Origin of the sequence: Streptomyces showdoensis, from assembly GCF_039535475.1 — a bacterium.
Taxonomy (GTDB): domain Bacteria; phylum Actinomycetota; class Actinomycetes; order Streptomycetales; family Streptomycetaceae; genus Streptomyces; species Streptomyces showdoensis.
Map to the genome: position 1 here is coordinate 110,890 of NZ_BAAAXG010000006.1, position 57,003 is coordinate 167,892.

Genomic DNA, 57,003 nt, shown 5'->3' on the forward strand with positions numbered 1-57,003 from the left:
GACGGTCCGTGTGCGCACATGGTGGGGAACGAGGATGGGACATGTCTGAGACGACGACCAGGGGTTCCTCCGGACGGGAACGGTCCGGGCCGGCCGCCGTGGTCGAGCCGGAACTCCGCCAGCTGCTGGCCGGGCTCACGGCGGTGCGGGACGGCGACTTCGGGACCCGTCTGCCGGACGAGGCCGACGGGCTGATGGGCGAGATCTCCCGGGTGTTCAACGGGATGGTCGACCAGCTCTCCCTGTTCACCTCCGAGGTGACGCGGGTGGCGCGCGAGGTCGGCACGGAGGGGACGCTCGGCGGGCAGGCCGCCGTGCCCGGCGTCTCCGGCACCTGGGCCGATCTCACGGACTCGGTCAACGCGATGGCCGGCAACCTCACCACCCAGGTGCGCGACATCGCCCACGTGGCGACGGCCGTCGCCAAGGGAGATCTCTCCCAGAAGATCGACGTGGACGCGCGCGGCGAGATCCTGGAGCTGAAGAACACCATCAACACGATGGTGGACCAGCTCTCGGCCTTCGCCGACGAGGTCACGCGCATGGCCCGGGACGTGGGCACCGAGGGCATCCTCGGAGGGCAGGCCGACGTGAAGGGCGTCTCCGGCACCTGGCGCGACCTGACCGACTCCGTCAACTCGATGGCGGGGAACCTCACCGCCCAGGTCCGGGCGATCGCCCACGTCGCCACCGCCGTCGCGGGCGGCGACCTGTCGAAGAAGGTCGACGTGGACGCCCGGGGCGAGATCCTGGAGCTGAAGACGACCATCAACACGATGGTCGACCAGCTCTCGGCCTTCGCCGACGAGGTGACCCGGGTGGCCCGCGAGGTCGGCACCGAGGGCAACCTCGGCGGCCAGGCCACCGTCCGGGGCGCCTCGGGCACCTGGAAGGACCTCACCGACAACGTCAACGTGATGGCCTCGAACCTCACCGGGCAGGTGCGTTCGATCGCCCAGGTCGCCACCGCCGTGGCCCGCGGCGACCTCTCCCGCCGGATCACCGTGGAGGCCAAGGGCGAGGTCGCCGCCCTCGCCGACACCATCAACACCATGGTGGACACCCTGTCCGCCTTCGCCGACGAGGTGACCCGGGTCGCCCGCGAGGTCGGCACCGAGGGCAGGCTCGGCGGCCAGGCCAGGGTGCCGAACGTGGCCGGGACCTGGAAGGACCTCACCGACAACGTCAACTCCATGGCGAACAACCTGACCGGACAGGTCCGGAACATCGCCCAGGTCACGACCGCCGTCGCCAACGGCGACCTGTCGAAGAAGATCGACGTGGACGCCCGGGGCGAGATCCTGGAGCTGAAGACGACCATCAACACGATGGTCGACCAGCTGTCCTCGTTCGCGGCCGAGGTGACCCGGGTGGCCCGCGAGGTCGGCAGCGAGGGCAGGCTCGGCGGCCAGGCCGAGGTCGAGGGGGTCTCCGGCACCTGGAAGCGGCTGACCGAGAACGTCAACGAGCTGGCGGGCAACCTCACCCGCCAGGTCCGCGCCATCGCCGAGGTCGCGAGCGCCGTCGCCGAGGGCGACCTCACCCGCTCGATCACCGTCGAGGCCTCGGGCGAGGTGGCCGAGCTCAAGGACAACATCAACGCCATGGTGGGCTCGCTGCGCGAGACGACGCGGGCCAACCAGGAGCAGGACTGGCTCAAGTCCAGTCTGGCCCGGATGTCCGCGCTGATGCAGGGCCACCGCGACCTGGCCGTCGTCGCCGAACTCGTCATGGACGAGCTGACCCCGCTCGTGGGCGCCCAGTACGGCGCGTTCTACCTGGCCGAGGAGGGTACCGGCGGCGTCGAGCTGGGCCTCGTCGGCTCCTACGGACGCCCCGCGGGCGACCGGGACCGGGTGCGCTTCCGGCTGGGCGAGTCGCTCGTCGGGCAGGCCGCCCGCAGCCGCCGCACCGTCACCGCCGAGAACGTCCCCGAGGACTACGTCACGATCTCCTCGGGTCTCGGCAGCACCTCCCGGGGCAGCCTCGTGGTGCTGCCGGTCGTCGTCGAGGAGCAGGTGCTCGGCGTCATCGAGCTGATGTCCTTCAGCCCCTTCACCTCCGTGCACCGGGACTTCCTGGAGCAGCTCATGGAGACCGTCGGCGTCAACCTGAGCACCATCGTCGCCAACGTCCGCACCGACGAACTCCTGGACGAGTCCCAGCGGCTGGCCGGCGAGCTCCGCTCGCGCACCGAGGAACTCCAGGTGCGGCAGGAGGAGCTCCAGCGCTCCAACGCCGAGCTGGAGGAGAAGGCGGCGCTGCTCGCCACGCAGAACCGCGACATCGAGGCCAAGAACCTCCAGATCGAGCAGGCCCGGCAGGAGCTGGAGGACCGGGCCCAGCAGCTCGACCTGGCCTCCACGTACAAGTCGGAGTTCCTGGCCAACATGAGCCACGAACTGCGCACCCCGCTCAACAGCCTGCTGATCCTGGCCCAGTTGCTGGCCCAGAACCCGACCCGCAACCTCACGGCCAAGCAGGTCGAGTACGCCGGCATCATCCACTCGGCCGGATCCGACCTGCTCCAGCTGATCAACGACATCCTCGACCTGTCCAAGGTGGAGGCCGGGAAGATGGACCTCAACCCGGAGCGCGTGCCGCTGCGCAAGCTCCTCGACTACGTCGAGGCCACGTTCCGCCCCCTCACCTCGCAGAAGAGCCTCGCCTTCACGGTCTCCACGGCCGCCGGCGTCCCCGTCGACCTCGTCACCGACGACACGCGGCTCCGGCAGGTGCTGCGCAACCTGCTGTCGAACGCGGTCAAGTTCACCGAGCACGGCAGCGTCGAGCTGCGCATCGAACCGGCGTCGGACGACGAGCTGCCCGTGGCCGTGCACCGCGGCGGCCCCGTCGTCGCCTTCCGGGTCGCCGACACCGGCATCGGCATCGCCCCCGAGAACCTGGAGGCCATCTTCGGCGCCTTCCAGCAGGCCGACGGGACGACCAACCGCAAGTACGGCGGCACCGGCCTGGGCCTCTCCATCAGCCGCGAGATCGCCCATCTCCTCGGCGCCGCCCTCACCGTCACCAGCGTGCCGGGCGAGGGCAGCACCTTCACCCTCTACCTCCCCGTCGCCCGCACCGACTTCGCCGAGCAGCCCGCCGCCGCCCCGCCGACGGACTCCCCGGCAGGGTCCGCCCTCCCGGCCCCCGCCCGGGACGGCGCGCTCGCGCTGCCCGGCGGCGCGGCCGCCCGGCCGCCCCGGCGCCTCCTCGTGATCGAGGAGCGCCCGCGCGGGCTCCTCGCCGTCGTCGCCGAGAACGCGGTCGGCCAGCTCTCGGCCGACGGCGGGCAGACGGGCCGGTCGGACATCGAACTGGTCGCGGTCGTCGGCCCCCAGGAGGCCGCCGCCGCACTCGCCACCCAGCCGTTCCACTGCGTCGTGCTCGACGTCGACATGGCGGACGGCGACGCCCTGCGCTTCCTGGACGCCATGGACGGGGACGAGGCGCTGCGCACCGTCCCCGTCCTCGCCCACAACAACCGCCGGCTCCCCGCCGACGAGGAGGGCGCCCTCCAGGACCTCGCCCGCCGCCGACCGCTGGAACTCCTCTCCAGCCTCGACGAGTTGCGCGAGCGGATCGCCCTGCACCTGTCCGCGGAGCAGCCCGGCGACGTCGTGCCGCTGGTGCGCGGCGACCACTGGGCGCCCGCGCCCCAGGCCGTCGACAGCACCCTGAGCGGCAGGACCGTGCTCGCCGTCGACGACGACGCCCGCAACCTGTACGCCCTCAGCGGCATCCTGGAGCTGCACGGCATCACGGTGCTGCACGCCGAGAACGGACGGAAGGGCATCGAGGCGCTGCTGGCGAACCCGGCCGTCTCCCTCGTCCTGATGGACGTGATGATGCCGGAGATGGACGGCTACACCGCGACCGCGCGGATCAGGGAGCTGCCCCAGTACGCGGACCTGCCCGTGATCGCCGTCACCGCGAAGGCCATGCCGGGCGACCGGGAGAAGAGCCTGGCGTCGGGGGCCAGCGACTACGTCACCAAGCCCGTCGACGCCGACGAACTCATCGCCTGCGTCAGCCGCTGGCTCGACGGAGGGTCGGCCTCGTGACCACTCCCCCGCCCATCGGCAGCGGCGTCCCGCACCCCGGCGACGACCTCCCGGCCGTCTCGGACACCGCAGCCGTCTCGGACACCGCGGCCGTCTCGGACACCGCGGCCGTCTCGGACGCCGCGGCCGTCTTGGACGCCGCGGCCGTCGACGGCCGGCTGGCCGCCACGGTGGAACGGCTGCGCGGCGAGGTGCGCGCCGCGCACGCGGCGGCCGAGGGCCGCGCCCTGATCGAACTCGCCAAGGGGGTCATCGTCGAGCGCCTGGGCTGCGGCCCGGCCCAGGCGGCCCGCCAGCTCGCGGAGCTCGCCGACCGGGCCGGACTGTCCCGGCTGGAGCTGGCCGCGGACATCATCAACCAGGCTGCCCGTGACCGGCTGGCCGAGACGACGGACGCATTCGTGAGAACGGCCGTCGCCGAGCCCCCGGCCGGCGCCGCCGCCTCGGTCGCCGTGCGGCTGCGCACGGCGGAGAGCGCGGCGCTCAGCGCCGGCGACACCCAGGCCGTCGCCGAGTCCCTGCTCCGGCATGCCCTCGAACCGCTGGGCGCGGTCGCCGTCGCGATCTGGACCACCGGTCCGGACACGTCGCTGAGCCTGCGCGGGCACGCCGGCTTCGGCCTCGACGAGGCGGCCCGCTGGCACTACGTGCCGCCGGGCGTGACCACCGCGGCCCGCCAGGCGCTGATCGGGCGGCGAACCGTCCGCCACGCCTCCCTGGCGGCCTCGGGCATCCCCTCCATCGGCCGCGGGCGGCATCCCGACGGCGGCCGGGTCGTCGTCCCCGCCGGGACCGGCGGCCGCATCCACGGCGTCCTGGAGATCTGCTGGGCCCGCCCGCTCGACCCCCTGCCGCAGGTCGTGGAGCGCCAGATCGAGGCCCTCGCCGAGCTCTGCGCCCACACGCTGGAGGCCCTGCCCGAGGCGTCCCCCGGGGGCTTCCTCGTCCCCGACGGCCTCCCGGTCCCCGGCGGGGAGAGTGCGGCGGCGCTGGCCGAACTCTCGGACGGGCTCTACGACCCCGCCCTCGTCCTGACCCCCCCACCTGGACGAGGCGGGGAAGCTCGTCGACTTCCGCATCCGGCATGCCAACGCGCACTTCCAGGACCCGGCCGGACGGCCCCGCGGCGCTGTCGACGGAGCCCTGCTCCTGGAGGCGTACCCGGCGACGGCGGGCGGCAGCGAACTCTTCGAACGGATCGAGCGGGTCTACGCCACCGGGGAGCCGTTCCGCGCCCGCCGGGTCCGGCTCACGGCCCTGGTCGACCAGGTGCCGCTCGCCTCGCTCGCCGACATCAGCATCAGCCGGTACGGCGCGGGCGTCCTGTTCATCTGGCGCGTCGAGGACGAGTCGGCGCGCCTCGCCAGCCTCCTCCAGCACGCCCAGCGCCTGGGCCGGGTGGGGGCCTTCGAGGAGGACCTCGTCACCGGTGGCATCACCTGGCACAGCCAGCTGTACGAGCTCTTCGGCCGCGCGACGACGGAGCCGCCGGTCGCCCTGCGCGACCTCGCCGACCACGTCCACCCCGACGACGCCGCCACCGTCCGGCGCTTCCTCCAGAAGGTGCTGCACCAGCGACGGGTGGGCTCCGCCGCCTTCCGCATGCTCCGCCACGACGGCGTCACCCGGCACATCCGGGTGACCGCCGAACCCGCCCCGGGCGGCGACGGCGGTCTCCAGACCGTCCGGGGCGCGTACCAGGACATCTCGGCGCAGCACTGGACCGAGGTCGCCCTCACGGCCACCCGCGACCGGCTGGCGGCGACGGAGGAGGCGGCCGAGGAACGCAACCGGCTCACCCTCCAGCTCCAGCACGCGATCATGCCGCCGGCCATGCCGCCGCTGGACGCGCCGGGACTCGACGTGGCCGTGCGCTACCGGCCCGCGGAGTCCGATTCCCTGGTCGGCGGCGACTGGTACGACGCGGTCGTGCTGCCGTCCAAGAAGGTGCTCCTGTGCGTCGGGGACGTGGCCGGCCACGGCGTGGAGGCCGCCACCGGCATGGTGGTGCTGCGCAACGCCCTGCGCGGCCTGGCCGTCACGGGCGCGGGCCCGGGGCAGCTGCTGTCCTGGCTCAACAGCGTCGCCCACCACCTCACCGCCCAGGTGACGGCCACCGCCGTCTGCGGCGTCTACGACCCGGAGAGCCGTACGCTGCGCTGGGCCCGCGCGGGACACCTCCCGCCGGTGCTGGTGCGCGGGGAGGATGCGCTCGACCTGCCGCTCCTGCGCGGGGTGCTGCTGGGAGCGCTCGCGGAGACCGAGTACGAGGAGGCGGAGCTGCGGCTCGAACCCGGCGACACGGTGCTGATGTACACCGACGGGCTCGTCGAGCGGCGCGACACCGCCGTCCACGATTCCGTCGCCCAGCTGCTCGCCGTCGCCCGGCAGCGGTCCGACAGCCTCGAACACCGGCTGGACCAGCTGCTCGCGCGCAGCAAGTCGGACACGGACGACGACACGTGCGTGGTCGGCGTCCAGGTGTTCTGACCCCGCCCGCCCCGAGACCGGCCCCTCCCCCACGGAAAGCAGGAGACATGTCCGAGCGTGAACCGAACCTTGATGTCGACGTCGAGATCCGCGACGGCCGCACGGCGGTGCTGACCGTGGCGGGCGAGCTGGACATGGAGACGGCCGACCGGCTCCAGGAGCTGCTGACGGAGCAGTTCGGTCAGGGGCGGCGCCGCCTCGTGCTGGACCTGTCCGCGCTCGACTTCATGGACTCCTCGGGGCTGAACGTCCTGATCCGGGCGGTCAACAAGGCGCGGCAGAGCGACGGCGACCTGTACCTCGCCGCGCCGACCCCGGCCGTGCGCCGCATCCTGGAGATCACCGGCGTGACGACGACCATCCCGCCGCACGACGCCGTGGCGGACGCGCTGGCCGCGGCCGGCGGCACGAGATAGCGGACGGACCGCCCGTTCCCGTGCACAGGGACCGGGCGCAGGGAAGAGGAAGAGGAAGAGGAAGACCGTGCGCGAGATCGCCGAGATCGAGCAGGCGCTCCGCCGGGCGGCCCCCCACCGGCTCGTGGGAGTCGTCGAGGACGCCCTCAGGGAGCACGGGGTGCTGCGGGTGGAGCTGCGCATGGCCGACTACGGCCTGCGGACGCTCCAGCTCGTCGGGGACGTTCCCGGGGCGGACCCGTCGGTGCCGATCCACGACAGTCCCCAGGGGCGCGCCTTCGGTGCCCAGGAGCCGTACGTGGCCCGGGAGTCCGGGGCGCTCCGGCTCCACCTGCCCGTCACGGTCCGCGGGGACCGGCTGGGGGTGCTGACGGCCGAGCTGCCTCCGCGGGCCGACGTCGGGCAGCTGCTGCCGGGGCTCGCCCAGCTCTGCGAGGCGCTCGGCCACGAGATCCTGGTGGCGGAGCGCGACACGGACCTGTACGTCCTGGCGCGGCGCGCGACCCGGCTCACGCTCGCGGCGGAGATGCAGTGGCAGCTGCTGCCCGGCCGTTCCTGCGCCCGTCCCGAGTTCGCCCTGGCCGCCCATCTGGAGCCCGCCTACGCGATCTTCGGCGACAACTACGACTGGTCGGTCTCGGACGGCCGGCTGACGCTGACGGTCACCAACGGCATGGGAGAGGGCATCGAGGCCGCCCTGCTGACGAACCTCGCGATCAACGCGCTCCGCAACGCCCGCCGGGCCGGCCTCCCCCTGGCCGACCAGGCCGCGCTGGCGGACCAGGCCGTGTACGCCCAGTACCGGGGCGAGTCCTTCGTGTCGGTGCTGCTGCTCTGCTTCGACCTGGCCACGGGTGAGGTGGAGGCCGTGGACGCCGGCTCGCCCCGGCTGTGGCGACAGCGGGGACAGGCGGTGGAGCCGGTCGGCTTCGAGGCGCAGCTGCCCCTCGGCATGTTCGAGGAGACCGTGTACGTACCGGAGCGGTTCTCGGTGCGGCCGGGCGACCGGCTGCTGTTCGGGAGCGACGGCGTGTACGCGGCCGTCTCGCCGGCCGGGGAGAGCTACGGGGACCGGGCGCTGGCCCGCGCGCTGCGGGGGACGAGACTGCTGCCGCCCACGCACGTGCCGCAGGCGGTGCTCCGGGAGCTCGCCGCCCACCACGGCGGCAACCCGCTGGAGGACGACGCCCTGGTCGTGTGCCTCGACTGGCACGGCACCCCGTCAACAGTTGCCGTATGACAACTGTATCCTTGGGGCAACAACCGGGCGGCGCCCGGAAGGACGCGTCGAGGACGACCAGAGGTGGCAATGAGGACATGGGGTGTGCGCCCGGCCGGAGCCGGCGGCGCGCGGGGGTCAGGCCGAACTGACGTCCTTCAGCGGAGTGCGGGCGCGTGACGAGGCGGCTGCTCCGCCCCCTCCCAGCGCGTCCTGGAAACCCGTGAGCCCCCTCAGCAGCGCCTTGCGGCTCGTCGGCGACATGTCCGCGATGACCGCGAGCAGGGCCTCCTCGCGCTGGGCCCTGAGGTCCCGCAGGTACGCCTTGCCGTGCGCGGTCAGGTGCAGCTCCAGCTGCCGGCGGCTCACGGGGCTGGGCAGCCGCTGCACGAAGCCCAGCGCCTCCAGCCGGTCGCACATGCGGCTCACCGAGGGCGGGGCGGAGCCGAGCAGCTCCCCCAGGGTGCGCAGGCTGATCCCCTCCTCGCGGTCCAGGCTGTACAGCACGCGCAGCTGACTCGCCGAGACGGGTGTCGACGACACCATGTCCCGGCCGCGCTCCCACAGCACCTCCAGCAGCTCGATGAGCTCCCGGGCGGACTCTGCCGCCCGCTGCGGCTCCCGTGGCGGCGGGGCGGAGTTGCTCGTCATGCCTGCCGACCCTCCTCGGACGTCCGGGCCCGGGGACAGCGGCCTAGCGACGGACCGGTCATCTCCACATCTCTCCAGAAGGCGGTACGGATCCGGTGGATCGACACGTGACAGTGGAAGGCGCACTGCGCGGGGCGGCACCACACCTCCTCCTGGACTCCCTCCGTACCAGTCTCGCGCGGCTGTACGCCGCGACCTCCGCCGATCTGCTGCTCGTCGACTACGGATGCACGAGCCTGCGCCCCGTGGAGCCCGTCCAGGCCCCTGCCGGGATCTCGCACACGCCCGTGGACGCGGGCCCCGCCGGCCGCGTCTTCCGCACCCAGCAACCATATCTTTTCCGTGATGTCGGGCCCACGGCGACCGTTTACCTGCCCATCACGGTCCGCGGAGAACGGTTCGGCGTCCTGGTCGTGGTCCTGCCCGCCGAGCGCTCCGCGCCGGAGACCACCGCGAGCCTCGCCCGGGTCGCCGAGACCCTCGGGCACGCCCTGCGCGTCGCCGACCGCCACACCGACCTGTACCGGCGCACCCGCAGGACGCACCCCCTCAGCATCGCGGGAGAGATGCAGTGGGACACCCTGCCGGGCCGGGCCTGCGCCGGACCCGCCTTCGACCTCCACGCCCACTGGGAGCCCGCCTACGCCTCCGGGGGACACCTCCTCGACTGGAGCGCCACCGAGCGCGAGCTCGTGATCGTCGTCGCCGACGGCGCCGGCCCCGGCACCCCGGCCGCCCTGGCGAGCACCCTCGCCCTGATGGCGGTCCGCAACGCCCGGCGGGCCGGGCTCGACCTGGTGGCCCAGGCCAGCCTCACCGACCAGGCGCTCTACGGGCAGTACCGCGGCCGGCACCCGCTCTCCGCCCTGCTGCTCCGCCTCGACCTCGCCACCGGCGAGGCCGAGGCGGTGGACGCCGGGTCGCCGACGCTCTGGCGCCTCCGCCCCACCGGGACCGAGCGCATCGACCTGGACCGCCAACTGCCCCTGGGCATGTTCGAGGACACCGTCTACGCTCCCCAACGCCTGCGCCTCCTGCGCGGCGACCGGCTGGTCTTCGTCGCCCACGGCGCCGGGGAGCCGACGGCCGGCGGCGGGGACGAGGCACCGGACGGTCCCGTCGCCCGCGCCCTCACCGCCGTACGCCACCGGAAGGGCGCGGAGGTCCCCCGGGCCGTCGTACGGGCGCTGCGCGACGCCCGCCGTGGCGCGTCGGCCCCCGTCCTCGTACTCTGTCTCGACTGGCGCGGCCACCGGCCCGGCACGCCGGACGGGGGACGGCACGGGGCGACCGGGCCGGCGTCCCCTTGACGCTCTCCCCGCGGGGTGATCCGTGGGGCGTGCGGTGTGAGAACCATGAAGAGGGGAAAGGCGGGTACGAGGAACCCAGCCACCGGCCCAGGACGAGGGGAGCACCAGCGCCATGACGGACGCGATCACCGCGGAGCGAGCGGTCCCGGAGCCCCTGCTGTCCGCGGGCGTCGTCTACGGCGACGCCTCCCGGGGCGGGGCGATCGCGTCGGCGCGTGCCTTCACGGCCGAATTCCTCGCGGCCGCCCCCGCCGTGCTGCGCGGACCCGTCGGCGACGAGCGCGTCGAGCTCGCACAGCTGGTGGTCAGCGAACTGGTGACCAACGCGATCCGGCACACCGCCGGCCCCTGTCGACTCCTGCTCGAACTGGGCCACGACGCGCTGGAGATCTCGGTCTTCGACCAGGAGGCCGCCGCTCCCGTACCCCGCGGGCACGACCCCCGCCGCATCGGCCAGCACGGCGTCGAGATCGTCGTCGCCGTCTGCGAGAGCCTGACCGTGGAGCCCGCCCCCGCGGGGAAGCGGGTCCGCGCCCGCCTCTCCCTGCTGCCGGAGCCCGCCGACCCGGCGCCCCCGCGGAGCCGGCGAACGCCCTGACGCACCGGCGGCCTCACCGGCCCGCCCCGCGCGGTACGCCCCCCGGGGGCCGGGGGGCGTGATCCTCCGGCCGGTCACCGGCGGTCGTCCGCCCGCAGACGCGCCCGGCGCGTCAGCGCGCGCCGCTCGGCCTCGGTCAGGCCGCCCCACACGCCCGACGGCGGGTGCGGCTGCTGCGCCAGGGCCGAGCGCAGGCACGGTTCGCGGACCGGGCAACGCCGGCAGACCCTCTTGGCCTCCTCCGCCTGGGCGAGCGCGGGGGCGCCGGTGCCCACCGGGAAGAACAGATCGGGGTCGACCTCCTGGCAGGCCGCGGCCGCACGCCAGCCGTCCATATGAGCCTCCTGGCACATGAGTGGGGATTCGTGTCCCCGTCCGCCTGACCGTTCGGCGAGCCGTGAAACCCGCACGGCGCCGCTCCGGCCCGCGTCACCGCGGACCACGCCGCGGACCGCGCGGGACGGGCGCCACGCTCCACCACGCCATCGCCACACCGACACCGAACACCAGGACCAGCAAGACCGGCACGGCGGAATCCTTCCGGGAGCGGACCGCGTTCAGGCTGCGACTGACCCCGAACACCCCGCCGAAACGCCTTCCCCCGTCATGAATCCGAAGCATCGGGGAACGCGGAAGGAGGGAGTGACGTCCACGCCTGTTCCCCAGGCTGGGCCCGTCCGCCAGTAGTCGCACACGGAGGAAGTCGAGGGTGTTCTCGGTCGAGGTCAGACAGGAGGAACGGGGCACGGTACTGGTGCTCCGCGGCGAGTTGGACTTCGACAGCGCCGTCCAACTGGACGAGGCGGGGCACCGGGGCCCGGGCGCCGCCGCGTCGGGGCCCGTCGTGGTGGACCTCGCCGCCCTGACCTTCTGCGACTCCAGCGGCATCAGCGCCCTGCTGAGGCTCTACCGGGACCTGTCCGCCCAGGGCAGGGCCCTCCGGCTCGCCGCCGTCCCGCCCACCGTCCGGCGGCTGTTCACCCTGACGGGCCTCGACCAGATCTTCACCGTGCACGCCGACGTGCACGAGGCACTCGCGGCGGCACCGGCCGGGCCGGACACCGCACCCGGAGCCGGAGCACCGGCGCCACAGAACAGGAAAGAGAGCGCATGAGGCGCGTACCGGGTCAACATCCCCACCGGCCCGAACCGGCGAAGGACTCCGGTCGCGCCGCCGTCGACCCGGCGGACGACGACCTCAGAGCCCTGTTCGGCGAGACCACCGCCGTCTTCGCCTCCCTCGCCGGCCCGGCGCACCTGGTCGAGAGCGCCAACCCGGCCTTCTTCAGCGCCATCGGCGCCGGCCCGCGCGTCCGCACCGGCGTCCCCCTCGGACAGCTGCTGCCCGGGCCCGCCGGCCAGGGACTCATCGGACTCCTCGACCGGGTCTACCGGTCCGGCGCCCCCCGCACCGGACGCGACGCCCGGGTCCTCCTCGACGACGGGGCCGAGCCGCGGGAGGCCTTCTTCGACTTCAACTACGAGCCGCGCGTCGACTCCGGCGGCAACGTCACCGGCGTCCGGGTCATCGGGGTCGAGACGACACAGGTCAGGCAGGCCCAGCGGTTCACGGCGGAGCACCGCGCCCTCCTGGAGCAGATCGCCCGGCAGGCACCGCTGCGCGAGGTCCTGGACGGCATGGTCCGCGCGATAGAGGAACTGTCGCCGGAGGACCTCGTCGTCTCGGTGCTCCTCGCCGACCAGGAGGGCCGGCGCCTGGTGCACGGCGCGGCTCCCAGCCTGCCCGACTTCTACAACCGGGCCGTCGACGGGATCGCGATCGGCGAGGGCGCCGGGTCCTGCGGCACCGCCGCGCACCGCCGCGAGACCGTCATCGTCGGAGACATCGCCGCGGACCCGCTGTGGGACGACTTCCGCGACCTGGCGGGACGGGCCGGCCTGGCCGCCTGCTGGTCCACCCCCGTCCTGGGACGCGACGGCTCGGTCCTGGGCACCTTCGCGATGTACCACCGCACCCCGAGACTCCCCCAGGCGGCCGACCTGGCCCTCGCCCGCCTCTTCGCCGACACCGCGGCCCTCGCCGTGGAGCGGCAGCAGGCCGAGGCCGCCCGCAGCGCCGCCGAGGCCCGTGAGCGGGCGGCCCGCGAGGACCTCGCCTTCCTCCTCCAGGCCAGCACCGCCCTCACGGTCGACCTCGACGCCGTCCAGACCCTGGAGCGACTCGCCGCCTCCTGCGCCCCGCGCCTGGCACCGCTGTGCGCCGTCGACGTGGTGGAGAACGGGCGCCTGCGCCGGGTCGCCACGGCCGCCCCGGACGAGCGCCGGCGGGAGGTCCTCGCCTCGCACATCCCGGTCTACGACTCCGACGACGACGCCGTCGCCCGGGTCCTCGCCACGCGCGCGAGCGAGGTCGCCCGGCGCGCCCCCACCGGGCCCGGCCCCTGGCAGGACCTCGGCGTGACCGGCTACCTCTGCATCCCGCTGCTGGACCGGGGCACCGCCTTCGGCACCGTGACGCTGCTCTCCACCGAGGCGGAGCCCTTCGACGGGCACCGCGTGGCCCTCGCCGAGGAGCTGGCCCGGCGCGCCGCCTCGGCCGCCCGCAACGCCCGCCAGTACACCCACCGGGTGACCCTCGCCCGGGACCTCCAGGCCGGGCTGCTCATGCCCGAACTCCCCGACGTGCCCGGCGCGGACGTCGCCACCTCCTACCACCCCGCCGGGGAAGGCCTCGACATCGGCGGCGACTTCTACGACGTCTTCCCGCTGGACGACGGGCGGTGGGCCTTCCTCCTCGGCGACGTCTGCGGGCGCGGAGCCATCGCCGCCACCACCACCGCGCTCGTCCGCCACACCGCGCGCGCCGTCGCACCCCTCCTGCCCGGCCCCGAGGACGTCGTCGCCGCCGTCAACCGGGCCCTCGTCAACCGCCCGGGCAGTCACGGAACCGGCTTCGTCACCCTCGTCTACGGCCGGCTGACCCCCACCGGGCACGGACTGGACGTCGAGCTGGTCCGGGCCGGTCACACCCTGCCCCTCCACCTCGACACCCGCCACACCACCCGCCTCGTCGACGCCCCCGGATCCCTGCTCGGCATCTCCGCCGAGACCGACGTCGTCTCCCGGACCCTCCACCTCGACCCGCACGAAAGCCTGCTGCTCTACACCGACGGCATCACGGAGGCCCGCGACGACTCGGGCGAGCAGTTCGGAGAGAAACGGCTCGCCGAGGCCGTCGCCGGGGCCCCGCCACGCCCCTCCGCCCAGCAGGTCGTCGACGCCCTCACCGGCGCGGTGCGCGACTTCACGGGCGGACAGGACATCGACGACGACCGGGCGGTCCTCGTCCTCACCGCCACCTGAGCACCGCTTCCGTGAAGCACCTGTGCCGGAATCGTGGGGATCGTGCGGGGCCGGGCCGGATGCGTACCCCAGGAGGCGGGCTCGCTTGATGTGCGGGGCCCCCTGCGCGAGGGTGGGAGGACGAGCTGTCGTCGAGTGGGAAGGTGGCGGTCCAGGACGCGCGGGCCACGCTTATGACTGTTTTCGAGGACGAGTCCAGCCGCTCCCGTGAGTCCGCGGAAGCGAGGAACCTCCGGTGGCGCGGTTCGCCGCACCCTGCGGTGGTGGCCGACCGCGAGGGCGGCGTCGTGGAGTTCAACGCCGCCGCGGCCGACCTCTTCCCGCGACTGGGGGTCGGCAAGGGACTGGACGAAGCCGTCCCGCGATGGCTCGCCGACGCCCACCGGCGGCTGGCCCACCCGACCGGCGCACCCGCCGGGGCGGCACCCGCCCCGCTGCGCGGCTGCCACGAGGGCAGGCTGCTGAGGGCCCACCCCACCGGGTCCGGCCACGGCGACGTGGCGTGGTGGCTGGTCGACGACTCCGACCTGACGGCCGCGCAGGACGCCCTGCGCACCGAACGGGAGCGCCACGCCATCCTGGCCGAGGCCTCCACCCAGCTGCTGGCCTCGCTCGACCCCGACCGCTGCCTGGAGAAGGCGGCCCTGCTCGCCGCCGACCATCTCGGCGACGCGGCCCTCGTGATCTCCCCGCCCGGGATGCGGAACCGCTCCACCGTGGTCACCGCCATGGCCGGGGGTTTCGAGCGGACGCAGCTCACCCTGGACCCGGCCGTCGTGCCCGGTCTCACCGAGGCGCTCCGGGGTTTCCCGCCGGTGCCCGCCCGCTGGATCGACCCGGCCGAACTGCCGTCCTGGGCCGTGCCCGAGGGCTTCGGGGGGACCCCGGGGTCCGCCGCCATCACCCCGCTGGCCGGCCACGGCGTGCCCGCGGGCGCCCTGGTCCTGCTGCGGCGCGGCGGACGGCGGGCCTTCGACGCCTCCGAGGAGCACTTCGCCCGGCTGTTCGCCGCCCGCGCGGGCGCCGCCCTCTCGGCCGCGCGCCTCTACGCCGAGCAGGACCGCGTCACCCGTGCGCTGATCGCCGAACTCCTCCCGCCCCGACTCCACCGCGTCGACGGCGTCGACTTCGCCGGCGGCTACCGCACGTCCCGGGACACCGACCGGCTCGGCGGCGACTTCTACGACGTGCACCCCGGCAGCGACGACGGCCGCGACACGCTCGCCGTCCTGGGCGACGTGTGCGGCAAGGGGCTCGACGCCGCCGTGCTCACCGGCCGGATCCGCAGCACCGTGCAGGCCCTGCTGCCCCTCGCCGGCGACCACCAGGACGTCCTGCGGCTGGTCAACGGCGCCCTGCTGACCGCCCGGCACACCCGCTTCGCCACCCTGGTCCTGGCCTCGGTGCGGCGCACGGGCGGCCGGGTGCGGCTCCGGCTCACCAGCGCCGGCCACCCCCGCCCGCTCGTCCTGCGGGCCACGGGAGAGGTGGAGGAGGCCGACACCGGCGGGACCCTGGTGGGCGCGCTCCCCGTCGTCACCAGCCGGTCGGCGACCGTGGACCTCTCCCCCGGCGAGACCTGTCTGCTCTACACGGACGGGATCACGGAGGCCCGGGGCGGGCCGCTCGGCCCCTCCCTGTTCGGTGAGGACCGGCTGCGCTCCGCGCTCTCCGAGTGCGCGGGGCTCCCGGCGGAGGCCGTCGTCGAGCGCGTACAGACGGTCGCCGGGGACTGGGTGGGCGACGGCCCTCACGACGACATGGCGGTCGTCGCCATCACCGCCCCGCACACCGCCCATCTGTCCGCGGTGAACGGCCGCACCCGGGGCAGGTACACGGCCTGAGCACGCGGACCGCCGCCCCGGCCGACGTCCTCGTTCCCTGACGGGCCTTCACGGCCTTCACCACATCGCGACACCATCGGCGCATCCGCCACGACGGCACGAGGTGTAACAGGTTCGGGACGGGACAAGCGGACACCGCACCCGCTCGCTGACAGCCCTCAGCCGGAGGTTCTCATGCCCCAGCCCCACGTCGCACCGCTCCCCGCACCGCGCGGCCTCATCCAGTCGATGGCCATGGACCTGTTCACCGCGGACGCGGCGGTCCCGATCGACACCACCGTCGGCTACGACTCCCGCGACCCGCATGCCCTGAGCATCGCCTTCCACCTCCTCGGCGAGGACCCCGTGGTGTGGCGCGTCGACCGCGAGATGATCCTCACCGGATCGCTCGGCCCCACCGGCGACGGCGAGGTCCGGGTCCGGCCCACCCCCGACGGCGGGCTCCTGCTCCGGCTCGGGCCGCCGGCCCAGTGCGCCGTCGTCCGCTGCCGGCAGGAGACGATCGGCCGCTTCGTGCGCGAGACCTTCGTCCTGGTGCCGGAGGGCACGGAGGAACACCACATCGACTGGGGTCCGCTGCTCGCGTCCCTGGGGCACTGAGGTGCGGCGGGAAGCGGCTCCCTCAGCCGGGACGGCCGGGGCCGGCCGGACGGAAACAGGCCGTGACGTCCTTGCCCCGCGGGCAGGGGCGGGTCCCCACGTCGTCGGCGAGGGCGTCGACCAGGAGCAGTCCGCGGCCGCCCAGCGCGCCGTCGTCCGGGCTGCGCTGCTCGGGCACCCGCGGGGAGGCGTCGTGCACGGTGACGTGCAGGCACTCCTCGTCCCAGGTGAGGATCAGCTGGGCGTCGCTGCGGGCGTGCACATGGGCATTGGTGACGAGTTCGGAGACCGCCAGCACGACGGAGTCCGCCACGCCGGGGGCGGTACGGTCCCAGCCGAGCGCCACCAGGTGCCGGCGCGTCCAGTCGCGGGCCGTCTTCACGCTGCTGCCCAACGGCAGCGAGCGCGCCCAACCGACGGCCCTCATCGAGGGGTCCCGTGTCATGTCTCTCCTCCTGAGGATCGGTCAGGCATTCCGTCTGCCCCTCGCGGGGCGGGGAAAACCGATCGGAAACTCATGCGGATTCGACAGGTCTGAACGTGAGAAGTCGGGGTAGGCGGCCAGTCGGGGGCCCGTGCGTCCCCATGAAGAAGACACGTGAAAGGAGACAGGTGTGACGGTCACCACGATGTCGACGGCGGGAGTCGGGTCCGGAACACGGGCGCTGCCGGAGATCCCGGACACGTTGGCGGTCGCACCCAGGGACGCGAGGACCCTGTCGAAGGTCTTCTTCCGGGAGCTCGCGACGCTGGAGGAGGGGACGCACGCGTACCAGTACGCGCGGAACACCCTCATCGAGATGAACATGAGCCTGGTCCGCTACGCCGCCGGGCGCTTCCGGCACCGCGCCGACGAGATGGAGGACATCGTCCAGGTCGGCATGATCGGCCTGATCAAGGCGATCGACCGGTTCGAGCTGTCGCGCGAGGTCGAGTTCACCACCTTCGCGGTTCCGTACATCGTCGGCGAGATCAAGCGGTTCTTCCGGGACACCTCCTGGGCGGTGCACGTTCCCCGCAGGCTCCAGGAGGCGCGCGTGGAGCTGGCCAAGGCGACCGAGGAACTGAGCACCCGTCTGGGACGGATGCCGACGGTCAAGGAACTGGCCGAGCTGATGAGCCTCAGCGAGGAGGAGGTCACCGAGGCGCGGCTGGCTTCCAACGGCTACAACTCCTCGTCGCTCGACGCCGCGCTGAGCGGCGAGGACGAGGACAGCGACGCCTCGCTGGCCGACTTCATCGGCACCGAGGACCCCGCCATGGAGCTGGTGGAGGACTTCCACTCGCTGGCCCCGCTCATCGCCGACCTCGACGAGCGCGACCGCCGGATCATCCACATGCGGTTCGTCGAGGAGCTGACCCAGGCGCAGATCGGTGAGCGGCTGGGCTGCTCGCAGATGCACGTCTCGCGGCTCCTCTCGCGCACCGTGAAGCGCCTGCGCGAGGGCCTGCTGGGCACCGGCACCGACTGATCCGAGCGCCCCGAACGGCTCCGGGGTTCCCGCACCGGAAGTGACCGGTGCGGGAACCCCGGAGCCGTTCTCCTCTCCGTTGCAGACGTCGACGATCCGGTACGTCCCGTGGCCCGGCACGAGGTCGCGTCCGGGGACACGCGGACCGACACGGAGGCGTCGGTCCGCGTGTCCCCGGACGGCCGGCTTCGGGAGCGGTCGACCCCGGTCAGACGAAGGTCACGGTGACCCGCTCGAAGCCCAGGCCCCGCAGCAGTTCCCGCAGCATCGCGGCGGTGTTCCGTTCCGCCCGGGACGTCAGGTCGGACGCGCGGGCCGCGTCGCCGATGCGCTGGGCGGCGAGGACGTGGACGGCCTGTTCGCTCGCGGGGTTGTCCGAGAAGAGATCCCCGATCCGGTCGAGCAGACCGCGCTGCTTCGACACGGCGTACGACTTCTCCGGATCGAGCGCCGGGTCGGCCAGCCGGGCGTGCGGCAGCCGTACGGTGGCCTCGGTCCGGTCGGCGTCGACGCTCACGGCGCCGTCCCCGAGGCCGCCGAAGTCGACGTACGCGGCGACGTCGCCGCTCGCCACGTAGAGGGTGCGGGTGCCCCGGATCGCGTCGGGCAGGAACCGCGCGTCGTGCTCCAGGTCGACCACCACCTGGTAGGTCCCCGCCGCCCCCTCGTACCGGCTCAGGTCCTGGACGGACTTCAGGACGGCGGGGCCGGAGCGGTCCCGCACCTCCGTCCCGAAGACGGTCAGGCCCGGAAGCCGGAAGAACTGGCCGATCAGCATGAGGGCGACGGCGAGCACCAGCAGCGCACCGGCGACGATGCGCCACCGGCCCCCGGTGCGCCGCCCCGAAGGGCCGGCCGGCGCGGGTCGGTTGTCCGTTTCTTCTTCTCCCATGGGGGCCGGTTGCCCGAGTTCGCCGTGCGCACACTCAACTCACTTGTAAATGCTACGAGTTGTGGCACGAGGGGCGGTTGTTGCGGCGGTGGGGGTCCGGGCGGAGCCGCGGCGCATGACGTCCCCGGGCGCGGGTATGCGGGGTCCGATCGCACGAGGACACCCAGGGGAGGAGACGGCTCATGTTCGGTCGGAGAGTTCCGAGAAGGGTGCCGAAGGAACGGGACGCCGATGCCGCCGGCGGGGACGAGGGTACGGGGAGAGGTGTGCGGCGCGCGGACGACGGGGCACGGTCCGCCGGGAGCCCGGAGCCTGGGGACGCCGCCACCGCGGCGCCCCGTGCCGAGGCCCCGGTCCCCCGCGGGCCGGGCCGCTTCGTGCGGGCGCTCGTCGCCCTCACGGCCCTGGCCGGCATGGTGGCGTTCGCCGTGGTCCTGGCCCGGCTGACGCTGGAGGCCTCGCCGGCGTCCGTGCCCCTCACCCACGACAACCTGACGCCCGGTCGCTCGATCGAGGCGTACCTCAGCCGGCCCGCGTTCCTGGACACCGTCAAGCAGCTCGGGGGCAACGTCCTCCTCGGCGTCCCCTTCGGGATCCTGCTGCCCCTGCTGTCCCGCAGGGCCCGCGGCTTCCTCCGGGTCGCGCTCCTCACCGCCGCCGCCATGCTGCTCGTGGAACTGGTGCAGGGGGCGCTCGTGACGGGCCGCGCCTTCGACGTCGACGACGTCCTCCTCAACACGACGGGCGCGCTGCTCGGGTACCTGACCGTCGGCCGGCGGCTGGGCCGGGCCGTGCACCCCCGCACCCGCCCCCGCTGGTGGCGGGGCCGGCGTCCGGCCGACACCTCGGCGTGACGCCGGGACCGTCCGCACCGGCCCTCACGGCGCGGACCGCGTCCCCGGCGCAGGACCGGAGCCCCTAGAGTCGTACGCGTGGACGACATCGGCATCATCCCGCGGGAGTTCGGCCGGGACCGGGCGCCGTCCGGGCTGCCCGTGGGCGCCGAGGTGTGGCTGGTGCCGCCCGGGGCCGTCGCGGCCGGCGGGGCGGCGGGGGTGCTCGACGCCGAGGAGCGGGACCGGGCGGCGCGGTTGCGGCGGGCCGCGGACCGGGAGGTGTACGTCGCCGCGCACACGGCGCTGCGGGTGCTGGCCGGCGGGTACCTCGGGCGGGCGCCCGGGGCGGTCGTGTTCGCGCGCCTGGACTGCCCCGGGTGCGGCGGGCCGCACGGGCGGCCGGTCCTCGCCGAGCGGGGGGACGCCCTGCACTTCTCGCTCTCGCACAGCAAGGGCCTCGCCCTGGTCGCGTTCGCGCCCGTCCCGGTCGGCGCGGACGTCGAGGCCGTGCCCGAGGCGGGGACGGTCGGCCAGGTGGCGGACTCGCTGCACCCGGCCGAGCGGAGCGAACTCGCCCTGCTCGCCGGCGCCGAGCGCGCCGCGGCCTTCACGCGCTGCTGGACCCGCAAGGAGGCCTACCTGAAGGGGACGGGGCAGGGCCTGTCCGGCACCGGGTTCGCCGACACGTTCGTGGGCACGGGCGCGCGTCCGCTGCCCGTCCCCGGCTGGACGCTCACCGACGTGCGGGTCCCGCAGGGCTTCGCGGGCGCCTGCGCGGTGCGCACGGGGGCCGGGGCGGCGGGACCGGCGGGGTAGGCGCCGGGGGCCGCGGCCCCCGGTGGTCCCGGTCTCAGCGGCTGCGGCAGCGACCGCGCCGACGGCTCAGCGCGTGCGCAGCGCGGGGAACCCCTCCGGGAGCGGGACGCTCTCGTCCCCCTCCGCCGCCACGACCCACGCGGCCCCGTCGGCGACGACGGAGGGCCGCGTGCCGTGCTCGGAGCGGCGCCGGGTGAGGGGGGCGCACACGAACTCGTCGGGCTCCGGGACCGGCAGCCGCAGCGTCTCGGCGGTCGCCCTGCCCCGCGGGGTGCCGGTCAGGAGCAGCAGGCCCTCCTCGCGGAGCGCGGCGCCCGCGAGGCGCACCGTCCGCATCGGGTCCGTCGCCCGGATCAGGGCGCGCAGCGCGGAGGCGGGCACCGTGCGGAACCGGACCCGGCGGAAGAGTTCGGCCACGCGGGAGACGTCGTCGGGTCCGGCGAGGATCGCCTCCCGGTCCTCCGGGTCGAGGTGCAGCAGGAGGTTCTCCGGCAGCGGCGCGTCCCGGTGCAGCCAGAGGACGGCACCGCGGTGCGCCTCCGCGGTGAGCGGGGACGTGCCGTCCCGGTTGGCGCCGGGAGCCAGGTGTTCGGGCCGCACCCGGACGAGGCCCGCCGACCACCGGGCCCGCGCGTCGTCCGCGTAGACGATCAGGGACACGCCCCCGACGGCGTTCCGGTCGAATCGCGGCCGTGGTCTGCGGAACGAGATCTTGAGGTCGAACGGCACGTCGCCCTGCGGCCGTTGCCACACCAGGTCGGCCGTCCGGCCCGGCACGAAGGTGAAGACGGACTGGAGGCCTTCCTTCACCGCCCAGGGGATCCGGGCGAACTCGTCGATCCGCAGCTCCTCCGGATCGAACCGGCCGGTGTTCCGCGCGTCCAGCACCGCGTCGAGGGAATCCCGCAGGATGCCCGCGAAGCGCCGCCCTTCCGGATCGAGCTCGCTGAACACCCGAGCCAGTGCGAGGAGTTCACCGTCCCAGACGGACAGGTCGAGCCGCGGCGTGAGGATCACCATGACGTCGGTGCCGCCCTGCGTGCGCACCTCCAGCGAGCCGAAGTCCGTGTCCATTCCGGAGCCGCGCAGGAGGGCGAACACCTCCGGGGAGACGCACAGCGCGGTGTCGTCCGGGTAGTTGTCCGACACCCTGCGGAACTCGGCCGACCGCAGCATCGTCCGGGTGTACCGGAAGCTGAGGCCGGGGAACGGGTCGTCCTCGTCCACGCGGACCGGCCCGATGTGCACGCCGACGCGCAGCGGCCGGCCGGTCCCGCCGGCGTCGAGTCGTCCCGGCAGCCGTTCGACCAGTTGCCGCAGCACCTCGTCGACGGGCACGCGGGTGTCGACGAGCAGGAGGGCGCAGTCCTCGACGACGTGGGTCTCGCGCCGGTCGGCGGTCGCGGCGTCGAGGGCGGCCGCCGCCTCCGCCGCCAGGCGGTCCGGCGGCGCCAGGCCCTCCAGGACGACGAACGTCCGCTCGGCGGGCGGCGGGTACGCCGCCCGCCGGGCGGCCCCGAGCAGTTCCTCGGCGGCCGCGCGGCCCGCCTCGTTCCCGGCGGCTTCCAGCAGTTCCAGGGCCCGCCGGGCCGGGGCCTCCGCGTCGGACCCCCGCCCGAGGAACAGGAGCGTGTCGGCGAACCGGAGCAGCACCTCCCCCTCCTCGTCGTGCAGCTCCCGGGCCGCGAGGTTCCGGACCAGCCGCCACTGGACGGCGGCCAGTTCCTCGTAGTCGCGGGCCTCGGCGAGGGCCTGTTCGAGACAGCGCAGGGCGTCCGCGGTCTCCGGGCTGCGGGCGGTGGCGCCGACGTCGAGGTACGCCAGGGCCTCCTCGGCCCAGGAGGCCGCCGCCCCCGTCCCGTCCGACCGGCCGTCGCGGGAGAGCCGGGCGAACAGCAGGGCGGCCGGACCGTAGGTGGCGGCGTCGCCCTGGAGCTGGAAGGTGCTCGCCTTGTGCAGGGTGTCCCAGGCCTCGCGGGGGCGCCCGGACGCGTACTGGGCGAGTGCCAGCGCGAGCACGGCCCGTACCCAGGCCTCGTCCGTGTGCAGCGAGCGGCCGTCGATCAGCGACCGGGCGGCCCGGGAGAACCGCGCGCGGTACGGCGGCGAGGCGCCGGCCTCGTGCAGGAGGAACAGGGTGTCGGCCTCCATGCCGGTGGATCCGACGCCCGAGGGGGCCAGCGCGTTCGGGATCCACACCTCGGGGTGCGGGGCCGGCACGGGCGTGACGCCGAGCAGGGCGGGCAGCGCGCTGCCCGGGTGCCGCTCCTCGCGGAGTGCGGCGGCGGCGGCGCGGCGGAAGCGGGTGATGCGCTCCTGGGCCACCGCCCTGAGGCGGGGGTCGAGCCGGTGCCCCCTCTCGACCTCGGCGTGGACGGCGGCGGGGAAGGCGTACCGGCCGGGGCCCGTCCGCTCCAGGAGCGCGTCCCGGACCAGGGTGTCCAGCAGCCGCTCGGAGCCGGTCGCGCCGCCCTCCAGGACGGCGACGGCCTCCTGGAGCGTGAACTCGCCGGAGGTGACGACCGCGAGGCGCTCCAGGGCACCGCTGAGACTTCCGCGCCCCATGTCCAGGATGAGCCGGTGGCGCACCAGCTCCGCGGGGTCCAGGGCCTGTTCGGTCGACCGACGGAGCCTCGGCAGGGTGCTCAGCGTGTAGCCGGGGTCGTCCCCGTGGGCCAGCGCGCCGCCCAGGATGCGCAGGGTGAGCGGCCACCACGCGGCCGTGCCGACCGTCTCCCGCGCCCGCTCCGGTGTGGTGTCCGGCCCCATGACCGCGGCCAGCACGGCGGCTGCGTCCGGGCCCCGCAGGGGCGGGAGTTCGATGCCCCGGTAGGGGTGCGGCGGGCGGGGGAGCTCGCGGCTGGTGACCAGCACGGAGCAGCCCGGCGGCGGGTCGGCCGCGAGGCGGTGCAGGTCCTTCTGGCCGCCCAGGTCGTCCAGGACCAGCAGGACCCGCCGGCCCTCCACCGCGGCGCGCAGCCCGGCCGTCAGGGCGTCGAGGGTGCCCAGGGGGCCCGGTTCGGGAATCTCCTCCTCGGGCACCCCCAGCTCCCGGAACACCCGGTGCAGCGCGGCCTCCGGCGGCACCGGGTGCGGGGTGGAGCCGCGCAGCGGCACGAACACGACGCCGTCGGGGAAGTCCCCGCGGACCCGGTCGGCCACGTGGCGGGCGAACGCGGTGCGCCCGGCACCGGGGACGCCGTCGCGGGCGCTCACGCAGAGCAGCCGTACCGTCCCGTCGGCGAGGTCGCGGACGACGCGGTCGACGAGCTCGGTGTGGCCTTCGAACGCGGCCCGCGCGGACGAGGCCCCGGTCGTGTGCCGGCGGCCGCCCTGCTCCGCGAAGCCCAGCAGCTCCAGGGTGCGCCGGCTGGCCCGGGCGAAGGCCTCCTTCTCGGCCGCCCAGTCGTGCGGCCCGTCCCCGTCGTGGGCGACCGAGGGCAGCCGGCCGGGGCCGTGGCCGCGGGTGGCGACGTACCGGTCGAGCTCCTGGTGGACGGCCCACAGTTCGTGGGCGGGCAGCTCGGCGCGCAGCACGGTCTGGGCGGCGGGCGGCAGCAGCAGCTCGACGCCGCCGGTGGCACTCTCCTCCAGGTCGAACACGCCGCTGGTGACGAGCTCCGCCACGTCCGCGATGCCGGCCTCCGGGACCAGCTGCTCGCGCAGGAGGTGGAGCAGCCGCAGGCTGAACCGGTCGAACGGGGAGCAGAGCACGGCCAGCCGGGCCGCGCGCGGCGAGGCGGTCCGCAGCAGGTTGCCGGCGAGGGCCTCGGGGGGCAGCGGGACCGTGGGGGGCCGGGCGGGGCCGGGGGTGCGCCCGGTCGGCGGGACGAGGACGGCGGTGCAGCCCTCGGGCGCGCCGCGCATGAGGGTGTGCGACCAGCGGCCGAGGGAGTGCGGGGTCAGGGAGAGCACCGGGATCGGCAGCCAGTCCCCGTCGCCGTCCGGGCCGGCCGGGTCGAGCAGGGGCGGCGGTTCGACGGGGACCCGGCTGCGGTGGGTGCCGGGGGCGGCGGGGGTGAAGCGCGCGATGGGCAGGTTGAGGCCGCCGCGCCGCCACAGCCGGGTCGGCAGCGGGTTGAGCACGGCGGTCGGGGTGGCGCCCGCCCACTCCCGCAGCTGGTACCAGACGTCGGGGCGGCGCCAGGCCTCGGCCATGCAGTCGGAGACCACGACGACGAGCCGGCGCCCGTCGGAGGAGCGCAGCTGGCCGGGGACCAGGGGTTCGCCCGCCTCGTCGAAGGCCAGGTCGGTGACCTGGAGGGTGCGGAAGGCGCCGAGCCGGTCGAGGACGGTGGTGAACTCGGCGATCGTCTCGCGCCACACCCGCATGCTGTGCGAGCGGTCGACGACGAGGGCGAGGTCGAACCAGCGCTCGGGGGCCGCCGCAAGGACGGGGATGAGTTCGCCGCTGCGCGCGTACCCGTCGACGGTCGCGTCGATGTCCAGTTCGGCGTGGCGGCCACGGGGCCAGCGCCGCTTCCAGGGGCGTAACGCCCGGGTCAGTTCCAGGGCGCGGGGCAGCCCGGTGGCGCGGGGTGCGGCGACGGCGTGGCCGCGGACGCGGGTGCCGCTGCCGGGGAGCCGTTCGTGCAGGGGCCGGGTGGCGGCGGGCCTGCCCTCGGGGTCGGGCGGGCGGGGGGCGGGGGCCGGGGCGGGCTCCCGCGGGCGGGACGGGGTGTCGGGCGGGCGCGGCGGCTCGGCCGCGTCGGCGCCGGGTGGTGCGGGTGCGGGCCGGTCCGCGGCGGCGGTCCGGCCCCCGGCCATGTGGGCGGCCAGCCAGAGCGCCTCCGCCAGCGCGGTGCCGTCCAGGTCGGGGGCGGCGGTGCGCAGGGCGGAGAGCACTCCGGGCAGGGGATCAGGCATGGGAGAGCTCACGGAGGATCAGGTCCTCGATGGCCTGCCGCCGGTTCTCGTCGGGTGCGCCGTCCCCGGCCAGCAGGTGCACGGCGTTGAGCAGTTGGTCGACGGCGAGGCTCTCGCCCGCGGTGAGCCGTTCGAGGAAGACGGTGAGCAGCCGGTCGGCCTCGGGGGTCCGGGCGGTCCGGGCGCCCATGTGGGCCTCGACGATCCGCAGCAGGGTCTCGGGGGTGGGCAGGGGCATGGTGAAGCGGACGCAGCGGCGCAGGAAGGCGGCCGGGAAGTCGCGCTCGCCGTTGCTGGTCATGACGATGAACGGGAACTCGGTGCACTGCACCCGTCCGCGCTCCACGTCGTGGTGGGCGTCGCCCTGCCATTCCCGTACGGCGACCACGTCGGTCTCGTACCGGGCGAGTTCGGGGATCTCGAACTCGCCGCGTTCGAGGACGTCGAGCAGGTCGCTGGGGAGGTCCAGGTCGCTCTTGTCGATCTCGTCGATCAGCAGGGCGCGGGGCCGGTCGGTGGGCAGCAGGGCGGTGCCGAGGGGGCCCATGCGCAGGAAGGGGGCGATGTCGTCGTCGCCGCCGCGTCCCTTGAGCCGCTGGGCGTGGATCCGGCCGAGGGCGTCGTAGCGGTAGAGGGCCTCGGTGAGGCCGCTGCGGGAGGTGATGTGCCAGCGCAGGACGGTGCCCAGGGCGAGTTCGGCGGCGACCTGTTCGATGACGGTGGACTTGCCGGAGCCGGCCGGTCCGGTGACGAGCAGCGGCCGGCGCAGCGCGAGGGCGGCGTTGACCGCCTCGACGAGTCCGGGCGGCGGGACGAACTGCTCGTGCAGGGAGCGGCGGGGGAACTCCCGCCAGGGCGGGGCCTTGGGGAGCGCGACGGGGCGGTCGGGGTCGGCCGGGGCGGCGCCGTCGCCGACGTAGAAAGGCTGCCAGGTCATGCGGGACTCTCCCCCTCCGTCGGAAACCGTTCCCGGGAGAACTGTTCCCGAGCCGTGTGCTCGCGATCGAACCATTTGCAGAAATCCAGCCACTCGAGACCGTCCCACACGGTGCGCAGTCCGGCGAGGTGGCGTCGCCCGGTGTCGGCGTGCCCGCATGCGCCGTCGTCCGCCCCTGGACCGGAACGGCGGTGCTCCCGGTAGGCGCGGCTGAACTCGGCGGGCAGCAGGTGCCAGTGGGTGTCCACGGACCGCCGTACGGGCTCCGGTACGGCGGCCGCGCGGGTGTCCGGGCCTCCGGCCCCCTGGGCCTCGGGGGTTCCCTGGACCGGGTTCGGCCACAGGACGATCGGCGAGGAGGCCAGCAGGATCTCCATCATGTCCTTGAGGTGGGCGGGGCGGTGCTCCAGGGCGACGGCCCTGCTGCGGGGCGCGGACCGGCGCAGCCGCTCGTGGAGTTCGTCCGCGCGCCGGGTGTCGGCCTCGCCGAGCCAGTCGACGCGGCTGCCCTCGCCCCGGCCCTCCATGGCCTTCAGGGCGGTGCGGGCCTGGTCGTTGATCCACCACAGGTGGTCGGGCGGCTGGATGCGGTCGCTCCAGCGCAGGACGACGTCGTGGAGGTCGCCGAGGCGCATGCCGAAGTCGGTCTCCTCCGGGCGCCAGGTGGCGAGCAGCGGGGCGGGGGCGGCGATCTCGACCCGGCGCAGCGGGGTGTCGAGGGCGTCGGCGTGGCGGGTCGCCCAGCGCAGCACGCCGACGAGGGTGCGTTCGACGCCGGTGCGGTCCTGCGCGGGGCAGGGGAACTCCTCGTGCTCGCGCACGGTTCCGTCGTCGAGGAGCCAGGCGGCCAGCGATTCGGGCCAGTCGTCGCCGACGGCGGCGTGCAGGCTGACGACGAGCCGCAACCGGGTCTCGCGGCCCCGCTCGGCGAGCCGCGCGAAGGCGTCGTTGAGGTCGATCACGGCGTCCAGGGCGAAGGCCCAGCCGCGCAGGGCGTGGTTGCGCGGCTCGACGCGCGTCTCCGTGGCCAGGACGGCGACGAAGGCGGCGAGGGGTGCGGTGGGCCGCTGCTCGAAGCGCGGGGCCCGGAGCAGCAGGTACTCGACGGCGTCCCGCAGCAGTTCGCCGCCGGAGGACTCCGGAAGCGGCGAGAGGGGGGCGGGGCAGGCCTCGGCGAGGGCGCGCCGCAGCAGGGCGCTGGTCAGGTCGTCGCCGGGCCAGCCGGTGAGCAGGGCCTGGGTGCGTACGGCGTGGTCGAGGGCGGTCACCACCTTGCTCGCCCAGTCTCGTTGGGGCGCCGACAGGGTGTCCAGGCGGGCGCGCAGCGCGTCCAGGTCCCCGGGGTGGGCGACGGTGTCGGCGGCGGTCGGGTCGGCGGCGCCGAGGGCGCGGTCGAGTGCGGCCCGGCCGACCGGGCCCAGCAGGGACCCCGCGCCGCCGGTGGCGTGGCGGGCGTTGCGGGCGAGCCAGAGCGCGCCGTCGGCGAACTGGGCGCCGTCGTGGTCGGTGTGGTGGACGCCCTGGCCGGCGGCGCCGCCGTCCTCGCGCACGGCGCGGACGACGGCCGAGGGGACGAGGGTCTCGCCGGCGTCGGCGATGCCGGAGTGGAGCACCTTCACGACGGTGCGGCTGAAGCGGAGTTCGTACGCCTCCTCCTGGGCTCCGGAGCCCAGGAGCAGGGAGAACCGGGTGTCGCCGCGCCGGATGCCGTTGGCCAGGGAGCCCAGGTCGGGGTGGGCGTTGTTCGCGTGGCAGGTGTCGACGAGGGCCACCACCCCGTCCAGGCCGGGGGTGTCGAGGAGTGCGGTGAGCAGCGAGCCGACGTCGACGGCGCTCAGCGGGTCCTCGGCGCGGGAGTCGCCGGCCATGAAGTAGAGCCGGGTGCCGGCGGCCATGCCGTGGCCCAGGAGGCCGAGGACCAGCACCGCGCCGGCCTCGGCGGCGGCGCGGCCGGCCCGCCGGACGGCGTCCTCGACCCCGGAGCGGGTGAGCCGGCCGCCGTACAGCAGGGTCGGGCCGTGCGGCTGGTCCTTCTCGCAGGCCCCGGCCCACGGGGTGGTGAGGGTGTCGTGGAGGGCGTGGGTCGCCTGCTCCAGCTCGTCGAGGAGGCCGAGGCCGGGGCACTGGGCCCCGATCACGAGCACGTGGCGCGGTCGGGTCATCGCTCCGCGAGGGTGGTCAGCGCTTCGACGAGCGGACCGGCGACGGCCGGCTGGGCCAGGTACTTCGCCGCCGGGTGGACCCAGGCGCCGTCGGAGTCGACCCGGCGGGAGGCGGGGACGACGGCGTCGGCGTTGGGGTGGACGAAGCGTTCCAGGTGCGGGCGGGCGGCCACGATGTCGTCGCGGTCCCAGAAGTTGAGCCAGCGCCCGACGGAGGCGGGTGTGGCGAGGGGGTTCGGCCGGACCCGGGGCTGGACGGCGGTGCGGATGCCGAGCGGCGACCCGAGGGTGACGAGGAGCGGGACCCGGGGGCGGCGCGGGTCCGTCGGCGCGGCGGCGTCCGCCGTCCCGTACGTGAGTTCGTGCAGGGTCTCCAGCGCGACGACGGTGCCGAGGGAGTGGGCGACGACGACGTTCGGGCCCTCGGGGTCCAGGCAGGCGGCGACGCGGGCGCGGATCCGCCGGTCCAGGGTGGCGCCGGTGGCGTCGGGTTCGGCGCGGTTGAGGTAGCGGGCGACCTGGCCGAGGATGCCCACCGTGCTGCGGGCGCTGAGCCAGCCGCCCAGGGAGCGCAGGCCCGGGACGGCGAGCAGGGTGGTGACCGCGTTGACCACGCGGCGGGCCGGCGCGCCGGCGTTCTGCGCCCCGGGCGGCGGCGCGAGTTGGGTGCGGGCGTGCCGGAGGGCGCGGGCCTCGGCGGCGGAGAGGGAGGCGTCGGGGTCGGCGAGGCGCTCGTCGACGGCTTCCAGGAGGAGCTCCGCGAGCACCTCGTCGTCCTGCTCCTCCTCCGGGCCGCCGGGACCGGTCCCGCCGCCGGTCCCCTGGCTCCCGGCGGTGCGGAACAGGTCGCCGTAGTAGGCGAACCGGGCGTCGGCGGCCCAGCCGCCGGTCAGACCGGAGACGCGCGCCGCGTGCCCGGCGCCGTGCGCGCCCGAGGCCAGGGCCCGCAGCCATTCGTCCAGGTCGGCGGCGGCGTCACGGGGCCCGCCGATGCCGTGGACGAAGACCAGGCGAGGTTTCATGGCGCCCCCGTTCGACACGATGCTTGCGGGCGATCCTTGCCGGTCGGGCGGGGCCGGAGCAAGCCGCTTCGGAACCTTCACCCGGTCTCGGCCAACTCCTCGGCCAGCTTGGCGGGATAGCTGCGGTCGCGGTCAGCGGCCGGCGGTCTCCCGGACCAGGCCGTCGATCAGGGCGAGGGCGTCGTGCGCGGCGTACTCCTCGGCCAGCTTGGCGGGATAGCTGCGGTCGCGGTCAGCGGCCGGCGGTCTCCCGGACCAGGCCGTCGATCAGGGCGAGGGCGTCGTGCGCGGCGTACTCCTCGGCGAGGGCGGCGGCGCGCTCGCGGTAGGAGGGCGTGGACAGGACGGTGTCGACGGCCTCCCGGAGCGCCTCCACGGTGGGGTCGGCGGTACGGAGGTTGACGCCGGTGCCGGACCACTCGACGCGGGCGGCGACCTCCGGCTTGTCCTCGGTGTCGCCGCCGACGACCAGCGGGACGCCGTGGGCGAGGGCGGCCTGGGTGCCGCCGTAGCCGCCGTTGGTGACCAGCAGGTCGGCCAGCGGCAGGAGTTCGGCGAAGGGGACGAAGCCGGCGATGCGGGCGTTGGCCGGGACGGCGGGCAGCTCGGCGGCGACCCGTTCGGCCGCGTCGGGGCGGCCGGTGGCGGCGACGACGAAGACGTCCTCGCGGTCGGCGAGGGCCCGGACGGTGGGGACGACGAGCCGGCCGAGGGCGGTGTTGGCGAGGGTGCCCTGGGTGACCACGACGATCCGCCTGCCGTCCGCGCGGGCCTTCCGGAGCTCGGGCCACCAGGCGGGCGGCTCCTGGGCGGCGCCCGGGTCGATGGGGATCGCGCCCACGAAGCGGACGGTGGCGGGCTGGTCGCTGCGCGGGTACTCGAATCCGGCCACGGTGAGCTGGAGGAAGACGTCGGCGGCCTGGATCCGGAGCCAGCCGAGCGACCCTTCGGCCAGGGTCGCTCCGGCGCGGGCGAAGCAGCCGCGCAGGTGCTCGGCGAGGGGCCTGCCCCGCTCGGCCATCTCGGCCGCCAGCTCCGCGTACCGCGCGCGCTGCCGCTCGTCGACGGGCGGCAGGAGGCCGAGCAGGTGGGGCGCGGTGTCCCGGCTGTCGACGCCGAGCGGCGAGATGCCCACGCTGAACACGGCCGGGCGGCGGCCCGGCTCCTCGGACAGGGCGAGCGCCACGCCGCCGAGGAACAGGTTGTCGTGGATCACGACGGAGGCCGGGAACTCCGCGAGCAGCTCCCGGACCGCCGTGAGCTGGGCGGGGATCGGGTCGCCGAAGACGTGCATGACGTCCCACATGACCTGGGCCGGTCCGGCCGGGATCTCCTCCCGGCCGGGGAAGCGGGCCGCCAGGTCGCGGTCGTCGTAGTCCGCCTCGGCGGGCAGCGCCCGGAAGACGGGACCGGCCGCCTCGACCTCGGCGGCGAAGCGGGAGCCGCCGAGGAAGACCACCTCGTGGCCGAGGCCGGAGAGGTGCCGGGCGATCTGGAGCAGTGGAGCGTGGTGGCCGGAGACGGGTGTGGCGGCCACGAGGATCCTGGACATGGTGAAGTTCCCCCCTGGGTCGGTGCGTTCGGCGGTCGGCGCGTCGAGCGGTCGGCGCGTCGAGCGGTCGGCGCGTCTCCACCGGTGACGCGCGTAGCGAGCCTACGAGCTGCGGTGACGGAGCCTCGAAGCATCGTCCCGGGACGGCGCGTCGCCCCGGCGCCGCCCGGCCCCGCGGGCTCGGGGAGAATGCCCCCGTGAAGATCACCGCTCGCGAGCTCAACCGCGCCTCGCTCGGCCGTCAGCTGCTCCTGGAGCGCGCGCCGCTGGGCGTCGCGGAAGGGGTCCGGCGGGTGGTCGCGCTCCAGGCGCAGCACGCCGGTTCGCCGTATCTGGCCCTGTGGAACCGGCTGGCGGGGCTCGATCCGGCCGAGGTGGACGCCGTCTTCGCGCGCCGTGAGGTGGTGAAGGCGACGCTGATGCGGATCACCCTGCACGCGGTGCACGCCGGGGACTACCGGATGTTCCGGGAGGCGCTCCAGCAGACCCTCTACGGGTCGCGGCTCGGGTTCCGGTTCGCGGAGACGGGGCTCACGCCCGCCGACGGCGAGGAGCTGGTGCCGGGCCTGCTGGCGTTCGCCGAGCAGCCGCGCACGGTGGCCGAGTTGCGCGGGTGGCTGGAGGAGCGGGTGGGCCCGGAGCGGGCCGAGGGCGCGTGCTGGGGGCTGCGGGCGTACGCGCCGCTGCACCACCATCCGACCGGCGGCCCCTGGTCGTTCGGCCCGCGCCCGTCGTACGTGGCGTCCGGCGGCGCCCCGGTGACCGGGCGCGAGGCGTCGCCCGAGGCGCTGCGGGGTCTGGTGCTGCGCTACGTGGCGGGCTTCGGGCCCGGGTCGGTGGCGGACGTGGCGCAGTTCGCGATGGTCCGGCGGGCGCCGGTCCGCCGGGCCCTGAAGGAGCTCGACGGCGAACTGGAGCGGCTCGAAGGCCCGGACGGCACGGAGCTGTTCGACCTGCCGGGGGCTCCGCGGCCGGCCGGGGACACGCCCGCGCCGCCGCGGCTGATGGCGATGTGGGACAGCGTCCTGCTGGCGTACGCGGACCGCGGCCGGGTGATCCCGCCCGAGTACCGGCGGGCGGTGATCCGGGTCAACGGCGACGTGCTGCCGACGCTGCTCGTCGACGGGTACGTGGCCGGGGTGTGGCGGCCGGTCGAGGGCGGCATCGAGGCGACGGCCTTCCACGAGCTGCCGGAGGCGGCGTGGGAGGGGCTCGCCGAGGAGGCGCGGGCCCTGCACGCACTGCTCGCCGCGCGCGACCCCGGGCTCTACCGGCGGTACGCCAACTGGTGGGCCAAGCTGCCCGAGGGCCGGGTGCGGGTGCTGCCGGGGTAGCACCCGCGTCCCGCCGCCCGGCTATCCCCCGTACCGCAGTGCCGAGGCGTACGCCTCGTCCGGGTCCAGGCGGCGGAGTTCCTCGGCGATGAGTTCGGCCGTGGTGCGGACCTTGAGGGCCATGACGCGGCTCGGCTGGCCGGGGATGGCGAGGTGGGCCACCGGGCCCTCCGGGCGGTCGATACGGATCTCGCCGTCGGGGGTGCCCATGCGGACCGCCGTGACGACCGGGCCGTCCGTGACCACCCGCTCGACGGGGACGTCCAGCCGGTCGCCGAACCAGCGGGCGAGGAGCTCGGCGCTGGGGTTGTCGGCCTCGCTCTCGACGGCGGCCGAGACCACCGACGTACCGGCCTGGTCGAGGGCGGCGGCGAGCAGGGAGCGCCACGGCGTGAGCCGGGTCCAGGCGAGGTCCGTGTCGCCGGGGGCGTACGAGGCGGCCCGGGCGGCGAGGGCGGCGATCGGGTCCTCGACGGCGTAGGTGTCGGTGATCCGGCGCTGGGCGAGGGCGCCCAACGGGTCCCGGGAGGGGACCTCGGGGGCGTCGACCGGCCACCAGACGACGACGGGCGCGTCGGGGAGGAGGAGGGGGAGGACGACGGAGTCGGCGCGGTGGCCGAGTTCGCCGTGGAGGCGGAGCAGGACGGTCTCGCCCGCGCCGGCGTCGGTGCCGACCCGGACCTCGGCGTCGAGGCGGGTCTCGTTGCGGCCGCGCGGCGAGCGGGCGTGCCGCTTGATGACGACGAGGGTGCGGGACGGATGCTCGCGGGAGGCCTCGTTCGCCGCCTTCACGGCGTCGTAGGCGTTCTCCTCGTCGGTGACGATGACCAGGGTGAGCACCATGCCGACGGCCGGGGTGCCGACGGCGCGGCGGCCTTCCAGGATCGCCTTGTTGATCTTGCTGGAGTTGGTGTCCGTGAGATCGATCTTCATGGCCGGCGTCCGTTCCTTCCCTCGCGAGTCCGCATGCGCTCCCCCTGCTCTCCCCGTAGCACCGGTCGGGCTCCGGATCTTCCCGAACACTATCGGGGTGTTCAGGCCTCGCCGACCGAGAGCACCAGCTTGCCCCGGGTGTGACCGCCGCCGCTGAGCCGCCAGGCCTCGGCCGCCTCGCGCAGCGGCAGGACCTTCTCGACGGGGACGGTCAGGCGCCCCTCGTCGGCGAGGGCCGCGAGCGCGGTCAGGCCCGCGCCGTCGGGCCGCACCCAGACGTAGTGGCCGCCGAGCGCGGCCGCCCGGTGGTCGGCGATGGAGGCAAGCCGGGCGGGGGACCCGAGGAGTTCGACGGAGACGTCGAGGGCTTCGCCGCCGCCGACGAAGTCGAGCGCGGCGTCCACGCCGTCCGGGGCCAGTTCCCGCACCCGGTCGGCGAGCCCGGGGCCGTACGCGACGGGTTCGGCGCCCAGTTCGCGCAGGAAGGCGTGGTTGCCGGGGCTCGCGGTGCCGATGACCCGGGCGCCGCGGGCCAGCGCGAGCTGGGTGCCGAGGGAGCCGACGCCGCCGGCCGCGGCGTGCACCAGCACGGTGTCGCCCGGGCCGACGCCGACCCGGTCGGCGGCCTGGAGGGCGGTGAGTCCGGCGAGCGGGAGGCCCGCGGTCTGGGCCCAGCTCAGCGTGCGGGGCTTGCGGGCGAGCATGCGGACCTGGGCGGAGACCTTCTCCGCGTAGCCGCCGTGTTCGGCGCTGTCCTTGCGGATGTAGCCGAACACCTCGTCGCCCGGGGCGAATTCGGTGGAGTCGAGCCCGTTGCGCTCGACCACCCCGGCGACGTCCCAGCCGGGGATCATCGGGAAGTGGGCGACCATCAGGGCGTCCAGCCCGCCGGCGGCGAGCTTCCAGTCGACGGGGTTGATGCCCGCGGCCACCACCCGGATCAGGACCTCGCCGGGGGCGACCTTCGGGTCGGGGAGGTCGACGAGCGCGAGGTCGTCGGGGCCGCCGTACCGCGGCATCGTCATCGCCTGCACGGCGTCAGCCCTCCTGGTCCGGGGCGGTCCCGTGCTCGGGCTCGGGTTCGTGGCGGGCCTCCGCCTGGGCCTGGGCGCGGCGGCCGACGACGGCCGCGGCGGCGAGCGCGGTGCCGACGAAGGCGACGGCGACCACCCAGGGGCGGTCGAGGACGTGGCCGGTGGCGTGGTCGAGGGAGTAGCGGCCCGCCCCGGCGACGCCGATGGCGGCGGCGGTGAAGCCGAGGAAGGCGGGGTACTCGTATCCGCCGCCCTGGGCGAAGAAGCCGGCCGGGGCGTGCACGGCGACCGCGCCCGCCATGGCCCCCGCCGCGGCGGCGCCGGCCGCCGGGGTGGCCAGGCCCAGGGCGAGCAGCGCGCCGCCGCCCGCCTCGCCGAGCCCCGCCGCGATGGCGCTCTCCCGGGCGGGCGAGAAGCCCATCGCCTCCATTCCCTTGGCGGTTCCCTCGATGCCGCCGCCCCCGAACCAGCCGAAGAGCTTCTGGGTTCCGTGGGCGGCCAGGACAGCGCCGGTGCCGACCCTCAGGACGAGCAGTCCCAGGTCGCGGCGGTTGAGCGGGGTCATGGGGTCTCCCGGTGCGTGACGGGGTCGCGGCGGGTGCGGCGAACTCCACAGCTGCTCCCCACTCTGCTCCGCCCGCCGCCGCGACCCTCTGCGGTACTCGGCCATCCAGGTCATTTTTGCCATGTTTTGCGGCGTTCGTCCGGTGTTGCTTTAGTGAGAGCGCATGGCCCGCCCGACGGAAGTGGGACGTATGACCGCCGATTCCCCCGAGACCGCCGCCCTGCGTGCGAAGGTCCGCGCGCTCATGCCACGCGCCAAGGAGGACCTGGCCGCCCTGGTCGCGATGCGCTCGGTCGCCGACCCCCGGCAGTTCCCGCCGGAGGAGTGCGCCCGGGCGGCCGACTTCCTCGTGACGGCGTTCACCGAGGCCGGGCTGCGGGACATGCGGCGGGTGACCACCCCGGACGGCACGGACGCGGTGGTGGGGCACGCTCCGGGCCCCGAGGGCGCGCCGACGGTGCTCCTGTACTGCCACTACGACGTGCAGCCGCCGCTGGACGACGACGCCTGGCGGACCCCGCCGTTCGAACTGACCGAGCGCGAGGGGCGCTGGTACGGACGGGGCACCGCCGACTGCAAGGGCAACATCGCGATGCACCTGACCGCCCTGCGCGCGCTCGGCGGCCCGGACGGCGAGGGCTTCCCGGTCCACCTCAAGTTCGTCGCGGAGGGTTCGGAGGAGCAGGGCACCGGCGGCCTGGAACAGCTGGTGCCGCAACGGCCGGAGCTCTTCGCCGCCGACGCCCTGCTGGTCTGCGACACCGGCAACTTCGCGCTCGGCCTGCCCACCGCCACCACCTCGCTGCGCGGCCTCGCCAACGTGGTGGTGACCGTCTCCACGCTGAGGGGCGAGATGCACTCGGGCATGTTCGGCGGCCCCGCCCCGGACGCGCTCGCCGCGCTGGTGCGGATCCTGGACAGCCTGTGCGACGAGGCCGGCAACACGACCGTCAAGGGTCTGGCGGCCGACGGGTCCTGGGCGGGCGTCGACTATCCGGTGGAGCAGTTCCGCGCCGACGTCGGGGCGCTCGACGGGGTGTCGCTGCTCGGCACGGGCACGGTCGCCGAGGAGCTGTGGGCGCGGCCCGCGGTCACGGTGCTGGGCATCGACTGCCCGCCGGTGGTCGGCTCCTCGGCCGCCGTGCAGGCGAAGGTACGGGCCCGGGTCAGCCTCCGCGTACCGCCGGGGGTCGACGCCGAGGAGGCGCGGTCCGCGCTCACGGCCCATCTGCTCGCGGCGGCGCCCTGGGGCGCCCGGGTCGAGGTGGAGCCGGAGAGCGTGGGCCAGCCGTTCGAGGCCCGCACCGACGGGCCCGCCTACCGGGCGCTGGGCTCGGCGCTGAGCCGGGCCTACGGGAAGGACATGGTCCGGGCGGGGCAGGGCGGTTCGATCCCGCTCTGCAACGTGCTCTCCGGGCAGTTCCCGGAGGCGGAGATCGCCCTGATCGGGGTCGAGGAGCCCGGCTGCCTCATCCACGCGCCCAACGAGAGCGTGGACCCCGCCGAGATCGAGACGATGGCGCTGGCCGAGGCGCTGTTCCTGCGTACCTACGCGAACCCGGACTGAGGGCGCGCGAAGAGGAGTGGAGTGACGTCATGACACAGACGGACGACCGGCCCCCACGGGGCGACCTGCCGACGGGACCGCTCGGCGCGCTGGCCGGCGTCGCCTGGCAGGCCCTGCTGATCGCGGGCCTCTTCGCCCTGGTCCTGGGCGTGCTGGTGCTGGCCTGGCCGAAGGCCACGCTGACCGTCGTCGGTGTGCTCTTCGGCATCTACCTGCTGGTCAGCGGTGTGCTGCAACTGGTCGCGGCCTTCGGCACGCACGCCAGGACCTCGCTGCGGGTGATGGCCTTCATCAGCGGCACGCTGGGCATCCTGCTCGGCCTGTTCTGCTTCAAGGGCTCGACGCAGTCGATCCTGCTGCTGGCCCTGTGGATCGGGATCGGCTGGCTGTTCCGCGGCATCATGCAGACGGTCGCGGCGGCCTCCGACCCGGCGATGCCGGCCCGGGGCTGGCAGATCGCCCTGGGTGTGATCAGCGCGCTGGCCGGTGTGGTGCTGATCGTCTCGCCGCTGGAGTCGGTGGCGGTGCTGACCGTCCTCGGCGGCATCTGGCTGCTCGCCGTCGGCGTGGCCGAGATCGTGACCGCGTTCATGGTCCGCTCGCGCGCCAAGCAGATCCCGCCGGGCGTCTGAACGCGCGCCCCCGGCACCCCCGAGGATCCGAGGCCCCGGCCCACCCGGCCGGGGCCTCGGCACGCTGCGCTACATTTTGCCGGTCCTTGACCGCGATCCTTCACGATCATTCCTTCCGGAGCCGGCATTCCCATGAGCGACATCGTCAACGGCCTCGGCCGGGCCTCCGCGTACGGCGCCCTCGGCGTCGTCCTGCTGCTCCTCGGCATCTTCCTGGTCGACCTGCTGACCCCCGGCAAGCTGGGGCGGCAGATCTGGGAGGACCGCAACCGCAACGCCGCCGTCGTCCTCTCCTCCGCCCTGCTCGGCATAGGCGGGATCGTCTTCACCTCGATCTGGACCACCTACGACGACTTCGCCAAGGGGCTGGTCTCCACGGCCGCGTTCGGGCTGCTCGGCCTGGTCATGATGGCGGTGGCGTTCCTGGTGGTGGACCTGGTCACCCCGGGCAAGCTGGGCGCCACCCTGGTCGACCCCGAGCCGCACCCGGCGGTCTGGGTGACCGCCTCGTGCAACCTCGCCGTCTCCGCGGTCCTCTCCGCCTCCATCGCCTGACCCGCTTCCGGCCCCCGCCCCGGGGCCGGCCCCGGCCCGCCGCCTTGGGGCCGGCCCCGCGGTCGGCCCGGCGGGGGGCGGCCCGGGGTCAGCTCGGAGGGATCGCCCCGGCGTAGACGTGGTCCGGGGTCACGACCTCGGTGATCGCCCGGGCCAGCAGCGTGGACGGCTCCTGGCCGCCGACGAGCGAGTCGGTGTTGATGATCAGGACCAGGGTGGCCTTCCGCTCGGGCAGGTAGACCGTCACGGTCTCGTATCCCGGCAGCGAACCGTTGTGCCCGATCCAGCCGTTGGTGTCCAGGATGCCGAGGCCGTACGAGGTGCCGGGGAAGCCGGTCGGCAGCGTCTTGAGGCGCTGCGCCTGGGTCTCGGGGCTGAGCAGACGCCCGGTGGCGAGGATCTCGGCCCAGCGGCGCAGGTCGTGCAGGGTCGAGGTCATCGCCCCGGCCGCCCACGCCCAGCTGGGGTTCCACTCCGTGGCGTCCTCGACCTCGCCGCTGAGCGTCTGGTCGGTGTAGCCGTGGGCGTGCGGCTCCGGGAACTCGGCGGCGTACGGGAGCGCCGTGTCCTTCAGGTGCGAGGGGCGCAGGACCCGGTGGCGGAGGACCTCGGCGAGCGGACGCCCGGTCACCTTCTCCACCACCAGCCCGAGCAGGACGAGGTTGGTGTTGGAGTACTGGAACTTCTCGCCGGGCTCGAAGGTGTTCTCGTGCCGCATGCCGTACGGCAGCACCTCCCGCGGTGTCCACTGCCGCCGCGGCTCGCTGAGCAGGGCGTGGACGAAGTCCTCGTCCGCGGTGTACGGGAAGAGGCCGCTGCGCATCTCGGCGAGCTGGCGCAGGGTGATCCTGTGCCCGTTCCGCACGCCGTGGACGTACTTCGCGATCGGGTCGTCGAGCCCGATCCGCCCCTCGTCGACCAGCTGCAGGAGGGCGGTGACCGTGAAGGTCTTGGTCTCGCTGCCGATCCGGACGTAGGTGTCGGTGAACATCGGCCGGCCGGTGGCCTTGTCGGCGACGCCCGTGGCGCGCACGTAGCTCCCCCGGCCCGGCATCCACAGCCCGGCGACGACGCCCGGGATGCCCGCCTCCTTGCGGACCTTCTCGATCGTCGCGTCCAGCCTGGCGGTCAGCTCGGGGCCGAGTCCGTCCGGCGGGCAGTCGTCGCCGTGCCGGCCGGTGTCGAGGGTCGCCACGCTCGCGGCGGGGACCGCGCCGGCGGGGGTCGTGGCCACCGGGGCCAGCACGGACGCCACCAGCAGCGTCGCGGCCAGCAGCCGACGGGAGGGCATACGTCGTCGCATGGGGCAGGCTTCTTCCGGGTCACGGGCACGGACGGCCAGAGGACCACCGCCGCCGGGGCCGGGCGCGCCGCGCCCGGTCGTGTTCCGGCGAGTCCACCCGATCGGAGCCCCCGGGCCGCCGGGCGGCCCGGGACGCCCCTACGGCCCGTCGGGCCGGGCCGGCTCCACCTCCAGGAAGTGTCTGCGGCGCGGCCCCCGGTAGAGCAGGGCGTCCCAGCCGAGCCGGTCGAGCGCGGCGGCGCAGGCGGTGAGGGCGGGCTGCTCCTCCAGGCCCGCGCCCGAGCCGGGCGGCCCGAGCCACTCCACCACCGCCGTGCCGGGCCGCTCGCCGGCCGTGACCCGGTAGCCGGTGGCGGTGCGGGCGCCGGCCGCGTCGAGCGCCGAGGGCGGCTGCCGGGCCGCCTCCAGGGCGAGGGCGATCGCCCGCACCGGCTGTCTGCGTTCCCATGCGGCGGGGCTCGCCGCCGGGTCGCCGCCCTGGCGGTTGGTCAGCCGCCTGATCTGGAGCAGCCCTTCGAACGCGGCCCGCACCTCGCGCGAGCGTTGCTCCACGTCCCCCTCGGCCGGCGCGGGCCCGTCCCCCGTGGCCGCCTCGAAGCCGCTCACAGCAGCCGCCGGATGTCGCCGCGGACCCGGTAGAAGCCGCCCGAGGCCGGGTGCAGGGCGTCCACGACGTAGCGGGCGCCGGGCTCCCTGATGGCGCGCGGGAACTGCACGTTCCACCCCGGCTCGTACCCCTCGGTGACGACCTGGACGCGGGTCCTGCCGCCCTCCTGGACGCACTCCACGACGACCGTCCCGACGGGCGCGGCGCGCACCGCGTCGACGGCGGCGACGGTGGTGGCCGGCGCGTAGGTGGGCAGGGCCGCGGCCAGCTTGATGTCCTGGGCGACCGGGACGGTGCCCTGCTGGGCGGCGGCGATGGCCGCCTCGCTCGCGTCCACGCAGAGCAGCGAGCCGTCCGTGGTGACCAGGTAGAGGCGCTCGTCGCGGTACTGCATGGAGAGGGCCGAACCGCCGCCGGTGCCCAGCTTCCAGAGCCGGGTGCCGTCCTCGGCGAAGCAGTAGACGGAGGAGGCGTTGTCCCCGGCGAAGACGAAGCGGCCGCCGGGCGAGGTGGCGCAGGAGTAGACCGGGCTGTCGCAGCCGTAGACCGCCTCGGTGCGGCCGTCCTTCTTGGCGATCCGGTGCACCTTGCGGCGCGCGGTGCCCGCGTATACGGAAGCGTCCTCCTGCCAGCCGAAGAGCACCCCGCCGTCGGCGGGCGTGTGCCACAGCTCGCCGCCGCCGTCGGGGGCGTACGCCGTCACGCCGCTGCTGTCGCCGTAGTAGACGCCGTCGGCGTCGGCGCGGACCATCCAGGCGTGCTCGCCGCGGCCGGAGCGGGACCACTGGTGCTCGTCCTCGTGGTCGATGACGGTGAGCCGGCCGGAGCGGTCGGCGACGTCGAGGACGCCCTCGTGGATGTCGAGCCAGAAGATGTCCACGTCGGCCGCGATGTCGTAGGCGGCGAAGGGCAGCTTCGACGACAGGTCGTAGACCCGGCCGTCGTCGCAGCCGGCGTAGATCCAGAAGTCGTCGGCGACCAGGCACTTGACGCCGTCCGGGAGGCTGAAGCGGGCCTGGACCTCGCCGGTGTGACCGAGGGTGAAGACCTCGCCCGCCTGGTTGCCCACCCAGCAGCGCTCGTCGTCCACGTGGATGCCGAAGGCTGCCGAGCCGGTGCGGAAGCGCCACAGGACGGGCGCGACGGCACGGGCGGTGGAGGGCGCGGAGCTGACCGCGCGGCGGCTGACGGCGCGGGCCGCGCGCTGCCCCTGGACCGCCGGCGCGTACCCCTTACGGACCTTCTCGCCTATCTTCTTCGCCGCCGCGGCCTGCGCCTTCTCGACCGTGGCGAAGGTCGAGGTCTGCGTCTGCCCGGCCGCGCCGATGCGGCCGTAACGGACCGACACCAGGGTGCCGGTGACCGTCACTTCGTAGAACTTGTGGGCGCCGCCGCCGTCCTGGGACAGCTCCAGATAGGTCTTCGTCGTCATGTCGAGAACGGTAGGGGGAGGCACTGACAACGGCCCGTTCACGGCCCGCCGGACCGCCCCCAGGGACCAAAGTCCGTCCGATTCAGGACCTTCGTCACGGCAATTCGGACATTCACCCCTGTGACGATGGGCTCTGAAGATCATCCGACACGTCGTCACCTCGACGAGGGACGGCCGGAAGGGCCCCATGACCGAGCGACAGAAGCGGCCCCTGCCCGTACGTGCGCGATGGCACGCCGACGGCATACCGATGGACGACCTGTTCCGGGCCGACCCCGGGGCCCCGACCACGACGCTCCCGGCACTCCCCCGCCCGCCGCGCCCGGCCCGCCCCTCCCGTCCCGCCGTCGCCGAGGCGGAGGAACCGCAGGGGCTCCCCCTGCGCCCGCCGCCCGACGAGCCCGAACTCGTGGAGCGCGGCGGGGCGGCGGCCCCCGGCTGGCTGGCCGTCCTCGTCGGGCTGAGCGCGCTCGGCGGCGCCGGGACGCTGCTCTGGCGGGCCCGGCCGCTGCGCGCGGTCCATCTGGCGCCGTGGGAGTGGGCCGCGTTCGGCGGCTGCGTGGCCCTCGCGGTGCTCGCCTTCGGCGGGCTGACCCGCGGCCGGACGGGCTCCGCCTGGGTGCTCTCCCTGTTCGGCCGCTACCGGGGCAGCGTGCGCCGCACCGGGCTCGTCTGGATCAGCCCGTTCGTGCTGCGCCGCCGGATGGACGTGCGGCTGCGGCACTGGCGCAGCGAGCCGATCTCCGTGGTCGACGCCGAGGGCTCGGCGCTGCGCGTGGTCGTCCTGGTCGTGTGGTCGGTGAAGGACACCGCGCGGGCGCTGCTCGCCGTGGACGACCATCTCGACTACCTGCGCGAGCAGGTGGAGGCCGCCGCCGCGCGCGTGCTGTCCCAGCTGCCGGCGGACGCGTTCCGGGGCGACGGGCCCACGCTGCGGGACGCCGAGGCGGTCGGCGGCACGCTGACCCGGCTGCTGGCTGCCGAGTGCCGCCCGGTCGGCATCGCGGTCTTCTCGGCCCAGCCGACCCGGATCGAGTACGCGCCGGAGGTGGCGGCGGCGATGCAGCGGCGCCAGATCGCCGCGCTCGACGCCAAGCACCGCGACTCCGTGCTCACCAGCGTGATCGACGCGGTGGACGACACGGTGACCCGGCTGACCTCCCGCGGGCTCGTCGAGCTCGACGACTTCGAACGCCAGGCCCTGGTCAAGGACCTGACGGTGGCCTTCTACACGCGGCGCGGCGGGCCGGCCGAACAGGGCCCGGAGTGAGCGCCCGCCGACGCCCCCTCCCCACACCCGCCGCGCCCCTCCCCACCCCCACGTCCCTCCCCACCCCCACGGCACCGACCGCCCCCGAGAGAGCGAGGACCTCATGGACCTGCGGACACCCGACTTCACCGACGAGATAGCCGGCTCCGGCTGCGACTGCGCGGGCTGCGCGGCGGCCCGCACGGCCGCCCGGGCCGAGCGCGGCGGCGGCGCGGCGGCCCTGCGCGGGGTGCGCTGCGCGGTCGTCGCCACGGTGGGCGCGGTGGCCCTCGCGGGCACGGGCGCGGGCACCGCGGCGGCCGAGCCCGCCCCGTCGCACGCGGGCTGGGACGGCTCGCGCTACTGGTTCAAGAACGAGTCCGGCCAGTGGCGCTGGACCAGCCACTCCGCCACGTACGCGCAGCGCACCGGCCAGGCGGCGAAGGCGGAGCGGCCGCAGGCGCGGCAGCCGCAGCGCACCGGCGCCGAGCCGGTCTTCCGGGGGCGCCAGGGCTGGGACGCGACGGACCGGGTGTACTGGTTCCGGAGCGGCGGCCACTGGTACTGGACCAGCCACCTGTGGAAGTACGAGCAGCGCACGGGCGCCAAGGGCGGCGGCTCGACGGGCGGTTCCGCCGGAGGTTCCTCCGGCGGCTCCTCGACGGGCACCTCGCGCGGCTGGACGACGCCGGTCTCCTCGTACGTCTTCACGGGCTACTACGGGCAGCACGGCTCCTGGTCGAAGGGCTACCACACGGGGCAGGACTTCGCGGTGCCGACGGGCACCACGGTCCGTGCGGTCGGCCCCGGCCGGGTGGTGCACACCGGCTACAACCGCAGCTACGGCTACGAGGTGGTGATCCGGCACGCCGACGGCCGCTACAGCCAGTACGCCCACCTCTCCCGGATCGACGTGTCGGCGGGCCGGAGCGTGTCGGCCGGGCAGCGCGTCGCCCGGTCCGGGGCGACGGGCCGGGTGACGGGCCCGCACCTCCACTTCGAGGTGCGGACCACGCCGTCCTTCGGCTCGGACGTCGACCCGCTGGCGTACCTGCGCTCCCACGGGGTGCGCGTCTAGAACGCGGCCCCGGCGGGCGGTTCCTCCGGTCAGGAGCCGTCCGCCGGCTGGTTCTCCCTGAGGGTGATCCGGCCCTTCCGGAGGGTCGCCAGACGCGGGGCGCGCCGGGCGATGGCGCTGTCGTGGGTGACCATGACGAAGGTCAGGCCGTGCTCCTTCCAGAGCCCCTCGAGCAGGTCGACGATCTCGTCCCGCATCGACTCGTCGAGGTTGCCGGTGGGTTCGTCGGCGAGCAGCACCTTGGGCCGCTTGACCAGGGCCCGCGCGATGGCGACGCGCTGCTGCTGGCCGCCGGAGAGCTCGGAGGGCAGGTGGGCGAGGCGCTCGCCGAGGCCGACGGACTCCAGCGCCTCGGCCGCGCGGCGGCGGCGCTCGGCGGTCCTGACGCCGAGCGGGACGAGCGCGGTCTCCACGTTCTCCTGGGCGGTGAGCGTGGGGATGAGGTTGAAGCTCTGGAAGACGAAGCCGATGTTCTGGCTGCGGACGGTGGTCAGCCGGCCCTCCGAGAGCGTCGCCAGGTCGGTGCCGTCGAGCAGGACGCTGCCCGCGGTCGGCCGGTCGAGGCCGCCGAGCATCTGCAGCAGCGTGGACTTGCCGCCGCCGGTGGGCCCCTGGATGACCAGCCGGTCGCCCTCGCTGATGGTCAGGTCGATCCCGGCCAGGGCGTCGACCCTCTCCTGGCCGCGCCGGTACTGCTTGGTGACGCCGGTGAGTTCGTACATGGTGCTACTCCTGCGGTACGGGGTGGGGTTCGGGTGCTACTCGACGCGGCGCAGCGCGTCGGCGGGGCGCAGTCGCGAGGCGCGCCAGGCGCCGAACGCGCCCGCCACGAGGCCGCCGCCGAGGGCGAGGAGGACGGCGAGGGCGACGGTGGTGAGGCTGACCGGGGCGGTGAGCGCGATGTCGAGGGTCTTGCCCGCTCCCCCGCCGGCGCCGAACATCCGGCCGCCGCCCATGCCGCCGCCGGATCCGCCCAGGCCGCCCGCGCTCGCGCCGAGTTCGGCGGTGAGGGTGGGGCTGACGGCGGTGACGAGCCAGGCGCCGCCGAGGCCGGCCGCGATGCCGAGGGCGCCGCCGATGAGCCCGTTGACCAGCGCCTCGCCGACGACCTGGCGGGTGACCCGGCCGCTCTTCCAGCCCAGCGCCTTCAGGGTGCCGAACTCGCGGACCCGGCGGCTGACGGCGGAGGAGGTGAGCAGTCCGGCGACGAGGACGGCGGCGAGCAGCACCGCGTAGGAGAGCCAGGTGCCGACGGTGGTGGCGAGGCCGGAGGCGGTGTCGAGCGAGCCGGAGACGGTCTTGGCGAGGTCGGCGGAGGTGGTGACGGTGGTCCCGGAGACGTTCTTCTGGATGCCGTTCTTGACCTCGTCGATCCGGGTGGAGTCGGCGGCCTTCACATAGACCGTGGTGATCTTGCCCCTGGCGTCGGCGAGCGTCTGGGCCCGCGTGAGCGGGAGGTAGACCTGGGCCGCGGCCTGGCCGCTGTCGGCGGTCGCGATCCCGATGACGGTGAAGGCCGTGCCCTTGACGGTGAGCTTCTTGCCGACGGCGAGGTTCTCCTGCCGGGCGTAGGCGCCGTCGACGACGGCGACCGCGGCGTCGGTCTCGGTGGTCTTGAAGGTGCGGCCCTGGGTGAGGGTGGAGGTGGTGAGGGGGCCGAGGCCGGGGGCGGTGACGTCGGTGCCGTAGAGCGTGAAGGAGTTGACGTCGAAGGCGGCGCCGCCGCCGGTGACGGTGTCACCGGAGCCCGTGCCGCCGGGGCCGCCCTGCCGGAAGCCCGCGCTGCCCCCGCCGCTCTCTCCGCGCTGGATCTCGCCGCGCTCGAACCGCCCGTTGATCTTGAGGTTGACGAGGCTGAGCCCGCCGACGGCCCGGGCGACGCCCTGCTGCTTCCCGACGGTGCCGACGGTGGAGTCGGGCAGGGTCTGGAAGCCCTGCACCATCAGCCGGTCGCTGCTCTGCTCCTCGCCCGCGCCCTTGCCCTGGAACTCGAAGCGCGGCCGCTGCGGCTGCTCCCCGGCCTTGGGCCGCTCCTGCGCCTTGGTGACCGTGAGGTCCGTGCCGAGCCCGTAGAGGGATTCCAGGACCTTGCCCTGGGCCTGCCTCATCCCGGCGGAGACGGAGCCGACGACGATGACCAGCGCGATGCCGAGCGCGAGCCCGGAGGCGACGACGAGCGCCGCCTTTCTGCGGCGGCGCAGCTCGCGCCGGAGGTAGGTGAAGAACATGACGGTGAAGCTAGGAGCGCCCGCTGATGGACGGATAAGGCCCGCGTAAGAATGCGATGAGAGCGGCCCGGGCCGCCCCGGGACGCTCCCTGCCGCGCCGACCGCCGTACCTCAGCCGCCGTACGTCCGCCGCCGTACCTCAGCCGCCGTACGTCAGCGGGTCGGCCAGGATGTCGCGCAGCACGAGCGCCGCCGCGCCGCGGGCCGTGGTGGCGGTGGTCGAGGCCGGCCGCAGCCGGGCGGCGGAGGACGGCCAGAGGGCGGAGACGACCCGGCGGGACAGCTCGGCCTCCGCCGCCGGGGCGAGCCAGGGCATCAGGCGGGGGAAGATGCCGCCGAGCACCACGGCCTGCGGGTCCAGCAGGTTGACGGCTCCCGAGAGGGCGACGCCGAGCATCCGGCCGGCCTCGTCGAGGGCGGCGAGGGCACGGGGCTCCCCGGCGACGGCCCGTTCGGTCAGGGTGTCGACCGAACGGGCCCCGGCGGCGCGCAGCAGGGCGGTCTGGCCCGCGTACTGCTCCAGGCAGCCGAGGGAGCCGCACCGGCAGCGGCGGCCGTCCGGGGCCACGGTGAGGTGACCGATCTCGCCGGCGAACCCGTGCGCGCCGCGCAGGAGTTCGCCGTCCAGGACGATCGCGCCGCCGACCCCGATCTCGCCGGTGACGAGCAGGAAGCTGCGGACGGCGCCGAGTGCGCCGAACCAGAGCTCGGCCAGCGCCGCGATGTTCGCCTCGTTGTCGGAGGCGACGGGCAGCGCCGGGGCGCCGGGCGGGCGGGCGGCGGCGAGGGCCTCGGCGAACAGGACGTCGGCGTCGACCCGGTTCCAGCCGAGGTTGGGCGCCTGGCGCACGGTGCCGCCGGAGACCAGGCCGGGCAGCGCGAGCCGTACGCCGGTGGGGTGCAGGTCCTGCCGGGACGCCTCCGCCAGGACCTCGGCGGTGAGTTCCGCGGCCCGGCGCAGCACCACGACCGGCGCGAGGGCGCGGTTGTCGAGCGGCACGCTGCGGCGCACCCGGTCGGCACCCGTGAGGTCCGCCACGCACACGTTCACGTAGTCGACGTTGATCTCGACCCCGAGGCCGGCCGGTCCGGTGCACGCGGGCTTCAGGACGGTGCCGGGGCGACCCGCCTGACCGCTGAAGGTCTTGCCGGACTCGACGAGCAGCCCGCGCTCCAGGAGCTGTTCGGCCAGCGAGGAGACGGCGGCTCGGGTGAGGCCCACGCGCGCGGCGACGGCCGCCCGGGTCGTCTCCCCGGCCTCGTGCACGGTGCGCAGGACGAGGCTCAGGTTGTGCCGGCGTACGCCCGCCTTGTCGGCCTTGGGCTCCGAGGGGTGGTGGGGGCTGTTCATCGTGCGCAGAGCCTAACCGCAGGGCGCGGGATCGGGACCCTCCCGAACGAGGCCGAATCGAGCCGAAGCGAGCGGAAGCAAGCGGAAGCGGGCCGAAGCACTCGGAAGGAAGCGGAAGCGGCCCTCGCCCGGGCCCTACGGCGCCACGAACAGCCGGGGGAAGCGCGGGCCCAGCCAGGGCTTGCGGCCCCAGGCGAGGGCGCGGCCGGTGGCCATCACCGGGACCGGGTCGATCCGGCCGAGGGCCATCAGGAGGAAGGCGACCGGCTCGGTCAGGACGGTGCAGTCGGGGCGGTCCAGGGGGCCGTGCGCGGTGGTCACCGTCCCGTCGGCGATGGTCACGCCGAACTGCGCGCCGCCCCACAGCCGCACCCGGTAGCGGGCGGTGAGTCCGGCGACGGCGGCGCGGTCGGCCACCCGGGGCATCGCGGCGACCATGAACGGCAGGGTCAGTTCGACCCGGGCGCGGTCCAGCATGTGCGGGCGTCCCAGGGCGCGGGCCAGGTCGTAGCCGTGGCCGAGCATGTGGGTGAGCAGGTAGGCGCCGAGGCCGGCGGGGTCGAGCGGGCCCATCGGGGTCTCCACGACCTCCTCCGGCGCCCGCTCCCCGACGGCGTCGAGGAACGCGAGGGCCTGGTCGAGGATCAGGTCGGCGAGCGGCCCCGCGCCCCGCTCGGGGAAGGCCGCCAGGGCCTCCTCGTTGGCGGCGGCGATGCCCCGCGCGGTGCCGTCGGCGTACGGGCGGACGAGACCCGCGGCGAGCTCGGCCATCAGCTGGTTGGCCTGGCCGAGGTGGGCCGCGGTCTCGCCGACCGTCCAGGTCAGCCGGGGCACGGGGAGCCCGGTGTCGGGAGCTCCGCGCAGCACGTCGGCGATGTCCCGCGCGGTGCCGCGTATCGCGTCCCCGAGCCCTTCCGGCAGTACGGCCATGTCTCGCCCATTCCTCGCACCCCGACGGATCAGGGCGCAAGAGTAGGGTGCCGGGCCCGCCCGTGACCAGGGGTAACCCCGGGGACCGGACGCGGGTCGGGCCGCGGCACGGTCACGGACCGGGCGCCGGTCACCCCCGGGTCACGCGCGGGCCAGGCGCAGGGTGAGCAGCTGGAACGGGCGCAGGGCGACCGGGATCTCGTCGCCCTCCACCGTCACCTCCTCGTCTCGGGGGCGCTCCAGCAGGTCGCAGAGCCGCGCCCCGGCGAGCGCGAACCCGGCGGAGAGACGGGTCCGGACGCGCCCGCCCCCGGCCTCGTAGAGCCGGACGACGACGTCGCCGCTCCCGTCGTCGGCCAGCTTCACGGCGCTGAGCACCACGGAGGGAGCGGCCACGGACACCAGCGGGGCCACGTCCGCGGTGCCGGGCACCCGCCGCTCGGGCTGGTTGATCAGATAGCCCTCGCGGACGGCGTCGCCGATGGCCGCGCCCGGCACGAGCGCGTGCCGGAAGCGGTGCACGCCCTGGTCGGTGTGCGGGTCGGGGAAGCGCGGGGCGCGCAGCAGGGAGGCCCGGACGGTGGTCGTGGTGCCCTGGTCCTCGGGCCGTACCGTGCGGGTGACGTCGTGGCCGTACGTCGAGGCGGTGACGAGGGCGACGCCCCAGCCGGGCTCCTCGAAGTGGACGAACTTGTGGTTGCAGGCCTCGAACTTGGCGGCCTCCCAGCTGGTGTTGGAGTGGGTGGGCCGGTGCAGGTGCCCGAACTGGGTCTCGGCCGCGTAGCGGTCGGTGTGCAGGTCGAGCGGGAACGCGGCCTTGAGGAACTTCTCGGTCTCGTGCCAGTCCACCTCGGTGTCGAGGTCGAGCCGCCGGGCCCCGGCGGTGAGGGTGAGGGTCTGCACCGCCCGGGAGGAGCCGAAGGAGCGGGTGACGCGGACGGCGACCGCCCCGGGCGTGTCCGTGACGACGGCCAGCTCGTCCACGCCGGTGAGGTCGGTGACCGTGTTGCGGTAGAAGCGGTCGACGTCCCAGGCGTCCCACATGTTCGGGAAGTCCGGGTGGAGTTGGAGCAGGTTGGCGGCGGCGCCGGGGGCGACCGTCTCGCGCCCGGAGTCGAGGTCGAGGGCGGAGACGACGAGGCCGCGCGCGTCGACGGCGACCCGCAGCAGCCCGTTGCCGAGGACGAAGCCGCCCTCGGGGCGCGGGACGACCGTGCAGCGTCCGGGGGCCCCGGGCAGGGCGGCGGCGCGGCGGGCGCCGCCCGCGGGGACGCCGCCGCGGGGGTGCGGGGCGCTGTTGAAGACCACCTCGGCGGAGCCCGGGGCGGTGCCGTCCGCCGGCTCCTGCCCGGCGAGGGCCCGCTGGGCCCGGTCGACGAGCGCGGTCAGCTCCTCGGCCACGGCCGCGTAGGTGCGCTCGGCCTCGCGGTGGACCCAGGCGATGGAGGAACCGGGCAGGATGTCGTGGAACTGGTGGAGCAGCACCGTCTTCCAGATGCGGTCCAGCTCCGCGTACGGGTACGGGAGCCCGGCCCGGACGGCGGCGGTGGCGCACCACAGCTCGGCCTCGCGCAGCAGGTTCTCGCCCGCCCGGTTGCCCTGCTTGGTCCGCGCCTGACTGGTGAGGGTCGCCCGGTGCAGCTCCAGGTAGAGCTCCCCCACCCACACCGGCGGATCGGGGTACTCGGCCTGCGCCTTGGCGAAGAACTCGGCCGGTGCCTCCCAGCGCACCCGGGCGGAGCCCTCCAGGTCCCGCATCCGGGCCGCCTTGGCGATCATCTCCCGGGTGGTGCCGCCGCCCCCGTCGCCCCAGCCGGTGGGCGCGATGGAGTGCCGGGCGCGGCCCTTGTCCTTGAAGTTGCGGACGGCGTGGGCGATCTCCTTGCCCTGCATGGAGCAGTTGTACGTGTCGACGGGCGGGAAGTGGGTGAAGATCCGGGTCCCGTCGACGCCCTCCCACCAGAAGGTGTGGTGCGGGAAGGAGTTGACCTGGCTCCAGGAGATCTTCTGGGTGAGGAGCCACTTCGAGCCGGCCTCCTTGATGATCTGCGGGAGCCCGCCGGCGAAGCCGAAGGTGTCCGGCAGCCACGCCTCCTGGTTCTCCACGCCGAACTCGTCCAGGAAGAAGCGCTTGCCGTGCACGAACTGCCGGGCCATGGCCTCCGAGGAGGGCATGTTGGTGTCGGACTCGACCCACATGCCGCCGGCCGGGACGAAGCGTCCTTCGGCGACCGCCTTCTTGACCCGGGCGTACACCTCGGGGCGGTGCTCCTTGATCCAGGCGTACTGCTGGGCCTGCGACATCGTGTAGACGAAGTCGGGCTCGTCCTCCAGGAGCGCGGTCATGTTGGCGGTGGTCCGCGCCACCTTGCGGACGGTCTCGCGCAGCGGCCACAGCCAGGCCGAGTCGATGTGGGCGTGTCCGACGGCGCTGATCCGGTGGGCGGAGGGCTCGGCGGGCGAGGCGAGGACGGCGGTCAGCTCGGCCCGGGCGGCGGCGGCCGTGCCGCCCACGTCCTGGAGGTCGAGCGCGTCGAGGGCCCGCTCGACGGCGCGCAGGACCTCCCAGCGGCGGGCGCCCTCCACGGGGAGCTCGGCCATCAGCTCGCCGAGCACCTCCAGGTCGGCGACGAGCTGCCAGACCGTCTCGTCGAAGACGGCGAGGTCCATCCGCGCGAGCCGGTACTGCGGGGTGTCGCCGGCCGTGTCCCGGTCGCCGAGCTCGGTGGGCAGGAAGGGGTGGTAGTCGAGGATGACCGGGTTGGACGCGGCCTCGACGTGCAGCAGCACCTCCTCGCCGCCGCGCGCCGGATCGGCGACCCTGACCCACTGGTTGCGCGGGTTGAGCCCCTTCACCGGGCTGCCGTCGGGGCGGTAGACCAGGCCCTCGCACTGGAAGCCGGGCATGTTGGCGTCGAAGCCGAGGTCGATCAGCGCCTCGACGGTGCGGCCGGCCCACTCCGGGGGCACGGTGCCGGAGACGGTGAGCCAGCTGGTGCCCCAGGGCGCGCCCCAGGCGTCGCCGACGGCGACGGGGGTGCGGGGCGCGGCGAGCCCCTCGGCGACGGGCACGGGTTCGCCGGGGGCGGTCCAGATGCCGACCTGGAGGGGCACGGACTCGGGGTACACGGCGGGGCGGACGCGTTCGTCGAGGACGCGCTTGAGCCGGTTCTCGACGAGGCTGCGGTCGTCATGCATGGGCGGGACTCTCCGGATCACGAAGGGGACGGAGGGGGCGGAGGGGGCGGCGGATCGGGGCGGCGGGTCGTGACGGTGGAACCCGGCCGGGGCACGGCCGGAGGCACCGCCGGTACGGGCTCAGCGCGGCGCGGCTCCGGTGCCGGAGCCGGAGCCGGCCGTGCCTCCGGCGGTGCCCAGGTCGTCGAGGGTGACGAGTTCGGTGATGCCCCGGGCGGCGAGGTACGCCGGGTCGGCCGCGCGGGCCGCGAGGACCACGGCAGGGCGGGCGCCGTCCGCGGCGAGCCGCATGAACGCCTCGAAGTACGCGCCGCCGGGGGCGCAGGAGGAGCGCTTCGGCGCCTCCTCGGGGAGGTCGAGCACGAGCGCGGTGCCGCGGGGCGCCGGCGCCGGGGCGGTGGCGCGAGCCTCGGCGACGGCGTCGGCGAGCGCCCGGCCGGCCGGCTTGACCCGGCGGTCGGTGGTCAACAGGCCGAGGCTGTATTCCAGTTCGGGGAAGTCGGCGAGCGAGCGGTCGACGTCGTGGGAGCACCACCACGTGATACCCCACAGATCGGGGCAGTCGAGCGCGGCGGCCACGGTCGTCCGGGTGAATCCGGCCGCGCGGTCGGGGGCGATGTGCGGGGCGGGGGCGCCGACCTCCTGGAGCCAGACGGGCCGCCGGGGGTCGGTCGCCCAGGCCTTGGACAGCTCGATGAGGTAGGCGGCGTGCTGGGCGACCGCCACGGAGTCGGGGCCGTGGCGCTGGGCGGTCCCGTTGAAGACCCAGGAGTGGACGGCCGTGGCGCCGCCGATCCGGGCGGCCTGGGCGGGGGTGAAGGGGTGGTCGTCCTGGTACCAGGCGGCGTCGTACTCGGCGTGCAGGTGGAACCGGCCGGGGGCGCCCTCCTCGCAGGCGTCGAGCATCCGGCGCAGCCAGGCCGCGGCCTCGTCGGGGCTGATGCGGTCGGGGTCGGGGTGCGGGTCGCCGGAGAACTGGTTGATCTCGTTGCCGACGGTCATGCCGAGGAAGTTCGGCCGGTCGGCGAGGGCGGCGGCGAGGGTCCGCAGGTAGGCGCTCTGCCCGTCGAGGACCTCGGGGTCGGTGAAGAGGTTCCGCCGGTGCCAGGTCCGGGTCCAGGCGGGCAGGAAGTCGAAGCTGGAGAGGTGCCCCTGGAGTCCGTCGACGGCGACGTCCAGGCCGCGTTCCCCGGCCGCGTCGACGAGCAGGCCGAGCTGTTCGACGGCGCGGGGGCGGATCAGGGTGCGGTTGGGCTGGAAGAGCGGCCAGAGCGGGAAGACCCGGACGTGGTCGAGGCCGAGGGCGGCGACGGAGTCGAGGTCGGCGCGCACGTCGTCGAGGTCGAAGTCGAGCCAGTGGTGGAACCAGCCCTGGCTGGGGGTGTAGTTGACGCCGAAGCGCGGAGCGGTGCGGTGGGGACGATGCGTCATGCGGGGTGCGGTTCCTTCGTGAAGGAGGGGTGCTGACGGGCCGGACGGAGCGGGCGGGGCGGTCATCCCTTGATCGCGCCCTCCTCGACCCCCTTGAAGAAGAAGCGCTGGAGGACCGCGAACACGGCGACCACCGGCAGGAAGGCGATCATGGTGCCGGCGGCGATCTGCCGGGGGTTGGCGGAGAAGGTCCCGTCGAGGTACTGGAGTCCGACGGTGAGGGTGTAGCGGGAGGGGTCGTTGAGCACGATCAGCGGCCACAGGAAGTCGTCCCAGGCGCCGATGAAGGTGAAGATGACGACGACGCTCAGCATGCCGCGCACGCTCGGCAGCCCGATGTGCCAGAGCCGCTGCCAGACGTTGGCGCCGTCCACGAGCGCGGCCGCGTCGAGCTCGGCCGGCACCGCCCGGAAGGCGGTGTACATCAGCAGCACGTTGAGCATGGCGATCGCCCCGGGCAGGGCGACCCCGAGCAGGGTGTCGGTGAGGCCGAGGCTGCGGACGGTCACGTACTGGGAGACGATGGTGACCTCGCCGGGCAGCACGAGGGTCGCGACGAACAGGCCGAGCGCGAGCCGGGCTCCCCGGAAGCGCAGCCGGGCCAGGGCGTATCCGGCGAGGGTGGCGCCGACGACGTTGCCGAGGACGGCGATCCCCGCCACGATCAGCGAGTTCGCCGCGTAGCTCCACACCGGGACGGTGTCGGCGACCTTGGCGTAGTTGTCGAGGGTGAGCTCCTCGGGCAGGAAGCGGGGGGTGCGCGCGAAGACGTCCTCGGCGGGGCCCTTGAGCGAGGTGGACAGCTGCCAGAGGAAGGGGCCGACGGTGAGGAGGAGGACGAGGAGGAGCAGGAGGTAGCGCACCGCCTTCTCGGCGGTGGAGGGGCTGCGGCTCAGGGTCATCCGTCAGGCCGCCTTCCGGTTGAGCCGGGCCAGGAACAGCATCGGGCCGACGGTGAGCACGAAGAGCAGCACGCTGAGGGCGGAGGCGTAGCCGATGTGCCCGGTGAAGCCGCGGCTGTACATCTGGATGAGCATGACGACCGACATGTCGCGCCCGCCGGGTCCGCCGGTGCCGTGGGACAGCACGTACAGCTCGGAGAAGATCCGCAGCGCGGAGACCGAGATGAGGACGGAGATCAGCAGCATCGCGGGACGGACGCCGGGCAGGGTGACGTGCCAGAACCTGCGGACGGCGCCGGCCCCGTCGACGGCGGCGGCCTCGTGCAGCTCGCGCCCGACGTTCCCGAGCGCGGAGAGGTAGATGACCATGTAGTAGCCGAGCCCCTTCCAGACGGTGAGGGCGATGGCGCTGAACAGCAGCAGCCAGCGGTCGGTGAGGAAGGAGACCGGGCGGTCGGCGAGGCCGAGCTGGTGCAGCACTCCGTTGAGCAGGCCCCGCTCGTCGAGCATCCAGCCCCAGACCAGGCCGACGACGACGGCGGAGGCGACGACCGGGGTGTAGAACGCGGTGCGGAAGAAGGTGATGCCGGGCAGCTTCCGTTCCACCAGGAGGGCGAGCAGCAGCGGCAGCAGGGTGAGCAGGGGCAGGCAGACCAGCAGGTAGACGACGCTGTTGACGAGGGCGTCCGTCAACTGGGCGTCGTCCAGGGCCCGCTGGTAGTTCTCCAGTCCGGTGAAGCGGCCGCCGCCGAGCGGCCTGGCGCTGGTGAAGGACAGGATCACGGTGTTGACCGCGGGCCACAGGTTGAAGACGGCGAGCCAGATCAGGGCGGGGCCGGCGAGCAGCCAGGGCGTGAGCCGGCGCCGGTGCGTCAGCGTCATCGGGGGATCTAGTCCTTGATCAGCTGGTTGGCGCGGGCGACGGCCGTGTCCAGGGCGTCCTTGGAGTCCGCCTGTCCGCTGAGGGCGAGGGCGATCTGCTGGTTGACGACGGTCTTCACGGCGTCGTTGGCCTGGACGGGTTCGAGGACCCGGGCGGAGGCGAGCGAGCGGAAGGCGGTCACCTTGGCGTCGGCGGCGTTGGTGCCGTCGCTCCTGCTGAAGAACGGGTCGGCGGCGGAGGCGGTGGTGGAGGGGAAGATGCTGGTCTCGCGGGCGAAGGCGGCCTGGTTGGCGGGGCTGGTGACCCAGCGGGCGAGGGCCAGGGCCGCGGCCGGGTTCTTGGTGGACCTGGGGATGGACAGGCCCTGGACGTACAGCGGCGGGGTGCCCATGGCGGGCGAGGAGACCACCTTGGGGGCCAGCGTCGGGTTGTCGACGGCGAGGCTGGTGATGTAGTTGGCGCCGGCCGTGGTCCAGGCGGCGGTGCCGGAGGAGAAGAGCTTGGTGTTGCCGGCGTAGGTCTCCGTCAGGACGTCCTTGGGCAGCAGGCCCTCCTTGAAGGCCGCCCGGTAGGTGTCGAGGACGGCGGCGGCCTCGGGGGTGTTGAAGGTGAAGCTGCGGCCGTCCGCCGACATGACCGGGACCCCGGCGTTGGCCAGGTCCATCAGGTTGGGCTTGCGGCTCATCAGGTAGACCTGGCCGCCGGACTTCGCCTTGACGGTGCGGGCCGCGGCCACCAGCTGGTCGAGCGAGGCCGGCGGCTTCTTCGGGTCGAGGCCGTACTTCGTGAGCAGCTCGGCGTTCCAGTAGTTGACGTCGGTGTTGAGGTACCAGGGGTAGCCGTAGGTGCCGTCGTGGCCGGGGAAGCGGTACGCCTCGAGGCCGCCCTTGACGTAGTCGGCGGCGGCGGAGGCGTCGGAGCCGACGACGTCGAGCAGCAGCTTCTGCTTCACCAGCGGCAGGGCGAAGTCCGGGGGCAGGTTGACGACGTCGGGGAGGGTGCCGCCGGCGGACTGGCTGAGGACCTTCTCCGAGTAGCCCTCGCCGGGCTGGTCGAGCCAGTCGACCTCGACGCCGGGGTACTTCTTCTCGAAGCCGGCGATCACGCCCTCCATGTACGCGGTGAACTTCGGCTTCAGGGCCCAGGTCTGGAGCGAGACCTTGCCCTTCACCTCGCCGCCCGAGTGGACCGGACCGGGGGCGCCGGAGTCCTCCGCGCCGCCGAGGCCGCAGCCGGCGAGGGTCACCGCCGCCGCCGCGGCCGCCGTCCACCGCGCCCAGCGGCTCCTTCGTATGACTCGCACGAGGGTGTCTCCTTGCTGATCGATGGTGCAGGGAGGTTTACTAAACCGCTCTAGTGATGCGGGACTATCCACCCGGCTAAACTCCGGTGTCAAGGGAGCCCGCGGGAACCGGCCGTCCTCGCACGGGCGGCGGCGGGGCGGAAACGGCTGATCAGGGAGGGCGTCCGGTGGCCAGACCGACCATCGCCGACATCGCCAGGGAGGCGGGCGTCTCCAAGGGCGCCGTCTCCTTCGCGCTCAACGGGCGCCCGGGGGTGAGCGAGGCGACCCGGGACCGGATCCTGCGGGTGGCCGAGCGGATGAACTGGCGCCCGCACAGCGCCGCCCGCGCGCTCGGCGGGGCCCGCGCCGGGGCCGTCGGACTGGTGCTGGCCCGCCCCGCGCGCACGATCGGCCTCGAACCCTTCTTCAGCCATCTGCTGTCCGGCCTCCAGGCCGCGCTGTCCGGTCGGGGCACCGCCCTCCAGCTGCTCGTGGTGGAGGACACGGCCGCCGAGATCGAGGTCTACCGCCGCTGGACCTCCGAGCACCGGGTGGACGGCTTCGTCCTGGTCGACCTCCAGGTGCGCGATCCGCGCATCCCGGTCCTGGAAGAACTGGGCGTCCCCACCGTGGTGCTCGGCGGCCCGGGGCGGCACGGGCGGCTGCCCGCCGTCTGGGCCGACGACCGCGAGGCGATGACCTCGATCGTCGAGTACCTGGCGGCCCTCGGCCACCGCCGGATCGCCCATCTCGCCGGTCTGCCCTCCTTCCAGCACACCCAGCGCCGGATCCGGGCGGTGCGGGACGCGGCGCGCCGGCTCGGACTGACCGAGGCCGTCTCCGTGCCGACCGACTTCAGCGACGCGGAGGGCGCGGCGGCCACCCGGGCGCTGCTCGCCCGGCCGGGGCGGCAACGGCCGACCGCGATCGTCTACGACAGCGACGTCATGGCGGTCGCGGGCCTCGGCGTCGCCACCGAGATGGGCGTCGCGGTCCCCGGCGGGCTGTCCGTCGTCTCCTTCGACGACTCGGCCCTGACCCGGATCGTCCACCCCTCCCTGACGGCCCTCTCCCGGGACACGTTCGCGCTCGGCGAGCAGGTCGCGACGGCGCTGCTCGCCCAGGTCGACGACCCGTCCTCGGCCCGGGACGTCAAGAATCCGACCCCCCGGCTCACGGTCCGCGAGAGCACCGCCCCGCCCGCCGGCTGACCGGGACGGCCCTCTTGACCGCGCTCGCTAAAGCCCTTTAGCCTCCGCACCGGATCACCTCCGCACCATCGCGCCACCGGCACCACCAGCCCCCTTCCCTCCCGCTGGACCGGAGCTCCGATGAGACGACCCCTGCATCTGCTGCTGGGCGCGGCCCTCTCCCTGGCCGCGCTCGGACTCACCGCCCCGCCGAGCGCCTCGGCGTCCACCCCGCCTGACAA

44 protein-coding genes and 1 pseudogene (1 of these 45 only partly in view) are annotated in these 57,003 nt (G+C 74.7%); 21 read left to right on the forward strand and 24 right to left on the reverse strand.

The genetic code is table 11. The features are described from left to right. Positions 1–41 precede the first annotated feature (41 nt). The 4 genes and pseudogenes from ABD981_RS03735 (at position 42) to ABD981_RS03750 (ending at position 8,213) form a co-directional block, all read left to right on the forward strand. Positions 42–4,067, forward strand: coding sequence for a HAMP domain-containing protein (locus tag ABD981_RS03735; protein ID WP_046910553.1), 4,026 nt, complete (start codon positions 42–44; stop codon positions 4,065–4,067). Positions 4,068–4,198: 131 nt separating this feature from the next. Then, positions 4,199–6,557, forward strand: a pseudogene (locus ABD981_RS03740) (SpoIIE family protein phosphatase). Between the two features lie 47 nt (positions 6,558–6,604). Then, the gene (locus ABD981_RS03745; protein ID WP_046910552.1) at positions 6,605–6,973 is read left to right on the forward strand and encodes an STAS domain-containing protein; all 369 of its coding nucleotides are present in this window, start codon (positions 6,605–6,607) and stop codon (positions 6,971–6,973) included. Positions 6,974–7,040: 67 nt separating this feature from the next. Continuing rightward, a complete protein-coding gene (locus ABD981_RS03750; RefSeq protein ID WP_046910551.1) occupies positions 7,041–8,213 on the forward strand; it encodes a PP2C family protein-serine/threonine phosphatase in 1,173 nt (390 codons plus the stop codon). A gap of 117 nt (positions 8,214–8,330) precedes the next feature. On the opposite strand, the gene ABD981_RS03755 is transcribed toward ABD981_RS03750, so the two are convergent. Further along, positions 8,331–8,843: a MarR family winged helix-turn-helix transcriptional regulator gene (locus tag ABD981_RS03755; protein WP_046910550.1), complete on the reverse strand. Its 513-nt coding sequence runs from the start codon at positions 8,841–8,843 to the stop codon at positions 8,331–8,333. Positions 8,844–8,950: 107 nt separating this feature from the next. On the opposite strand from ABD981_RS03755, the gene ABD981_RS03760 reads away from it, so the two are divergent. Beyond that, positions 8,951–10,153, forward strand: coding sequence for a PP2C family protein-serine/threonine phosphatase (locus ABD981_RS03760; RefSeq protein ID WP_240495400.1), 1,203 nt, complete (start codon positions 8,951–8,953; stop codon positions 10,151–10,153). A 112-nt stretch (positions 10,154–10,265) separates the two neighbouring features. After that, entirely contained in the window at positions 10,266–10,751 is a 486-nt protein-coding gene (locus ABD981_RS03765; protein WP_046910548.1) for an ATP-binding protein, read from the forward strand. A 74-nt stretch (positions 10,752–10,825) separates the two neighbouring features. On the opposite strand, the gene ABD981_RS03770 is transcribed toward ABD981_RS03765, so the two are convergent. Continuing rightward, positions 10,826–11,086: a WhiB family transcriptional regulator gene (locus ABD981_RS03770; protein WP_046910547.1), complete on the reverse strand. Its 261-nt coding sequence runs from the start codon at positions 11,084–11,086 to the stop codon at positions 10,826–10,828. A 374-nt stretch (positions 11,087–11,460) separates the two neighbouring features. Between ABD981_RS03770 and ABD981_RS03775 the strand changes: the two genes are divergently transcribed. From ABD981_RS03775 to ABD981_RS03790, 4 genes are all read left to right on the forward strand, one after another. Next, complete coding sequence (locus ABD981_RS03775; protein WP_046910546.1) at positions 11,461–11,865, forward strand: STAS domain-containing protein; 405 nt, start codon at positions 11,461–11,463, stop codon at positions 11,863–11,865. After that, positions 11,862–14,075, forward strand: coding sequence for a SpoIIE family protein phosphatase (locus ABD981_RS03780; protein ID WP_046910545.1), 2,214 nt, complete (start codon positions 11,862–11,864; stop codon positions 14,073–14,075). The genes ABD981_RS03775 and ABD981_RS03780 overlap by 4 nt, the downstream gene beginning before the upstream one ends. Before the next feature lie 173 nt (positions 14,076–14,248). Then, on the forward strand, positions 14,249–15,919 hold the full coding sequence (locus ABD981_RS03785; RefSeq protein ID WP_046910544.1) for a PP2C family protein-serine/threonine phosphatase: 1,671 nt from the start codon (positions 14,249–14,251) through the stop codon (positions 15,917–15,919). A 174-nt stretch (positions 15,920–16,093) separates the two neighbouring features. Continuing rightward, complete coding sequence (locus tag ABD981_RS03790) at positions 16,094–16,519, forward strand: SsgA family sporulation/cell division regulator (protein ID WP_123954966.1); 426 nt, start codon at positions 16,094–16,096, stop codon at positions 16,517–16,519. Between the two features lie 22 nt (positions 16,520–16,541). On the opposite strand, the gene ABD981_RS03795 is transcribed toward ABD981_RS03790, so the two are convergent. Beyond that, positions 16,542–16,964 carry an ATP-binding protein gene (locus tag ABD981_RS03795; protein WP_046910543.1) on the reverse strand — a complete coding sequence of 141 codons (423 nt, stop codon included), beginning with the start codon at positions 16,962–16,964 and terminating at the stop codon, positions 16,542–16,544. A gap of 184 nt (positions 16,965–17,148) precedes the next feature. Here ABD981_RS03795 and ABD981_RS03800 point away from each other — a divergent pair, with 184 nt between their 5' ends. Next, on the forward strand, positions 17,149–17,991 hold the full coding sequence (locus ABD981_RS03800) for an RNA polymerase sigma factor SigF (RefSeq protein WP_046910591.1): 843 nt from the start codon (positions 17,149–17,151) through the stop codon (positions 17,989–17,991). A gap of 208 nt (positions 17,992–18,199) precedes the next feature. Here the strand turns inward: ABD981_RS03800 and ABD981_RS03805 are convergent, their stop codons facing one another. Further along, entirely contained in the window at positions 18,200–18,883 is a 684-nt protein-coding gene (locus ABD981_RS03805) for a DUF4230 domain-containing protein (protein WP_123954965.1), read from the reverse strand. 266 nt (positions 18,884–19,149) lie between these two features. Here ABD981_RS03805 and ABD981_RS03810 point away from each other — a divergent pair, with 266 nt between their 5' ends. Together ABD981_RS03810 and ABD981_RS03815 are read left to right on the forward strand one after the other, a co-directional pair. Beyond that, complete coding sequence (locus ABD981_RS03810) at positions 19,150–19,737, forward strand: VanZ family protein (protein ID WP_240495399.1); 588 nt, start codon at positions 19,150–19,152, stop codon at positions 19,735–19,737. Between the two features lie 78 nt (positions 19,738–19,815). Continuing rightward, the gene (locus ABD981_RS03815) at positions 19,816–20,535 is read left to right on the forward strand and encodes a 4'-phosphopantetheinyl transferase family protein (RefSeq protein ID WP_123954964.1); all 720 of its coding nucleotides are present in this window, start codon (positions 19,816–19,818) and stop codon (positions 20,533–20,535) included. Between the two features lie 66 nt (positions 20,536–20,601). Here ABD981_RS03815 and ABD981_RS03820 read toward each other — a convergent pair whose 3' ends face one another. The 5 genes from ABD981_RS03820 to ABD981_RS03840 all read right to left on the reverse strand — a co-directional run bounded on the left by ABD981_RS03820 (position 20,602) and on the right by ABD981_RS03840 (position 31,074). After that, complete coding sequence (locus tag ABD981_RS03820) at positions 20,602–25,401, reverse strand: NaeI family type II restriction endonuclease (RefSeq protein WP_345527877.1); 4,800 nt, start codon at positions 25,399–25,401, stop codon at positions 20,602–20,604. Continuing rightward, positions 25,394–26,338, reverse strand: a complete 945-nt coding sequence (locus ABD981_RS03825) for an AAA family ATPase (RefSeq protein WP_046912261.1) — start codon at positions 26,336–26,338, stop codon at positions 25,394–25,396. The genes ABD981_RS03820 and ABD981_RS03825 overlap by 8 nt, the downstream gene beginning before the upstream one ends. Continuing rightward, on the reverse strand, positions 26,335–28,500 hold the full coding sequence (locus ABD981_RS03830) for a vWA-MoxR associated conflict system protein (RefSeq protein ID WP_046912260.1): 2,166 nt from the start codon (positions 28,498–28,500) through the stop codon (positions 26,335–26,337). Before ABD981_RS03830 ends, ABD981_RS03825 begins: the two co-directional genes overlap by 4 nt. Continuing rightward, positions 28,497–29,522 carry a hypothetical protein gene (locus tag ABD981_RS03835; RefSeq protein WP_046912259.1) on the reverse strand — a complete coding sequence of 342 codons (1,026 nt, stop codon included), beginning with the start codon at positions 29,520–29,522 and terminating at the stop codon, positions 28,497–28,499. The genes ABD981_RS03830 and ABD981_RS03835 overlap by 4 nt, the downstream gene beginning before the upstream one ends. Positions 29,523–29,754: 232 nt before the next feature. After that, entirely contained in the window at positions 29,755–31,074 is a 1,320-nt protein-coding gene (locus ABD981_RS03840; RefSeq protein WP_046912258.1) for a nucleotide disphospho-sugar-binding domain-containing protein, read from the reverse strand. 197 nt (positions 31,075–31,271) lie between these two features. Between ABD981_RS03840 and ABD981_RS03845 the strand changes: the two genes are divergently transcribed. Further along, the gene (locus ABD981_RS03845) at positions 31,272–32,408 is read left to right on the forward strand and encodes a winged helix DNA-binding domain-containing protein (RefSeq protein WP_046912257.1); all 1,137 of its coding nucleotides are present in this window, start codon (positions 31,272–31,274) and stop codon (positions 32,406–32,408) included. A 21-nt stretch (positions 32,409–32,429) separates the two neighbouring features. On the opposite strand, the gene opcA is transcribed toward ABD981_RS03845, so the two are convergent. From opcA to ABD981_RS03860, 3 genes are all read right to left on the reverse strand, one after another. Continuing rightward, positions 32,430–33,341, reverse strand: coding sequence for a glucose-6-phosphate dehydrogenase assembly protein OpcA (gene opcA, locus ABD981_RS03850; protein ID WP_046912256.1), 912 nt, complete (start codon positions 33,339–33,341; stop codon positions 32,430–32,432). A 101-nt stretch (positions 33,342–33,442) separates the two neighbouring features. Continuing rightward, on the reverse strand, positions 33,443–34,366 hold the full coding sequence (locus tag ABD981_RS03855) for an NADP-dependent oxidoreductase (RefSeq protein ID WP_382748319.1): 924 nt from the start codon (positions 34,364–34,366) through the stop codon (positions 33,443–33,445). A 13-nt stretch (positions 34,367–34,379) separates the two neighbouring features. After that, positions 34,380–34,940, reverse strand: a complete 561-nt coding sequence (locus ABD981_RS03860; RefSeq protein ID WP_046912254.1) for a DoxX family membrane protein — start codon at positions 34,938–34,940, stop codon at positions 34,380–34,382. A 190-nt stretch (positions 34,941–35,130) separates the two neighbouring features. Between ABD981_RS03860 and ABD981_RS03865 the strand changes: the two genes are divergently transcribed. The 3 genes from ABD981_RS03865 to ABD981_RS03875 all read left to right on the forward strand — a co-directional run bounded on the left by ABD981_RS03865 (position 35,131) and on the right by ABD981_RS03875 (position 37,694). Then, positions 35,131–36,507, forward strand: a complete 1,377-nt coding sequence (locus ABD981_RS03865) for a dipeptidase (protein WP_046912253.1) — start codon at positions 35,131–35,133, stop codon at positions 36,505–36,507. Between the two features lie 29 nt (positions 36,508–36,536). Beyond that, positions 36,537–37,139: an HdeD family acid-resistance protein gene (locus ABD981_RS03870; RefSeq protein ID WP_046912252.1), complete on the forward strand. Its 603-nt coding sequence runs from the start codon at positions 36,537–36,539 to the stop codon at positions 37,137–37,139. Positions 37,140–37,271: 132 nt separating this feature from the next. Further along, positions 37,272–37,694: a DUF350 domain-containing protein gene (locus ABD981_RS03875; RefSeq protein ID WP_046912251.1), complete on the forward strand. Its 423-nt coding sequence runs from the start codon at positions 37,272–37,274 to the stop codon at positions 37,692–37,694. An 88-nt stretch (positions 37,695–37,782) separates the two neighbouring features. Here the strand turns inward: ABD981_RS03875 and ABD981_RS03880 are convergent, their stop codons facing one another. The 3 genes from ABD981_RS03880 to ABD981_RS03890 all read right to left on the reverse strand — a co-directional run bounded on the left by ABD981_RS03880 (position 37,783) and on the right by ABD981_RS03890 (position 41,036). After that, entirely contained in the window at positions 37,783–38,997 is a 1,215-nt protein-coding gene (locus ABD981_RS03880; protein ID WP_046912250.1) for a serine hydrolase domain-containing protein, read from the reverse strand. A gap of 138 nt (positions 38,998–39,135) precedes the next feature. Continuing rightward, entirely contained in the window at positions 39,136–39,603 is a 468-nt protein-coding gene (locus ABD981_RS03885) for a hypothetical protein (RefSeq protein ID WP_046912249.1), read from the reverse strand. Beyond that, positions 39,600–41,036, reverse strand: coding sequence for a WGR domain-containing protein (locus tag ABD981_RS03890; RefSeq protein ID WP_046912248.1), 1,437 nt, complete (start codon positions 41,034–41,036; stop codon positions 39,600–39,602). The genes ABD981_RS03885 and ABD981_RS03890 overlap by 4 nt, the downstream gene beginning before the upstream one ends. Positions 41,037–41,223: 187 nt before the next feature. Here ABD981_RS03890 and ABD981_RS03895 point away from each other — a divergent pair, with 187 nt between their 5' ends. Further along, the gene (locus ABD981_RS03895; protein ID WP_123955244.1) at positions 41,224–42,306 is read left to right on the forward strand and encodes an SPFH domain-containing protein; all 1,083 of its coding nucleotides are present in this window, start codon (positions 41,224–41,226) and stop codon (positions 42,304–42,306) included. Positions 42,307–42,409: 103 nt separating this feature from the next. Next, positions 42,410–43,363, forward strand: coding sequence for a M23 family metallopeptidase (locus ABD981_RS03900; RefSeq protein WP_345527892.1), 954 nt, complete (start codon positions 42,410–42,412; stop codon positions 43,361–43,363). A gap of 29 nt (positions 43,364–43,392) precedes the next feature. Here ABD981_RS03900 and ABD981_RS03905 read toward each other — a convergent pair whose 3' ends face one another. The 9 genes from ABD981_RS03905 to ABD981_RS03945 form a co-directional block, all read right to left on the reverse strand. Then, positions 43,393–44,085 carry an ABC transporter ATP-binding protein gene (locus ABD981_RS03905; protein WP_046909408.1) on the reverse strand — a complete coding sequence of 231 codons (693 nt, stop codon included), beginning with the start codon at positions 44,083–44,085 and terminating at the stop codon, positions 43,393–43,395. A gap of 36 nt (positions 44,086–44,121) precedes the next feature. After that, positions 44,122–45,591: an ABC transporter permease gene (locus tag ABD981_RS03910; protein ID WP_046909409.1), complete on the reverse strand. Its 1,470-nt coding sequence runs from the start codon at positions 45,589–45,591 to the stop codon at positions 44,122–44,124. Between the two features lie 139 nt (positions 45,592–45,730). Further along, positions 45,731–46,942 carry an ROK family transcriptional regulator gene (locus ABD981_RS03915; protein WP_046909410.1) on the reverse strand — a complete coding sequence of 404 codons (1,212 nt, stop codon included), beginning with the start codon at positions 46,940–46,942 and terminating at the stop codon, positions 45,731–45,733. A gap of 135 nt (positions 46,943–47,077) precedes the next feature. Continuing rightward, positions 47,078–47,872 (reverse strand): maleylpyruvate isomerase family mycothiol-dependent enzyme, encoded by a 795-nt coding sequence (locus ABD981_RS03920; RefSeq protein ID WP_046909411.1) that lies wholly within the window; start codon positions 47,870–47,872, stop codon positions 47,078–47,080. 141 nt (positions 47,873–48,013) lie between these two features. Beyond that, positions 48,014–51,070 (reverse strand): alpha-mannosidase, encoded by a 3,057-nt coding sequence (locus ABD981_RS03925; protein ID WP_046909412.1) that lies wholly within the window; start codon positions 51,068–51,070, stop codon positions 48,014–48,016. A 120-nt stretch (positions 51,071–51,190) separates the two neighbouring features. Next, positions 51,191–52,501, reverse strand: coding sequence for a glycoside hydrolase 5 family protein (locus tag ABD981_RS03930; protein WP_046909413.1), 1,311 nt, complete (start codon positions 52,499–52,501; stop codon positions 51,191–51,193). A gap of 62 nt (positions 52,502–52,563) precedes the next feature. Beyond that, positions 52,564–53,403 (reverse strand): carbohydrate ABC transporter permease, encoded by an 840-nt coding sequence (locus tag ABD981_RS03935; RefSeq protein ID WP_046909414.1) that lies wholly within the window; start codon positions 53,401–53,403, stop codon positions 52,564–52,566. Between the two features lie 3 nt (positions 53,404–53,406). Beyond that, positions 53,407–54,285 (reverse strand): carbohydrate ABC transporter permease, encoded by an 879-nt coding sequence (locus tag ABD981_RS03940; protein WP_046909415.1) that lies wholly within the window; start codon positions 54,283–54,285, stop codon positions 53,407–53,409. Positions 54,286–54,293: 8 nt separating this feature from the next. Beyond that, entirely contained in the window at positions 54,294–55,589 is a 1,296-nt protein-coding gene (locus ABD981_RS03945) for an ABC transporter substrate-binding protein (RefSeq protein WP_205628220.1), read from the reverse strand. 167 nt (positions 55,590–55,756) lie between these two features. On the opposite strand from ABD981_RS03945, the gene ABD981_RS03950 reads away from it, so the two are divergent. Then, positions 55,757–56,782, forward strand: a complete 1,026-nt coding sequence (locus tag ABD981_RS03950) for a LacI family DNA-binding transcriptional regulator (protein ID WP_046909416.1) — start codon at positions 55,757–55,759, stop codon at positions 56,780–56,782. A gap of 120 nt (positions 56,783–56,902) precedes the next feature. Further along, positions 56,903–57,003, forward strand: the 5' end (the start) of a protein-coding gene (locus ABD981_RS03955) for an endo-beta-N-acetylglucosaminidase (protein WP_046909417.1). The gene runs 2,335 nt beyond the window's last position; only the first 101 of its 2,436 coding nucleotides appear in the window; the start codon lies at positions 56,903–56,905; its stop codon lies beyond the right edge, outside the window.

What these genes read in the sequence shown, in the direction of transcription:
- ABD981_RS03735 (WP_046910553.1), top strand. Translation starts at nt 42, where the DNA reads ATGTCTGAGACGACGACCAGGGGTTCCTCCGGACGGGAACGGTCCGGG.
- ABD981_RS03745 (WP_046910552.1), top strand. Translation starts at nt 6,605, where the DNA reads ATGTCCGAGCGTGAACCGAACCTTGATGTCGACGTCGAGATCCGCGAC.
- ABD981_RS03755 (WP_046910550.1), bottom strand. Translation starts at nt 8,843, where the DNA reads ATGACGAGCAACTCCGCCCCGCCGCCACGGGAGCCGCAGCGGGCGGCA.
- ABD981_RS03765 (WP_046910548.1), top strand. Translation starts at nt 10,266, where the DNA reads ATGACGGACGCGATCACCGCGGAGCGAGCGGTCCCGGAGCCCCTGCTG.
- ABD981_RS03770 (WP_046910547.1), bottom strand. Translation starts at nt 11,086, where the DNA reads ATGGACGGCTGGCGTGCGGCCGCGGCCTGCCAGGAGGTCGACCCCGAT.
- ABD981_RS03780 (WP_046910545.1), top strand. Translation starts at nt 11,862, where the DNA reads ATGAGGCGCGTACCGGGTCAACATCCCCACCGGCCCGAACCGGCGAAG.
- ABD981_RS03785 (WP_046910544.1), top strand. Translation starts at nt 14,249, where the DNA reads ATGACTGTTTTCGAGGACGAGTCCAGCCGCTCCCGTGAGTCCGCGGAA.
- ABD981_RS03790 (WP_123954966.1), top strand. Translation starts at nt 16,094, where the DNA reads ATGCCCCAGCCCCACGTCGCACCGCTCCCCGCACCGCGCGGCCTCATC.
- ABD981_RS03795 (WP_046910543.1), bottom strand. Translation starts at nt 16,964, where the DNA reads ATGACACGGGACCCCTCGATGAGGGCCGTCGGTTGGGCGCGCTCGCTG.
- ABD981_RS03800 (WP_046910591.1), top strand. Translation starts at nt 17,149, where the DNA reads ATGTCGACGGCGGGAGTCGGGTCCGGAACACGGGCGCTGCCGGAGATC.
- ABD981_RS03805 (WP_123954965.1), bottom strand. Translation starts at nt 18,883, where the DNA reads ATGGGAGAAGAAGAAACGGACAACCGACCCGCGCCGGCCGGCCCTTCG.
- ABD981_RS03820 (WP_345527877.1), bottom strand. Translation starts at nt 25,401, where the DNA reads ATGCCTGATCCCCTGCCCGGAGTGCTCTCCGCCCTGCGCACCGCCGCC.
- ABD981_RS03825 (WP_046912261.1), bottom strand. Translation starts at nt 26,338, where the DNA reads ATGACCTGGCAGCCTTTCTACGTCGGCGACGGCGCCGCCCCGGCCGAC.
- ABD981_RS03830 (WP_046912260.1), bottom strand. Translation starts at nt 28,500, where the DNA reads ATGACCCGACCGCGCCACGTGCTCGTGATCGGGGCCCAGTGCCCCGGC.
- ABD981_RS03835 (WP_046912259.1), bottom strand. Translation starts at nt 29,522, where the DNA reads ATGAAACCTCGCCTGGTCTTCGTCCACGGCATCGGCGGGCCCCGTGAC.
- ABD981_RS03840 (WP_046912258.1), bottom strand. Translation starts at nt 31,074, where the DNA reads ATGTCCAGGATCCTCGTGGCCGCCACACCCGTCTCCGGCCACCACGCT.
- opcA (WP_046912256.1), bottom strand. Translation starts at nt 33,341, where the DNA reads ATGAAGATCGATCTCACGGACACCAACTCCAGCAAGATCAACAAGGCG.
- ABD981_RS03855 (WP_382748319.1), bottom strand. Translation starts at nt 34,366, where the DNA reads ATGACGATGCCGCGGTACGGCGGCCCCGACGACCTCGCGCTCGTCGAC.
- ABD981_RS03860 (WP_046912254.1), bottom strand. Translation starts at nt 34,940, where the DNA reads ATGACCCCGCTCAACCGCCGCGACCTGGGACTGCTCGTCCTGAGGGTC.
- ABD981_RS03865 (WP_046912253.1), top strand. Translation starts at nt 35,131, where the DNA reads ATGACCGCCGATTCCCCCGAGACCGCCGCCCTGCGTGCGAAGGTCCGC.
- ABD981_RS03870 (WP_046912252.1), top strand. Translation starts at nt 36,537, where the DNA reads ATGACACAGACGGACGACCGGCCCCCACGGGGCGACCTGCCGACGGGA.
- ABD981_RS03875 (WP_046912251.1), top strand. Translation starts at nt 37,272, where the DNA reads ATGAGCGACATCGTCAACGGCCTCGGCCGGGCCTCCGCGTACGGCGCC.
- ABD981_RS03880 (WP_046912250.1), bottom strand. Translation starts at nt 38,997, where the DNA reads ATGCGACGACGTATGCCCTCCCGTCGGCTGCTGGCCGCGACGCTGCTG.
- ABD981_RS03890 (WP_046912248.1), bottom strand. Translation starts at nt 41,036, where the DNA reads ATGACGACGAAGACCTATCTGGAGCTGTCCCAGGACGGCGGCGGCGCC.
- ABD981_RS03895 (WP_123955244.1), top strand. Translation starts at nt 41,224, where the DNA reads ATGACCGAGCGACAGAAGCGGCCCCTGCCCGTACGTGCGCGATGGCAC.
- ABD981_RS03900 (WP_345527892.1), top strand. Translation starts at nt 42,410, where the DNA reads ATGGACCTGCGGACACCCGACTTCACCGACGAGATAGCCGGCTCCGGC.
- ABD981_RS03905 (WP_046909408.1), bottom strand. Translation starts at nt 44,085, where the DNA reads ATGTACGAACTCACCGGCGTCACCAAGCAGTACCGGCGCGGCCAGGAG.
- ABD981_RS03910 (WP_046909409.1), bottom strand. Translation starts at nt 45,591, where the DNA reads ATGTTCTTCACCTACCTCCGGCGCGAGCTGCGCCGCCGCAGAAAGGCG.
- ABD981_RS03915 (WP_046909410.1), bottom strand. Translation starts at nt 46,942, where the DNA reads ATGAACAGCCCCCACCACCCCTCGGAGCCCAAGGCCGACAAGGCGGGC.
- ABD981_RS03920 (WP_046909411.1), bottom strand. Translation starts at nt 47,872, where the DNA reads ATGGCCGTACTGCCGGAAGGGCTCGGGGACGCGATACGCGGCACCGCG.
- ABD981_RS03925 (WP_046909412.1), bottom strand. Translation starts at nt 51,070, where the DNA reads ATGCATGACGACCGCAGCCTCGTCGAGAACCGGCTCAAGCGCGTCCTC.
- ABD981_RS03930 (WP_046909413.1), bottom strand. Translation starts at nt 52,501, where the DNA reads ATGACGCATCGTCCCCACCGCACCGCTCCGCGCTTCGGCGTCAACTAC.
- ABD981_RS03935 (WP_046909414.1), bottom strand. Translation starts at nt 53,403, where the DNA reads ATGACCCTGAGCCGCAGCCCCTCCACCGCCGAGAAGGCGGTGCGCTAC.
- ABD981_RS03940 (WP_046909415.1), bottom strand. Translation starts at nt 54,285, where the DNA reads ATGACGCTGACGCACCGGCGCCGGCTCACGCCCTGGCTGCTCGCCGGC.